The organism is Phaeobacter sp., assembly GCF_022825805.1.
In the GTDB taxonomy this organism is placed as follows: Bacteria; Pseudomonadota; Alphaproteobacteria; order Rhodobacterales; family Rhodobacteraceae; genus Phaeobacter.
On the sequence record NZ_JAJDWC010000103.1, the window covers coordinates 1 to 56,730 of the forward strand.

Annotated in this window: 56 protein-coding genes (1 of these 56 only partly in view); 27 read left to right on the forward strand and 29 right to left on the reverse strand. The window is 58.2% G+C overall.

Features of this window, described 5'->3' with window-relative positions; genetic code table 11:
- Positions 1-97 precede the first annotated feature (97 nt).
- The 6 genes from Q0C28_RS11440 to dctP form a co-directional block, all read right to left on the reverse strand.
- Positions 98-370, reverse strand: a complete 273-nt coding sequence (locus Q0C28_RS11440) for a response regulator (protein WP_293575880.1) — start codon at positions 368-370, stop codon at positions 98-100.
- A 47-nt stretch (positions 371-417) separates the two neighbouring features.
- Complete coding sequence (locus tag Q0C28_RS11445) at positions 418-786, reverse strand: glycine zipper domain-containing protein (protein ID WP_293575882.1); 369 nt, start codon at positions 784-786, stop codon at positions 418-420.
- A 133-nt stretch (positions 787-919) separates the two neighbouring features.
- Entirely contained in the window at positions 920-1,405 is a 486-nt protein-coding gene (locus Q0C28_RS11450; protein ID WP_293575884.1) for a PepSY domain-containing protein, read from the reverse strand.
- A 222-nt stretch (positions 1,406-1,627) separates the two neighbouring features.
- Positions 1,628-3,025 carry a TRAP transporter large permease gene (locus Q0C28_RS11455; protein ID WP_293575886.1) on the reverse strand — a complete coding sequence of 466 codons (1,398 nt, stop codon included), beginning with the start codon at positions 3,023-3,025 and terminating at the stop codon, positions 1,628-1,630.
- 1 nt (position 3,026) lies between these two features.
- Positions 3,027-3,656 carry a TRAP transporter small permease subunit gene (locus Q0C28_RS11460; RefSeq protein WP_293575888.1) on the reverse strand — a complete coding sequence of 210 codons (630 nt, stop codon included), beginning with the start codon at positions 3,654-3,656 and terminating at the stop codon, positions 3,027-3,029.
- Between the two features lie 103 nt (positions 3,657-3,759).
- On the reverse strand, positions 3,760-4,776 hold the full coding sequence (gene dctP / locus Q0C28_RS11465) for a TRAP transporter substrate-binding protein DctP (RefSeq protein WP_293575890.1): 1,017 nt from the start codon (positions 4,774-4,776) through the stop codon (positions 3,760-3,762).
- 617 nt (positions 4,777-5,393) lie between these two features.
- On the opposite strand from dctP, the gene acs reads away from it, so the two are divergent.
- From acs to Q0C28_RS11480, 3 genes are all read left to right on the forward strand, one after another.
- The gene (acs, locus tag Q0C28_RS11470; RefSeq protein ID WP_293575892.1) at positions 5,394-7,355 is read left to right on the forward strand and encodes an acetate--CoA ligase; all 1,962 of its coding nucleotides are present in this window, start codon (positions 5,394-5,396) and stop codon (positions 7,353-7,355) included.
- A 5-nt stretch (positions 7,356-7,360) separates the two neighbouring features.
- The gene (locus Q0C28_RS11475; RefSeq protein WP_293575894.1) at positions 7,361-8,047 is read left to right on the forward strand and encodes an adenylate kinase; all 687 of its coding nucleotides are present in this window, start codon (positions 7,361-7,363) and stop codon (positions 8,045-8,047) included.
- Between the two features lie 244 nt (positions 8,048-8,291).
- Positions 8,292-8,792, forward strand: a complete 501-nt coding sequence (locus Q0C28_RS11480) for a flavin reductase family protein (RefSeq protein ID WP_293575896.1) — start codon at positions 8,292-8,294, stop codon at positions 8,790-8,792.
- Between the two features lie 51 nt (positions 8,793-8,843).
- On the opposite strand, the gene Q0C28_RS11485 is transcribed toward Q0C28_RS11480, so the two are convergent.
- The 7 genes from Q0C28_RS11485 to Q0C28_RS11515 form a co-directional block, all read right to left on the reverse strand.
- Complete coding sequence (locus tag Q0C28_RS11485; RefSeq protein WP_293575898.1) at positions 8,844-9,743, reverse strand: 4Fe-4S binding protein; 900 nt, start codon at positions 9,741-9,743, stop codon at positions 8,844-8,846.
- A gap of 270 nt (positions 9,744-10,013) precedes the next feature.
- A complete protein-coding gene (locus Q0C28_RS11490) occupies positions 10,014-11,000 on the reverse strand; it encodes an ABC transporter substrate-binding protein (protein ID WP_293575900.1) in 987 nt (328 codons plus the stop codon).
- 195 nt (positions 11,001-11,195) lie between these two features.
- Entirely contained in the window at positions 11,196-12,044 is an 849-nt protein-coding gene (locus tag Q0C28_RS11495; protein WP_293575902.1) for an ABC transporter permease, read from the reverse strand.
- A 148-nt stretch (positions 12,045-12,192) separates the two neighbouring features.
- Entirely contained in the window at positions 12,193-13,110 is a 918-nt protein-coding gene (locus tag Q0C28_RS11500) for an ABC transporter permease (RefSeq protein WP_293575904.1), read from the reverse strand.
- 54 nt (positions 13,111-13,164) lie between these two features.
- Positions 13,165-14,004, reverse strand: coding sequence for an ABC transporter ATP-binding protein (locus Q0C28_RS11505; RefSeq protein ID WP_293575906.1), 840 nt, complete (start codon positions 14,002-14,004; stop codon positions 13,165-13,167).
- A gap of 70 nt (positions 14,005-14,074) precedes the next feature.
- The gene (gene hydA, locus Q0C28_RS11510; RefSeq protein ID WP_293575908.1) at positions 14,075-15,529 is read right to left on the reverse strand and encodes a dihydropyrimidinase; all 1,455 of its coding nucleotides are present in this window, start codon (positions 15,527-15,529) and stop codon (positions 14,075-14,077) included.
- A gap of 135 nt (positions 15,530-15,664) precedes the next feature.
- Positions 15,665-16,915: a Zn-dependent hydrolase gene (locus Q0C28_RS11515; protein ID WP_293575910.1), complete on the reverse strand. Its 1,251-nt coding sequence runs from the start codon at positions 16,913-16,915 to the stop codon at positions 15,665-15,667.
- A 242-nt stretch (positions 16,916-17,157) separates the two neighbouring features.
- Between Q0C28_RS11515 and Q0C28_RS11520 the strand changes: the two genes are divergently transcribed.
- Positions 17,158-17,781: a TetR family transcriptional regulator C-terminal domain-containing protein gene (locus Q0C28_RS11520; protein ID WP_293575912.1), complete on the forward strand. Its 624-nt coding sequence runs from the start codon at positions 17,158-17,160 to the stop codon at positions 17,779-17,781.
- Between the two features lie 165 nt (positions 17,782-17,946).
- On the opposite strand, the gene preA is transcribed toward Q0C28_RS11520, so the two are convergent.
- The 3 genes from preA to Q0C28_RS11535 all read right to left on the reverse strand — a co-directional run bounded on the left by preA (position 17,947) and on the right by Q0C28_RS11535 (position 21,285).
- Entirely contained in the window at positions 17,947-19,251 is a 1,305-nt protein-coding gene (gene preA, locus Q0C28_RS11525; RefSeq protein WP_293575914.1) for an NAD-dependent dihydropyrimidine dehydrogenase subunit PreA, read from the reverse strand.
- Positions 19,252-19,304: 53 nt separating this feature from the next.
- Positions 19,305-20,639 (reverse strand): NAD(P)-dependent oxidoreductase, encoded by a 1,335-nt coding sequence (locus Q0C28_RS11530; protein ID WP_293575916.1) that lies wholly within the window; start codon positions 20,637-20,639, stop codon positions 19,305-19,307.
- Positions 20,640-21,021: 382 nt separating this feature from the next.
- Positions 21,022-21,285 carry a DUF2312 domain-containing protein gene (locus tag Q0C28_RS11535; protein WP_293575918.1) on the reverse strand — a complete coding sequence of 88 codons (264 nt, stop codon included), beginning with the start codon at positions 21,283-21,285 and terminating at the stop codon, positions 21,022-21,024.
- Positions 21,286-21,476: 191 nt separating this feature from the next.
- Between Q0C28_RS11535 and Q0C28_RS11540 the strand changes: the two genes are divergently transcribed.
- Positions 21,477-21,695 (forward strand): hypothetical protein, encoded by a 219-nt coding sequence (locus tag Q0C28_RS11540; RefSeq protein WP_293575920.1) that lies wholly within the window; start codon positions 21,477-21,479, stop codon positions 21,693-21,695.
- Between the two features lie 106 nt (positions 21,696-21,801).
- On the opposite strand, the gene Q0C28_RS11545 is transcribed toward Q0C28_RS11540, so the two are convergent.
- Positions 21,802-22,092 carry a hypothetical protein gene (locus Q0C28_RS11545; RefSeq protein ID WP_293575922.1) on the reverse strand — a complete coding sequence of 97 codons (291 nt, stop codon included), beginning with the start codon at positions 22,090-22,092 and terminating at the stop codon, positions 21,802-21,804.
- Between the two features lie 496 nt (positions 22,093-22,588).
- Here Q0C28_RS11545 and Q0C28_RS11550 point away from each other — a divergent pair, with 496 nt between their 5' ends.
- Genes Q0C28_RS11550 through Q0C28_RS11565 form a run of 4 tightly spaced genes read left to right on the forward strand, consistent with a single transcriptional unit; the run spans position 22,589 to position 24,791 of the window.
- Positions 22,589-23,452, forward strand: coding sequence for an MBL fold metallo-hydrolase (locus Q0C28_RS11550; RefSeq protein WP_293575924.1), 864 nt, complete (start codon positions 22,589-22,591; stop codon positions 23,450-23,452).
- A 33-nt stretch (positions 23,453-23,485) separates the two neighbouring features.
- Positions 23,486-23,908 (forward strand): YeeE/YedE thiosulfate transporter family protein, encoded by a 423-nt coding sequence (locus Q0C28_RS11555; protein WP_293575926.1) that lies wholly within the window; start codon positions 23,486-23,488, stop codon positions 23,906-23,908.
- Positions 23,908-24,342, forward strand: a complete 435-nt coding sequence (locus tag Q0C28_RS11560; protein ID WP_293575928.1) for a DUF6691 family protein — start codon at positions 23,908-23,910, stop codon at positions 24,340-24,342. Before Q0C28_RS11555 ends, Q0C28_RS11560 begins: the two co-directional genes overlap by 1 nt.
- A gap of 11 nt (positions 24,343-24,353) precedes the next feature.
- Complete coding sequence (locus tag Q0C28_RS11565) at positions 24,354-24,791, forward strand: TIGR01244 family sulfur transferase (protein ID WP_293575930.1); 438 nt, start codon at positions 24,354-24,356, stop codon at positions 24,789-24,791.
- Between the two features lie 199 nt (positions 24,792-24,990).
- On the opposite strand, the gene Q0C28_RS11570 is transcribed toward Q0C28_RS11565, so the two are convergent.
- From Q0C28_RS11570 to Q0C28_RS11590, 5 genes are all read right to left on the reverse strand, one after another.
- A complete protein-coding gene (locus tag Q0C28_RS11570; RefSeq protein WP_293575932.1) occupies positions 24,991-26,328 on the reverse strand; it encodes a FliM/FliN family flagellar motor C-terminal domain-containing protein in 1,338 nt (445 codons plus the stop codon).
- Positions 26,329-26,408: 80 nt separating this feature from the next.
- Positions 26,409-29,087, reverse strand: a complete 2,679-nt coding sequence (locus Q0C28_RS11575) for an ATP-binding protein (protein WP_293575934.1) — start codon at positions 29,085-29,087, stop codon at positions 26,409-26,411.
- Positions 29,087-29,404 (reverse strand): hypothetical protein, encoded by a 318-nt coding sequence (locus tag Q0C28_RS11580; protein ID WP_293575936.1) that lies wholly within the window; start codon positions 29,402-29,404, stop codon positions 29,087-29,089. Before Q0C28_RS11580 ends, Q0C28_RS11575 begins: the two co-directional genes overlap by 1 nt.
- An 80-nt stretch (positions 29,405-29,484) precedes the next feature.
- Positions 29,485-29,955, reverse strand: coding sequence for a response regulator (locus Q0C28_RS11585; protein ID WP_293575938.1), 471 nt, complete (start codon positions 29,953-29,955; stop codon positions 29,485-29,487).
- Between the two features lie 94 nt (positions 29,956-30,049).
- The gene (locus Q0C28_RS11590; RefSeq protein ID WP_293575939.1) at positions 30,050-31,363 is read right to left on the reverse strand and encodes a helix-turn-helix domain-containing protein; all 1,314 of its coding nucleotides are present in this window, start codon (positions 31,361-31,363) and stop codon (positions 30,050-30,052) included.
- A 232-nt stretch (positions 31,364-31,595) separates the two neighbouring features.
- On the opposite strand from Q0C28_RS11590, the gene Q0C28_RS11595 reads away from it, so the two are divergent.
- The 9 genes from Q0C28_RS11595 (at position 31,596) to aat (ending at position 40,367) form a co-directional block, all read left to right on the forward strand.
- Positions 31,596-32,942 carry an ABC transporter substrate-binding protein gene (locus Q0C28_RS11595; RefSeq protein WP_293575941.1) on the forward strand — a complete coding sequence of 449 codons (1,347 nt, stop codon included), beginning with the start codon at positions 31,596-31,598 and terminating at the stop codon, positions 32,940-32,942.
- A gap of 140 nt (positions 32,943-33,082) precedes the next feature.
- Positions 33,083-34,114 carry a branched-chain amino acid ABC transporter permease gene (locus Q0C28_RS11600; protein ID WP_293575943.1) on the forward strand — a complete coding sequence of 344 codons (1,032 nt, stop codon included), beginning with the start codon at positions 33,083-33,085 and terminating at the stop codon, positions 34,112-34,114.
- 4 nt (positions 34,115-34,118) lie between these two features.
- On the forward strand, positions 34,119-35,321 hold the full coding sequence (locus tag Q0C28_RS11605) for a branched-chain amino acid ABC transporter permease (RefSeq protein WP_293575945.1): 1,203 nt from the start codon (positions 34,119-34,121) through the stop codon (positions 35,319-35,321).
- A gap of 12 nt (positions 35,322-35,333) precedes the next feature.
- Positions 35,334-36,089, forward strand: a complete 756-nt coding sequence (locus tag Q0C28_RS11610; RefSeq protein WP_293575947.1) for an ABC transporter ATP-binding protein — start codon at positions 35,334-35,336, stop codon at positions 36,087-36,089.
- An 11-nt stretch (positions 36,090-36,100) separates the two neighbouring features.
- On the forward strand, positions 36,101-36,856 hold the full coding sequence (locus Q0C28_RS11615) for an ABC transporter ATP-binding protein (RefSeq protein WP_293575949.1): 756 nt from the start codon (positions 36,101-36,103) through the stop codon (positions 36,854-36,856).
- A 209-nt stretch (positions 36,857-37,065) separates the two neighbouring features.
- Positions 37,066-37,602, forward strand: coding sequence for a PAS and helix-turn-helix domain-containing protein (locus tag Q0C28_RS11620; RefSeq protein ID WP_293575951.1), 537 nt, complete (start codon positions 37,066-37,068; stop codon positions 37,600-37,602).
- A 158-nt stretch (positions 37,603-37,760) separates the two neighbouring features.
- A complete protein-coding gene (accB, locus tag Q0C28_RS11625; RefSeq protein WP_293575953.1) occupies positions 37,761-38,261 on the forward strand; it encodes an acetyl-CoA carboxylase biotin carboxyl carrier protein in 501 nt (166 codons plus the stop codon).
- A gap of 9 nt (positions 38,262-38,270) precedes the next feature.
- Entirely contained in the window at positions 38,271-39,623 is a 1,353-nt protein-coding gene (gene accC, locus Q0C28_RS11630; RefSeq protein ID WP_293575955.1) for an acetyl-CoA carboxylase biotin carboxylase subunit, read from the forward strand.
- Between the two features lie 108 nt (positions 39,624-39,731).
- Positions 39,732-40,367, forward strand: a complete 636-nt coding sequence (gene aat / locus Q0C28_RS11635) for a leucyl/phenylalanyl-tRNA--protein transferase (protein WP_293575957.1) — start codon at positions 39,732-39,734, stop codon at positions 40,365-40,367.
- Here aat and Q0C28_RS11640 read toward each other — a convergent pair.
- The 6 genes from Q0C28_RS11640 to Q0C28_RS11665 form a co-directional block, all read right to left on the reverse strand.
- A complete protein-coding gene (locus Q0C28_RS11640) occupies positions 40,331-40,696 on the reverse strand; it encodes a DUF2155 domain-containing protein (RefSeq protein WP_293575959.1) in 366 nt (121 codons plus the stop codon). The two genes, aat and Q0C28_RS11640, sit on opposite strands and share 37 nt — an antisense overlap.
- Positions 40,696-41,148 (reverse strand): outer membrane lipid asymmetry maintenance protein MlaD, encoded by a 453-nt coding sequence (mlaD, locus tag Q0C28_RS11645; protein ID WP_293575961.1) that lies wholly within the window; start codon positions 41,146-41,148, stop codon positions 40,696-40,698. The genes Q0C28_RS11640 and mlaD overlap by 1 nt, the downstream gene beginning before the upstream one ends.
- Positions 41,149-41,227: 79 nt before the next feature.
- Positions 41,228-41,626: an NADH:ubiquinone oxidoreductase subunit NDUFA12 gene (locus tag Q0C28_RS11650; protein WP_293575963.1), complete on the reverse strand. Its 399-nt coding sequence runs from the start codon at positions 41,624-41,626 to the stop codon at positions 41,228-41,230.
- Between the two features lie 131 nt (positions 41,627-41,757).
- On the reverse strand, positions 41,758-42,123 hold the full coding sequence (locus Q0C28_RS11655) for a RidA family protein (RefSeq protein WP_293575965.1): 366 nt from the start codon (positions 42,121-42,123) through the stop codon (positions 41,758-41,760).
- 106 nt (positions 42,124-42,229) lie between these two features.
- Positions 42,230-43,498, reverse strand: coding sequence for an ATP-dependent Clp protease ATP-binding subunit ClpX (gene clpX / locus Q0C28_RS11660; RefSeq protein WP_293575967.1), 1,269 nt, complete (start codon positions 43,496-43,498; stop codon positions 42,230-42,232).
- 138 nt (positions 43,499-43,636) lie between these two features.
- Entirely contained in the window at positions 43,637-44,269 is a 633-nt protein-coding gene (locus Q0C28_RS11665; protein ID WP_293575969.1) for an ATP-dependent Clp protease proteolytic subunit, read from the reverse strand.
- 358 nt (positions 44,270-44,627) lie between these two features.
- Between Q0C28_RS11665 and Q0C28_RS11670 the strand changes: the two genes are divergently transcribed.
- Complete coding sequence (locus Q0C28_RS11670) at positions 44,628-45,635, forward strand: GlxA family transcriptional regulator (RefSeq protein ID WP_293575971.1); 1,008 nt, start codon at positions 44,628-44,630, stop codon at positions 45,633-45,635.
- A gap of 52 nt (positions 45,636-45,687) precedes the next feature.
- Here the strand turns inward: Q0C28_RS11670 and Q0C28_RS11675 are convergent, their stop codons facing one another.
- Positions 45,688-46,971 (reverse strand): Hsp70 family protein, encoded by a 1,284-nt coding sequence (locus Q0C28_RS11675; protein ID WP_293575973.1) that lies wholly within the window; start codon positions 46,969-46,971, stop codon positions 45,688-45,690.
- A 327-nt stretch (positions 46,972-47,298) separates the two neighbouring features.
- Here Q0C28_RS11675 and Q0C28_RS11680 point away from each other — a divergent pair, with 327 nt between their 5' ends.
- The 8 genes from Q0C28_RS11680 to mdoH all read left to right on the forward strand — a co-directional run.
- Entirely contained in the window at positions 47,299-47,586 is a 288-nt protein-coding gene (locus Q0C28_RS11680) for a metalloregulator ArsR/SmtB family transcription factor (protein WP_293576010.1), read from the forward strand.
- A 184-nt stretch (positions 47,587-47,770) separates the two neighbouring features.
- Positions 47,771-48,370, forward strand: a complete 600-nt coding sequence (locus tag Q0C28_RS11685; RefSeq protein WP_293575975.1) for a DUF302 domain-containing protein — start codon at positions 47,771-47,773, stop codon at positions 48,368-48,370.
- A gap of 93 nt (positions 48,371-48,463) precedes the next feature.
- Entirely contained in the window at positions 48,464-50,125 is a 1,662-nt protein-coding gene (locus Q0C28_RS11690) for a thiamine pyrophosphate-binding protein (RefSeq protein WP_293575977.1), read from the forward strand.
- Positions 50,112-51,311: a CaiB/BaiF CoA-transferase family protein gene (locus tag Q0C28_RS11695; protein WP_293576011.1), complete on the forward strand. Its 1,200-nt coding sequence runs from the start codon at positions 50,112-50,114 to the stop codon at positions 51,309-51,311. The genes Q0C28_RS11690 and Q0C28_RS11695 overlap by 14 nt, the downstream gene beginning before the upstream one ends.
- A 378-nt stretch (positions 51,312-51,689) precedes the next feature.
- Positions 51,690-53,054 carry a tetratricopeptide repeat protein gene (locus Q0C28_RS11700; protein WP_293575979.1) on the forward strand — a complete coding sequence of 455 codons (1,365 nt, stop codon included), beginning with the start codon at positions 51,690-51,692 and terminating at the stop codon, positions 53,052-53,054.
- Between the two features lie 20 nt (positions 53,055-53,074).
- On the forward strand, positions 53,075-54,346 hold the full coding sequence (locus Q0C28_RS11705) for an OpgC family protein (protein ID WP_293575981.1): 1,272 nt from the start codon (positions 53,075-53,077) through the stop codon (positions 54,344-54,346).
- On the forward strand, positions 54,343-55,881 hold the full coding sequence (locus Q0C28_RS11710) for a glucan biosynthesis protein (protein WP_293575982.1): 1,539 nt from the start codon (positions 54,343-54,345) through the stop codon (positions 55,879-55,881). Before Q0C28_RS11705 ends, Q0C28_RS11710 begins: the two co-directional genes overlap by 4 nt.
- A protein-coding gene (mdoH, locus tag Q0C28_RS11715) for a glucans biosynthesis glucosyltransferase MdoH (RefSeq protein WP_293575984.1) crosses the window boundary here: on the forward strand, positions 55,878-56,730 show its beginning. 1,046 nt of this gene lie beyond the right edge of the window; only the first 853 of its 1,899 coding nucleotides appear in the window; its start codon is at positions 55,878-55,880; its stop codon lies off the right edge, out of view. Before Q0C28_RS11710 ends, mdoH begins: the two co-directional genes overlap by 4 nt.

Below are 56,730 nucleotides of genomic sequence, written 5' to 3' on the forward strand. Positions count from 1 at the left end.
ATGACTGCGCACGCAAGCCTCAAGCTCTCGACGCTCTGAAGGGGTAAGAAAACCGGGGCGGATCATGAGCCTAACTGAACCGTTTTCACGCATGACGTCAACTCATCAAAACTCGGAAGTTCGATGACGCTAAGTATAGCAAAATCAACGGGGTATCGATCTTGGCACTGCGCAGTGTTCGCAGCGCAGACAGGCCGTCCAATTCGGGTGTCATACGATCGAACACCAGCACATCATACTCGCGGGTGGTGGCCGCGAGCAAAGCGTCGCGACCATTTTCGATCCAATCGACCACATGGCCCGCAGCGTCCAGACCTTTGGCGGTCCAGGCACCGATTTCCCGGTCATCTTCCAACAATAAGATCCGCATCGGCCCCTCTGCTTCCCATTGCGTTTTATCAAGCCTGCCCAACAGGCCTATGCAAGAACGCGGTGGCCCCGGCCCTGCATGCAGCGGATCAGGATCTCGCGGCGGGTTTCATCCGCCTCTGCAGTGCCCTCCAACGCGCCGAGCCCACCGCCAAGCACGGCACCGATCAGCGCATCATCGGCCCGGTCGCCATCCTTGCTGTCCACACCACCAATGATGCCACCGATCACAGCCCCTTGAACAGCGCCGGATTGTGCCAATTTTTCAGTGTGTTGTTCTGCCACCGCACGGCAGGCGCCCAAATCGGCCTGAAATCCGATTTGCTTGGGCCCATCTGTCAGCAAAGGTTCATCAAAACTGTTGCTGCACGCTCCAAGTGCGGCGAGCACGGCAACGCCTGCGACTATCCGTTTCATTCTCAATTCTCTCCAAATCAGTGTGTTGCCCCAACCCGTTGCGCACCAAAGGCTGCGCCCTAAGTGCAAGGACTGGGTGGGGCAAGGGTGTGCGGCCCGCCAACCAAACGGTCGGCGCCGCGTTGTCCAAATGTCAGCTGTCGTGATCGTGTTCGCAGTCGTCGCCGTCGTCATAATCATCCATCAGCGCCGCAAACTCGTCCAGATCATCCAGATCGTCATCCATCAGCTTCTGCAACAGCGCAGGCGTGTCCGCCGACTGGGTGAATGTGGACATCACCGTCCCATCGTTGGCGTCAATCATCAGCTCGCTGACGGAGGTGGCAGATCCGATCACTGCGAAATAAACTGGCGCGTCCTCGAAATCCTCCAGGCTCAGTTCAATCAACCGGCCTTCCGCTGTACCTTGGGCAATTTCGCTTGCCTGTGCAAAGCTGACAGGAACCGCCAGAAGATCGGCGAATGTCATTTCTTCCGCTACGGCTTGCGTCAGTTCACCGGTCGTGGTCGGCGTTGTTTCCTGCGCCTGAAGGCTCTGAGCAGCAAACCCACCAGCAATCAGCGCTGCGGTCAAAACAATGGTGGTTGTGGTCCGGGTGATCATTGGCATCCCTTTCATATCGATGTTGTCTGTCTTGGTTGTCTGTCTTGCGATGACACCAATATGAGAGCGCAGACTTACAGGGTCTCTGCCGCCAGATTACAAATTTGTAAGGTACAAAAAACGCTGCAGCCCTTGGTTGGCTGCAGCGTTCATGATGTCAGATCGCGGTGCGACGAGCTCTTGGCAGGGCACCTTACCGCAAAACTGCTATGCCGAATTGCGACGCATATTCCCAGCCTACGCCAGGCTTGGCAGCCACAACACAATTGATGGGAAAGCCACCAACAGCGCGATGGTCAGCCCATCTGCCACGAAAAACGGCATCACGCCCCGGAACACATCCTGTACGGTCAAATCGTCCCGCACCCCGGCCACAACAAAACAGTTGAGCCCGATTGGAGGCGTGATCAGACAGAATTCGGCCATTTTGACCACGAGGATACCGAACCAGATCGCACACATCGGCCCCGACATGCCAAAGGCACTGTCAGCGGCAGAAACAAACTCCCCCCCATTCAGCGCCATGACGGCCGGATACACCACAGGCAAGGTCAGCAGCAGCATACCGATTGCATCCATGAACATGCCCAGGACGGCATAGGCCAGCAGGATGCAGATCAGGATCAGCATCGGCGACATCTCCAGCGAGGTGATCCAGTCGGCAAAGGCTTCGGGCAGTTCCGCAAATCCCAAGAAGCGGACATAAATCAAGACACCCCAGATGATGGAGAAAATCATCACTGTCAGCTTGGCCGTGTCCAACAGCGCGTTCTTCAACTGCCCCCAGCGCATGCCGCGATACAGCGCCATCAAGAAAATAATGAACGCCCCGATGGCACCACCTTCCGTCGGTGTGCCCCAAGCATCGCCAAAGGGGTTATAGACAAAGAAGATGATGATCACGACAACCGCAAGGATCGGCAAAGCCGGTGGCAGAGATCCAAACCGCTCGCGCCAGGTGAACCCGGACACCGGCGGTCCGACATTCTTGAAGAAGACCGCAATCCCGATGATCAAACCCGCATAGACCACAGCCGAAAAGACACCGGGCAAGAAGCCTGCAAGCAGCAGTTTTCCCACGTCCTGTTCCACGATGATGGCGTAGATCACCAAGATCGCCGACGGCGGGATCAGGGACGCCAGCGTGCCGCCTGCGGCCACAACCCCTGCAGCGAATTGTTTGTTGTAGCCGATCTTCAACATTTCCGGGATGGCGATCCGCGCAAAGACCGCCGCCGTCGCAACGGATGCGCCTGAGACAGCAGCAAACCCTGCGGTGGCAAACACCGTGGACACGGCCAAACCACCCGGCACCCAGGCGATCCAGCGTTTGGCCGCCACAAACAGCGCCGTGGTCAGTTTGGCGTGATAGGCCAGATAACCGATCATGATGAAGACAGGGATCAGACTGAGCACCTGAGCGCTCACCTTGGAATGTGGGGTCAGCCCAGCAATCTTCACACTGATCTGCAGCGCCTTGCCAAAACGTTCGGGATCATAGTCAAACCCGTTCCAGCGCAGCCAGACCAGACCGATAAAGCCCGCAAGACCGGCCGCAAAGGCAACGCGCATCCCCAAAACAACAAACAACAGCAAACCAGCGCTGACCCAGAGGCCAATTTCAATGGGTTCCATGTCAGTCAGACCCCTCTAGTGCTTCGGCTTCCAGGCGGGCCTGTTCGGCGACCGACAGGGCTAGCGGCACCGCAACAGGCGCCTCCAGACCCAGAACCAAGGCGCGCCCATAACCTACCGCCTGCAAAATCAGCCGCAGAACCAGCACTGCAAACGCGATGGGCACCACCAGTTTTGAGGGCCAGATCGGGATGCCGATATCGATGGAACTGTCCCGGCTGCACAGCGGGCGGGCGCAATCGAACGACCGGCCAAAATGCTCCCAGGCGCCCCAGGTAAGGGCGCAGATCAACACCAGGATCAACAAGACTGAAATCAGCTCGAAAAACCACAACATCCGTCCCTTGAGCGCGCTGACCAGCATGTCCATCCGCACATGCGTCCCGTCCCGTTGCACATAGGAAATGCCCATGATCGCGATTACCGGCATGGCTGCTTCGATGTAGTCGACATATCCAGCCATCGGGGAGGCAAAAAACTTGCGCCCGGTGACGGAGTAAGCGGCCAGAAACATCAGTGAAAAAATTGCAAATCCGCTTAGCAGCGCACAGATGCGCTCGAGCGGAAGCAGTGCACGGTCCAGCCGACTGAGCAGGCTGGAATCCTCAAGCACAGCAGCAGATCCTGCCATGGCTCTGCTCTCCCCAGAATTTGATTGGTGCGGGCCGCCAGCCCGCGCAATCACAGTCCCTTGGGATCATGATTGCGCCGGGGCGTAGCGGCCCGAGTTGGCGTTAGCTGCCGCTTTTTGCGTCCGCCAGTGTTTTGACGACCAGATCATAAAGCTCCTGACCTGGCAGGCCCTGCGCTTCCATGTCGGCAATCCAGGCGTCCCGCGCAGGCGCTGCAGCCTTGGCGCGGAATTCATCGATCACGGCTGCGTCGATTTCGACCTTCTGCACGCCTTTTTCGGCCAGGGTCGAATCCCAACGCTCCAGCAGCTCGCCATAGTTGGCAAGATAGTGGTCCAGCGCCTCGGAGACGGAGCTGTCCAGGGCTTCGCGATGCGCATCCGACAGGGACTCATAGGCGTCAATATTCACCACAACCGGGCAGTTCACCGTGCCGGGGTTCAGGTTTGCGGTCCACCAATCGGCCTGATTGATGGTGCCAAAGCTGAGGTGGGCGTGCTGGGCAAAAGCAACCGTGTCAACCACGCCGCCTTCCATAGCTTGATAGGCTTCTGTTGCGGTCACCGAAGTTGGCACGCCACCGACGGCCTTGAACGCTTCGCCCAGACCACCTGTCGCGCGCACGCGCATGCCTTCGAATTCCGACAGCTCGTCACGCGGCTCGCCGGTTCCGACCAGGTTGTACTGCGGCATCGGAGAGGTCATGAGAAGTTTGGCATTCCACTGCGCCATTTCTTCTGCAGCGGCGGGATGGCTATAAACCGCGCTGGACACCGCGACCTCTTGCTCAAGGTTTTCAACCCCGAGGAATGGCAGTTCCAGAACGGTGATCACCCGGTTCTTGTCGCGGTGATAGCCCGCACAGAATTGCGCCATCTCAAACGCCCCGATGGAGATACCATCCAGGTTTTCGCGGTTCTTGCTGAGCCCGCCATAGCTGATGTTCAGCGTGAATTCACCGCCGGTTTTTTCTGAAACCAGTTCAGCGAGTTTTTCGACATGTTCCGTAAACGCACGGCGCTTGCCCCAAAGGGACACGTTCCATTCGGTTGCGGCAGCTTCGCCCACCAGAGACAGGCCAGCAATCGCCGCTGTTGCGACGGTAACGTAGGTCTTCATGATATCCTCCCAATTTGCGCCTTTGCCAACCGCCACAACACTGCACCTCAGGGAACAGAAGCGCCGACCAGCAGACGTCTGATCAAAAGTTAGCGCTAAGCAGCACAGCTGCCAACCCCTAGGGAAACCGCCTTTCACATCTGCCTAAATTATGGGCATGAACCTGTGGCTGGCCGCAGCTGACCTTCCAGATGGGTTTGCCCCCCAAGGTTGGTCACGCGGTGCGCAGTTTGCCGGACCGCGTTTATGCAAGCGGCACGTGCCGGACAAAGATCTTTCGCCTGATCGGTTCCCCAGATCTGTTGCGATGACGCCAGTCCGCCACTGCCCATAGCGCCACCTTTGCGCAGGGCTTGCGGTAGCCATCATTCGATGCAGCGTGCATATTTACAAACAAGCCGTTGTTTTAATACAGTTAAAAACCAAAACAACGCTCATCATTTGCTAAATAGGTCGAGCGCCGGAAATTCGTTTACAAGTAAATCCTTTGAACACGGCCACTTACTTTCTTTATTTTCAAGCATCGGTAATATTCATGCCGAGGACGGAAAAGGTTTGACAGCCGCGCGCCATCGCTGTGCTGTGCAGACCAAAGAAGACACCAGGGAGGGATCACCATGACCCAGGAGAGGGACACCGCAACCTTTGCGCCATCGGCAGACACTGTTGCAAAGGCACATATCAACGCTGCTCAATATGATGAGATGTATGCCGCCTCCATTCAGGATCCAGATGCGTTCTGGCGCCAACAGGCGGAGCGGATCGACTGGATCAAACCCTTCACGCAGGTCAAAGACGTCAGTTACGATTTGGGCAATGTGTCCATCAAATGGTACGCCGACGGCGCGCTGAACGTTGCTGCCAACTGCATCGACCGACATCTGGAGAAACGTGGCGATCAAACCGCCATCATCTGGGAGCCCGATGATCCGGAAGAGCCCGCGCAGCACATCAGTTACCGTGAGTTGCACAGCAGCGTCTGCCGCATGGCAAATGTGCTGTCCGATATGGGCATCACCAAAGGTGACCGGGTTGTCATCTACCTGCCGATGATCCCCGAGGCGGCCTTTGCGATGTTGGCCTGCGCCCGTATCGGCGCCATCCATTCCATCGTTTTTGCCGGTTTCTCACCCGACGCGCTGGCCGCCCGCATCAACGGGTGTGACGCCAAACTGATCATCACCGCGGACGAAGCCCCCCGTGGTGGCCGCAAAACACCGCTGAAATCCAACGCAGATGCCGCGCTATTGCACACCAAAGACACGGTGAAATGCCTGGTGGTGAAGCGCACGGGTGGCCAGACCACATGGATTGATGGCCGTGATCACGACTACAACGCGCTGGCATCCAGCGCATCGGATCAATTCGCGCCCGCAGAAATGAACGCTGAAGATCCGCTGTTCATCCTCTACACCTCCGGCTCCACCGGACAGCCCAAGGGCGTTGTGCACACGACCGGCGGCTACCTCACCTACGCCGCCATGACCCATGAGATCACATTTGATTACCATGATGGCGATATCTACTGGTGCACCGCTGACGTCGGTTGGGTGACCGGACACAGCTACATTGTCTATGGCCCGCTGGCCAATGGTGCCACGACATTGATGTTCGAAGGCGTGCCAACCTATCCGGATGCAGGACGGTTCTGGGCTGTATGCGCCAAACACAAGGTCAATCAATTCTATACCGCCCCGACGGCAATTCGCGCCCTGATGGGACAGGGTCCAGAGTGGGTCGAAAAACATGACCTGAGCGATCTGCGCACCCTCGGCACTGTGGGCGAGCCGATCAACCCAGAGGCCTGGACCTGGTACAATGACGTTGTTGGCAAAGGAAAATGCCCAATCGTCGACACCTGGTGGCAAACAGAAACCGGCGGTCATCTGATGACCCCCCTGCCCGGCGCCCACGCGACCAAACCCGGCGCAGCCATGAAACCTTTCTTTGGCATTGCGCCCGTCGTGCTTGACCCGCAATCGGGTGTCGAGATCGAAGGCAACGGTGTCGAGGGTGTCTTGTGCATCAAAGACAGCTGGCCCGGCCAGATGCGCACCGTCTGGGGTGATCATGAGCGTTTCGAGAAGACTTATTTCTCCGACTACAAAGGCTACTACTTCACCGGTGACGGGTGCCGCCGTGACGAGGATGGCGACTATTGGATCACCGGGCGGGTTGACGATGTGATCAACGTCTCGGGCCACCGTATGGGCACGGCAGAGGTCGAAAGCGCATTGGTTGCTCATGCCGCCGTGGCCGAGGCCGCTGTGGTGGGCTATCCGCACGAGATCAAAGGTCAGGGCATCTACTGCTATGTCACGCTGATGAATGACCGCGAGCCTTCGGATGAGCTGCTGAAAGAGCTGCGCACCTGGGTGCGCACCGAAATCGGCCCGATTGCCTCGCCCGATGTGATCCAATGGGCACCTGGCCTGCCGAAAACCCGTTCGGGTAAGATCATGCGCCGCATCCTGCGCAAGATCGCCGAGAACGATTTTGGCTCTCTGGGCGACACATCGACCCTCGCCGATCCATCGGTGGTCGAGGATCTTATTGCCAACCGCGCCAACAAAGGGTGATCGTTATGACGGATACAGATGTACTGACACGTCCCGCCGTTCTGATCCTGCTTGGCCCTCCGGGCGCCGGAAAAGGCACGCAGGCGCGCAAATTGGAAACCCACTATGGCTTTGTCCAATTGTCGACCGGGGATCTTTTGCGCGCGGCCGTGGCAGCAGGGACAGCTGCGGGCCTGGCCGCCAAAGCGGTGATGGAGGCTGGCGGGCTGGTCAGCGATGAGATCGTGATCGCCATCCTGCGCGACCGCCTGGCGGAACCCGATTGCGCGAAAGGCGTCATTCTGGACGGTTTCCCACGCACCTCGGTTCAGGCAGAAGCGCTTGACGCGTTGTTGGCGGAAACAGGCCAGCGGATCAATGCAGCGATCAGCCTAGAGGTCGATGATGCCGCCATGGTCGCGCGGGTGGCGGGCCGCTACACCTGTGCGGGCTGCGGCGAAGGCTACCACGACGATTTCAAAAAGCCCCGCGTCTCGGGCACCTGCGATGTCTGCGGCAAAAGCGAAATGTCGCGCCGCCCAGACGATACAGCTGAAACCGTTGCCAGCCGACTGGAGGCCTACCACGCCCAGACCGCCCCGTTGATTTCCTATTATGCGCAGAAGAACGTGCTCCAGCGTTTGGACGCAATGGGCGACATCAACGAGATCGGCACCGAAATGCGACGCCTTGTCGACGGCGCAACCGCCTGATCCAAGGCCACGGCGTCAGGCGAAGAACAAAACCAACTGTACCTTTTGCGTCGCGAAAGCGCAGATGCGTCCTGGAGCAATCAGAGATAATCGAAAGAGCCTGCAAAAATGCGGGCTCTTTTGTCGTTTCAGACTGGTCTTTCCAGCGGCAAACGCCATCTATGGCACTGGGCAAACGGACCAGTAGACAGACCAGATGTTTCGTGGCACCCATCGCAAACAGACCAACCGACAGGACACAAAGATGACAGACACCCGTTTCCGCCCAGGCCCGGATACAGCGCGCGACTACCGCGATGCGTTGGGCTGTTTTGGCACCGGTGTGACTGTTGTGACCACCCGCACGGACCAAGGGCCTTTGGCCTTCACCGCCAACAGCTTTACCTCGGTCTCCATCGATCCCCCGCTGTTGCTGTGGTGTCCGGCGCGCGCCTCCCAGCGACATGACCCGTTTGTGCAGGCGAAACACTTCGCCATCCATGTGATGGGCGAGGATCAGCTGGACATGGCGATCCAATTTGCCCGCAATGGGGCCGATTTTTCCGGGATCACATGTGGTGACACGGATGATGGCGTGCCAACCCTGCCCGGGGTCATCGCACGATTTGATTGCCAAGCCTACGACAACCACCTGGCTGGCGATCACACCATCGTTGTAGGCCAAGTGATGCAGGTCACCACACGCCCGGGTCCCGGTCTGATTTTCAAGCGCGGCCAATACGGCAGTTTTCTGGAACACAGCTGAAGCCCCGAAGGGTCAGCCCCCAAGCCGTAGAGCGACAGACGCAATGCAGCGTCAACCGTTCGCCTCCAATGTGACTTCAAACGTGGCGGCCGGGCCATCAGCGCCCACACGAAGCCGCGGTTGCAACCTGATCGCAGCAGGATCGCAGACCGATGCGCACAGCCCGCATTGAACGCAAGCTGTCTCGTCAAACCGAAGGCCGGCCCCATTGTCCGTGATACTCAACGCCGCTGTGGGGCAGATCCAGGCGCAGGCTTGGCAGAAACTGCATTTGTCAGGCGCGATCTCAACACCGCCATAAGGCGCCCCATGGGGGAGTGGGACCTCAGAGGTCACAGGCTCGGACAAAACAGCAGCAAGGCAGGCCACGGCCTCTCGACGGTTTGCAACGGCGTTTGGCGAAAACACCCGCTCTCGCCGCGGCACTGCAGGACCCTCCGCAAGCCCAACCACCTGCAAGGCATGCCGCAGATGCGAGTCGGAGCGATACAGGATTATCCGCTCTCCTGCGCCAAGCAGGGATGCGATCTCCGCCTCGCGCCCCTGATAGTGCCGGTCTGTCCAATTGACAGGTGCCTCCAGCAAAAGACAGTCAAACCCCTCTGCCAGGCAATACATCATATCGGCGTGGTCCAGCCCGGGCAGCCCGTTCACAGCCACAACCGCCACATCAACATCCCGGCTGGCCAGCGGCGTGTTCAGCTGTGCCAACCACCGGGGCGCAACCCGCTGATGCAAAATCAGGATCTGCAAACGGGGCGCCGCAGCCCCACGACGGCCGCGCACCCTGTCGCACAGATGCTGGAACGGCCAGTCCAGATCATCCCCCGCAAAGGTGGCTCGACGATTGAGGTTATGAATGGCCTTTTTCGCTCTGGGCGCCATCGCAGATATGCGCCGCATCACCCCACGGGTGCGAAGATCAATCGTGTCAGTGTGCCAAATTCCCATATTCAGCCCTCCCGGCAAGGGGCTCGGATCAACCGTGCTGAAGATGTATCCGCACCTCAGAGGATACGCGCAGGTCACTCAGGACCTGCCGCAAAAAAAGCGGGAAACCAGTATTTTATCGGTTCTTTATTCTGGGGATCCCGTCACCGGACGCGGGCACTGATCCCGTTTGGCGCACCACACCGCTGACCATTGGGGCCTTACAAACAAAAACGCCCCACCCCAAAGAGGGTGAGGCGTCGCCGAACTGAACCGGCTTTTATCACAAGATCACTTCAACGCAGCGTCCGTGATGATGTGCGTCCAGGCACCAACGGGCGCCTTGGTGATCACCGGGCTGGAGCCACCCTCCAACAGGGTTTTCACGGTGCGCTCATAGTCCGCTTCGCTCAGCGCGCCATTGCTGCCCGCGGTGAGTTTTGCGACCTCAGACATCATCCGCTTCTGGTGCTCTTCGGTCTGTGCGCCGGAGGCATCGTTGTCCAGAACGATCTCTGCCGCAGCATCCGGGTTCTCCTCGGCCCATTTCCAGCCTTTCATCGAAGCGCGCACAAAGCGTTCCATCTTGTTCACAAAGGCCGGATCTTCCAGGTTGCTTTCCAACACATAAAGACCGTCTTCCAGGGTCGCGACGCCCTGATCCTCATATTTGAAGGTGATCAGCTCATCCGGGTTCACCCCAGCGTCGATGACCTGCCAATATTCATTATAGGTCATGGTGGAAATACAGTCTGCCTGCCGCTGCAGCAGCGGATCCACGTTGAAGCCCTGTTTCAGAACTTCTACGCCAGTTTCGCTCTTGCCATCGACGGCGATGTCCAGCTGGCTCATCCAGCTCATGAAGGGGAATTCATTGCCAAAGAACCAGACGCCCAGGGTGCGGTTGGCCAGATCGCTTGGCGCGGCAATTCCTGTATCTTTCCAGCAGGTCAGCATCATGCCGGAGGATTTATAAGGCTGCGCGATATTGACCAGCGGCAGGCCTTTTTCGCGGGCTGCCAGTGCGGCTGGCATCCATTCGACGGTCACATCCGCGCCGCCACCGGCAATCACCTGTGTTGGGGCAATATCCGGCCCGCCCGGCAGAATGGTAACGTCCAGATCTTCGGCTTCATAAAACCCCTGATCAAGGGCCACATAGTAACCTGCAAATTGAGCCTGGGTGACCCATTTCAGTTGCAGCTTCACCTCATCAGCAGCATGTGCCGCTCCCGCAGTCGTCAGTGCCATGGCGGCGGCTGTGAGCACGTTCTTCATTGTTAGACTCCCTGTCTTTCTTGTGGTGAAATTCTGCGCCATGCCCGCCTGCAAACAAAGATCTTTTTGCCTTTTGTGCAAAACGGCCACCGCGCGTGGCAAAATTTTAAGCCTCAGATCTACGGTTGGATCACATCTGCGGCACTCTCCGTTCGAAGCGAACCCCACGCTGGCACGCGCCCCAACAGGTCACGTTCATGTCCGCCGCTGCGATGGGTGCCAAAAGGTGAGAAGCCCTTCCAACTTCGCCATGGCCCCATAAAACGCAGATCCCGCCAAAGCGGCCACGACGATTTCCGCCCAGACCATATCCAGCGCCAGTTGCCCCACGGATGTGGAGATCCGGAAGCCCATACCAACCGTCGGTGAGCCAAAAAACTCCGCAACGATGGCCCCTACCAGCGCCAATGTGGTGGAGACTTTCAAACCATTGAAAATGAACGGCAGCGCCGCGGGAAGCCGGAGTTTGAAAAAACTCTGCCAATAGCCGGCCGCATAGGTCTGCATCAAATCCCGCTGCATCTGATCGGTCTCACGCAGTCCAGCCACAGTGTTCACCAGGACTGGGAAAAACACCATCACCACAACAACTGCCGCCTTGGAGTGCCAGTCAAAGCCAAACCACATCACCAGGATCGGCGCGGTCCCGACGATCGGCAGGGCTGCCACGAAATTGCCAATCGGCAACAGCCCACGACGCAGAAAATCGCTGCGATCAACGGCCACCGCTGTCAGCAAGGCCGCAGCACAGCCCAGCACATATCCAGACAGCGCGCCTTTGACGATGGTCTGCATGAAATCCGCCCACAGGATGGGCAGGCTGGTCCCAAAACGCGCCAGAATGACCGTGGGCGCAGGCAAGATCACCAATGACACATCCAGCCCTCGGACCAACAGCTCCCACATCACGAGAAGCGTCAGACCAAAAATGCCGGGCACCGCCAATTGCACGGACCGATGATGCGCCAATGGCCCGTTCGCCAGTTGCGCATTGACCCACCAGCCAACGCCCCATGCTATCACAGCCAAGCCAACCAACATCATGACGTCTCTCCCAGCATCACTTTTGCTAGTGTCGCCTGTCCCAGTATCGTCTTTCCCAGCATCCTCTCTCGTAGTGTCATCTTTCCAAAAATACTCCGGGGGAGCCATGCTTGCATGGCGGGGGCAGCGCCCCAGACTAAAAAGGAACTCATGTTTTCACCCCCATACGGCCCAAAAGCAGCCGTTCGATCAATCCGAGCGCCGCAACCAGTGCGGCTGCAAGAATGGCGGCCGCAAACAGCGCGGACCATATCTGCACCGTCTGGCCGTAATAGCTGCCCGCCAGGAGCCGCGCGCCAAGGCCCGCAACCGCGCCGGTTGGCAATTCCCCCACGATGGCGCCAACCAAAGAGGCCGCAATGCCGATTTTCAGCGAAGCAAACAGATAGGGCAGCGACGACGGCAGGCGCAATTTCCAGAACCCTTGTGCGGTGGAAGCGCTGTAGGTCTTCAACAGATCCAATTGCATATGGTCTGGACTGCGCAGCCCTTTCACCATGCCGACAACAACTGGAAAGAAACTGAGGTAGGCCGAGATAATCGCCTTCGGCAACAGCCCCTGGACGCCAACGGAGTAGAGCACAACGATGATCATCGGAGCCAACGCAATGATCGGAATGGTCTGGCTGACTATGGCCCAGGGCATCACCGACATGTCCATCACCCGGCTATGCACGATGCCAACCGCCAGCAAGATCCCTAACCCGGTGCCGATGGCAAAGCCGAGCAAAGTCGCCGACAGGGTCACCTGACCATGATAGATCAGACTGCGTTTTGAAGTTATTTTCTTTTCTACCGTGGTTTCCCACAACTCCACCGCGACCTGATGAGGCGCGGGCAGACGTGGTCTGTCCTGGCTCCAGGTCTCATCGATGGCAAAGCGATTGCTGATCACAAGCCCGATTTCGCTCATGTCGCGCCGCTCGCGCGCGGTTTCGGGCACCACTTCGATCCCGGCCCGCTCCGCGCCGTCCAGAACACCTTTGATGTTCATGGGCACACAGGCAATGTACCAGATCGCAATAATGGCTGTGAGGACGGTAAAGACAGCGATGATGCTTTTCATTTGCCCGCCTCCAAAATCTTGTTCAAAAGCATGGGCCTGCGCCAGGAACCGTGATCAATCATGGCCATGTCCGGCTCTCAGTCCGTCGCGCACACGGTGGGCAATCTCGATAAACTCGGGACTGTCGCGAATGTCCAAAGGCCGTTCCTTCGGCAGCGTGCTGTCGATGACATCATGGATCCTCCCGGGCCGCGGCGACATGACGACGATCTTTGTCGACAGGTAGACCGCTTCTGGGATCGAGTGAGTGACAAATCCGATGGTCTTGTTGGTGCGCGCCCAAAGCTTCAGCAATTGTTCGTTGAGGTGGTCACGCACAATTTCATCCAGCGCCCCAAAAGGTTCATCCATCAACAGAATGTCCGCGTCAAACGCCAAGGCACGTGCAATCGACGCCCGCTGCTGCATGCCGCCAGACAGTTGCCAGGGAAATTTGCCCCCAAATCCCGACAGTTCGACCAGATCCAGCACCTGCTCGACCCGCTTGTCCTGCTCGGTCTTGCTGTAGCCCATGATCTCCAGCGGCAGCTTGATGTTTTTGGCAATGGTGCGCCAGGGATAGAGCCCCGCCGCCTGAAACACATAGCCGTAGGCACGCTGTCTGCGGGCTTCATCAGGGGTCATGCCATTGACGCTCAGCGTCCCACCCGTTGGCCGTTCCAAAGCCGCAATACACCGCAGAAACGTTGTTTTGCCGCATCCCGACGGGCCGATAAAGGAAACAAAATCGCCTTTGCGGATGTTCAGGCTGACATCTTTCAGCGCATGGACAGGCCCATCGTTGGTTTGAAAGGTCAGGTCCAGGTTTTTTGCTTCGATGACAGTGGCCTGTGCCGAGCTTTGGGAACCGGTGGCCTGGGGCTCAGGAGCCTGGGTGGTCGTTTCCATATTCATGTCTTTGCCTTAAATTCGAACAGAGTAGATGAAAAAAACGGGCCACCAAAACTGGCAGCCCTTTTCATCCTTACACACCTGTTGCCGGAATGCCTGTCCGTTCGACGGGCCGCGGCGCGGTGAGCTCTTTCCAGGTCGATAGTGCCTTATTGACGGTGGTATTTGGCGCACGCTCGACGAATTTGCCGTGGCCTTCTTGGGTGCGGATCTCGCCATCATGCACCGCAACATGCCCACGTGTCAGGGTGAACCTGGGCAACCCTTTAACCTCGTGACCTTCAAAGACGTTATAGTCGATCGAGGATTGCTGGCTACCTGCCGAAATCACCTTCGTTTTCTCCGGATCCCAGACCACCAGATCTGCATCCGCGCCGACCAGAACCGCTCCCTTCTTGGGGTAGCAATTCAGGATCTTGGCAATATTGGTAGAGGTAACGGCCACAAATTCATTTGGCGTCAGGCGGCCGGTGTTTACCCCATGGGTCCACAACATCGGCATACGATCTTCGAGCCCGCCCGTCCCATTTGGAATTTTGGTGAAATCACCAACGCCATAGCGTTTCTGTTCGGTGGTGAAGGCACAGTGGTCGGTTGCGACCACAGACAGGGAGCCAGATTGCAGACCATTCCACAGGGAATTCTGATGCTGTTTGTTGCGGAAGGGAGGCGACATCACCCGACGCGCTGCGTGGTCCCAATCCTTGTCGAAATATTCACTCTCATCCAGGGTCAGATGCTGGATCAGCGGCTCCCCCCAGACGCGCTTGCCCTGCATCCGCGCCCGCCGGATGGCCTCGTGGCTTTCTTCGCATGATGTGTGCACCACATAAAGCGGCACGCCCGCCATATCAGCAATCATGATGGCCCGGTTTGTCGCCTCGCCCTCCACCTGCGGTGGCCGGGAATAGGCGTGGGCTTCGGGGCCAGAATTACCTTCTGCCAGCAGTTTTGCCGACAGCTCGGCAACCACATCTCCGTTTTCAGCATGCACCATAGCGATGCCGCCCAGCTCTGCCAGACGCTGGAACGATGCATAGAGTTCGTCGTCATTCACCATCAGCGCGCCCTTGTAGGCCATGAAATGCTTGAAGGTGTTGATGCCGCGAATTTCGATGACGGTCTTGATGTCATCAAACACCTGCTCGCCCCACCAAGTCACCGCCATGTGGAAGGAATAGTCGCAGTTCGCGCGGGTCGATTTGTTGTCCCAGCGTTTCAGCGCATCCAACAGGCTTTCACCGGGGTTGGGCAATGCGAAATCAACCACCATCGTGGTGCCACCCGCCAGACCGGCGCGCGTGCCGCTTTCGAAATCATCGCTGGAATAGGTGCCCATGAACGGCATTTCCAGATGCGTATGCGGGTCGATCCCGCCGGGCATGACGTAACAGCCGGTTGCATCCAGCTCCTCATCCCCTTTCAAGCCGGGGCCGATTTGCGCAATGACACCGTTTTCGATCAAAACATCTGCCTTATAGGTCAGATCCGCGGTCACAATTGTGCCGTTTCTGATGACTGTCGTCATGAGTGTTCTCCCTGTGAGAGTGCGGACACAGCCGCATGTTTTGAAGATCCCATCGCGCGGACTTCTGTTGGCCCTATTGGCGCGGGATGTGGCAGGTGTGGCGAGGGCCGCAGCCCCTTCCCTATGACCCCTGCCCTATGCCACGATTTCGGCTGTTTCCAGAACGGCGTGCAACATCACGTCTGTGCCTGCCGCCGCCCACTCCTTGGAAATCTCTTCCGCCTCATTGTGGCTCAGACCATCGACACAGGGACACATGATCATCGCGGTCGGCGCGACATCATTGATCCAACATGCGTCATGGCCGGCACCGGACACGATATCCATATGGCTGTAGCCCAGACGCTCCGCCGCAGATCGCACGGCCGTCACACAGCCTGGATCAAACGTCACCGGATCAAAATGGCCCACCGGTTCGATCTCCAGCCCCAGACCCAGTTCATCTGCGATGACCTTGGCCTCGGCTTCATATTGCGCGCGCATGGATGTCAGCTTGTTCAGATCCGGCGAGCGGAAATCAACCGTGAACACCACCTTGCCCGGGATCACGTTGCGCGAGTTGGGGTAAACATCGCACTGGCCGACCGCCCCCACCGCATGGGGTTGATGCGCCATGGCAATCCGATGGGCGGCTTCTGTCATGCGCGCCATACCTAGACCGGCGTTCACGCGCATATTCATTGGCGTGGAGCCGGTATGCGCATCTTTTCCGGTAACGGTGCATTGCAACCACCAGAGCCCCTGCCCATGGGTGACCACACCAATTTCCTTGTTTTCCGCTTCCAGGATAGGCCCTTGTTCGATGTGCAATTCAAACATCGCATGCATTTTCCGGGCACCGACCTCTTCGTCACCCACCCAGCCGATGCGTTTCAACTCATCACCGAAGGACTTGCCCTCCGCATCCTCACGGCCATAGGCCCAGTCCTGGCTGTGCTTGCCTGCAAAGACGCCGGATGCCAACATGGCCGGCGCAAAGCGCGTGCCCTCTTCGTTGGTCCAATTGGTCACCACAATGGGATGTTTGGTCTTGATCCCCAGGTCGTTCAGCGTGCGCAGCACCTCCAGCCCGCCCAGAACACCAAGAACGCCGTCATATTTGCCACCCGTGGGCTGTGTATCGAGGTGCGAGCCCATGTAAACCGGCAGGGCATCGGGGTCGGTCCCGGCGCGCGTGGCAAACATGTTGCCCATGGTATCGAGCCCCATGGTGCAACCTGCCTCTTCGCACCAGCTCTGGAACAAGACACGGCCCGCAGCGTCATCATCTGTGAGGGTCTGCCGGTTGTTGCCGCCCGCAACACCCGGTCCAATCTGGGCCATTTCCATCAGGCTGTCCCACAGCCTGTCGCCGTTGATTTTAAGATTCTGTCCAAGCGACGTCATCTCAGCTTCCTTCCCTGTTGTCCCACTTTTGTGCGGGATCATCTCGGCTTTGCGCCGTTTCGGTGGCTTAGAAACGCTGGTCCTGATTTGACCAACTGGTCAAACTCACGCTATCAGGGTTGCCGATTCAGTCAAGAAATTGAGTCCACTATCTGCCGAAAATACCTCTAACCCTCGAATCTTTGACGAAAATTCAGGCGCAAGCCACACTCTCCGCCATCCGAGAAAGCCCAAAGAGCAAAATGCCAACTGATCGCAGCCCCACCCGGATTCAGAAAAAGAATCGCGCAACCATTCTGGAGGCCGCGCTTGAGGTCTTTTCCAACCATGGTTTTCGCGGTGCAACGGTCGATCAGATCGCCAAAGCGGCCGGGCTGAGCAAACCAAATCTGCTTTATTATTTCCCCTCGAAAGAGGCGATTTTCACCGAGCTGCTGTCCGGCCTTCTTGACACATGGCTGGATCCGCTGCGCGCCTTGGATCCGGATGGCGACCCGCTGGAAGAGATCCTGGCCTATGTTCAGCGCAAGCTGCAGATGAGCCGCGATTTTCCCCGCGAAAGCCGGTTGTTTGCCAATGAAATCGTACAAGGCGCGCCTCGGATGCTCGACAGTTTGAGCAAGGATCTAAAACCCCTGCTGGAGGAAAAATCCGCCCTGATCACGCAGTGGATGGATGCGGGCAAGCTGAACCGAACCCATTCAAAACATCTGCTTTTTTCGATCTGGTCGCTGACTCAGCACTACGCTGATTTTGATGTGCAGGTGCGCACTCTGATGGAGGACGAAGATCCGTTTGACAGCGCGCCCCAACATCTGGAGCTCATGTTCCGCCGCTTGCTCGCGCCAGATCACATCGCCGGATAGCACGCGCGCCCAAGTTTGACGGACAAAATCGGTCGGCAGATGAAACGAGCCGGTAAATCACCCGCAAATCAGATGGACCTGAAACAAAAAACGGCGCCTCCGTCGGGAGACGCCGTATTGATCTAGCTGGCGAAAGGCCTTTGGGCAAAGGGCCTTTGGCTCTTGTTATTCCGCTGCCGTGGACGCCGGGTTGTTCGGATGGGTTGTCCAATTGGCATAGTCGTCAGAGACAACTTTCCCGGTCCGCTCATCAATCTGTCCTGCAGGAACCTGTTCCATCGTGATGCAGCCTTCGACCGGGCAGACGTTGACGCAAAGATTGCAGGCCACGCATTCATCATCTTTTACCGTGAAGACACGATCGTCGCTCATGGCGATGGCCTGATGTGATGTGTCCTCGCAAGCTGCGAAGCAGCGACCACATTTGATGCAATCGTCCTGATTGATCTTGGCCTTGGCCACGTAGTTCAGATTGAGATACTGCCAGTCGGTGACGTTGGGCACAGCCTTGCCAACAAAATCGTCCAACGTGTCGTAGCCTTTGTCATCCATCCACTGGTTGAGGCCGGAAATCATTTCCTTCACGACGTTGAACCCATAGGTCATCGCTGCGGTACAGACCTGCACGTTGCCCGCGCCCATGGTCATGAATTCCGCCGCATCGCGCCAGGTGGTCACCCCTCCGATTGCCGAAATTGGCAGACCGTGGGTTTGCGGGCAACGGGCGATTTCAGCAACCATATTGAGCGCGATTGGCTTCACCGCTGGACCACAGTAACCGCCATGCGTGCCCTTGTCGCCGATGGTTGGCTCTGGCGCCATGGCATCAAGATCAACAGACACGATGGAGTTGATTGTGTTGATCAGGCTGACCGCATCCGCGCCCCCCGCTTTGGCGGCCCGTGCGGGGAAGCGGATGTCGGTGATGTTGGGGGTCAGTTTCACGATCACCGGCTTGGAGTAGTATTTCTTACACCACTCCGTAACCATCTGAATATATTCGGGAACCTGGCCAACGGCTGATCCCATGCCGCGCTCGGCCATGCCGTGTGGGCAGCCAAAGTTCAGCTCGATCCCATCCGCGCCAGTGGCCTCAACCCGTGGCAGGATGTCCTTCCAAGCCTGTTCCTCACAGGGCACCATCAGAGAGACAATGATAGCACGATCTGGATAGTCTTTTTTGACCCGGGCGATTTCTTCCAGGTTCACCTCAAGCGGGCGGTCGGTAATCAACTCAATGTTGTTCAACCCAAGAAGGCGGCGGTCCGCCCCCCAGATCGCGCCGTAACGCGGGCCATTGACGTTCACAACCGGCGGACCCTCGGAGCCGAGGGTTTTCCACACCACTCCGCCCCATCCGGCCTCAAAGGCACGGCGGACGTTATATTCCTTGTCCGTCGGAGGCGCGGAGGCCAGCCAGAACGGGTTCGGAGATTTGATCCCTAGAAAGTCTGCTGTTAAATCAGCCATTTGTCTGTTCCTTACACTGGCAACGCGAGGTCGTAGCCAACCTCGCCGCTGGCTTAGCCGATCAGGCTGGCGTGAATATCCATGGCCGCATCACGACCTTCGGCAACGGCTGTCACGGTGAGATCCTCTCCGCCGGACGCACAATCGCCCCCAGCCCAGACACCTGCGACCGAGGTGCGCCCTGCGTCATCAACTTTGATCTTACGCCCTTCCAAGGCCAACCCGTCGGGCTGGTCCTGCAGGGTCTGGCCAATCGCCTTGTAGATCTGATCCGCAGCCAGGCGCACCGTTTCGCCGGTGCCCTGCAAGGTGCCGTCAGTCGCGCTGGTGTACTCCAACTCGATCTCGACGCAGGACCCATTGCCATGGATCGCCTTGGGCTGGACGTTGAACATCAGCTTGACGCCTTTTGTTGCAGCCAAATCCTGTTCATACCGGCTGGCCCCCATCGCATCACGGCCCCGGCGATAGGCAATGGTCACGTTTTCCGCGCCCAGCAACTTGGACTGCACCGCAGCATCAACCGCGGTCATACCGCCACCGATCACAACCACGTTGCGCCCAACCGGCAGAGACGTCAGATCATCCGCCTGGCGCAGCTCCGCGATGAATTCCACCGCGTCACGCACACCGCCCTTGTCTTCGCCAGTGGCACGCAGCGCGTTGACGCCCCCCAATCCGATGGAAAGGAACACAGCGTCAAAATCAGCCTTCAGCGCATCAAGCGTCAATTCAGCGCCCAGTGATTTGCCGTATTCGACTGTGATGCCGCCGATCTGCAGCAACCAGGCCACTTCCTGAGCAGCAAAATCATTGGTCGATTTATAGGCGGCGATACCAAACTCATTCAGACCACCGGCCTTTGCCTTGCGATCATAGACCGTGACATCGTGACCCAACATCGCCAGACGATGGGCCGCCGACAACCCGGCAGGGCCTGCGCCGACAACGGCAACCGTCTTGCCCGTGGGCTCTGCACGAGAGAACGGGTGCACGCCCTTCTCCATCAACTTGTCCGTGGCGTAACGCTGCAAGCGACCAATCTCGACCGGTTTGCCTTCTGCGGCTTCGCGCACGCAAGCCTCCTCGCAGAGCGTTTCGGTGGGGCATACCCGCGCGCACATGCCGCCCAGAATGTTCTGTTCCAAAATCGTTTTGGCCGCGCTTTCGGGATGGCCTGCTTGGATTTCGCGAATGAACTGCGGGATATCGATGGCTGTCGGACAGGCCGTCATGCAGGGCGCGTCGTAACAGAAGTAACAGCGATCCGCCGCAACAGCCGCCTCGTGCGGCTCATACTGCGGATGCAGATCACCAAAGTTCTCAGCGATCTCAGCTGCGGACAAACGCCCTGCTTCGATGCTGGATGCCTGATGGCTGGTCGCCATTGGGTGTCTCCCTGATGTGTTTCTTATGGAATCACAGTGCCACAGTTTCATTTTTTATCAACTGGTAAAAAATTGAGACGTGCAAAATTACATATCGCGCAACTTTAGAAATAAGCCGTAAAACATTGTATCTTATTACTTACCCCATCCATCCACTTCGTGAAATCGCATAGAAACCCACCGCGCGGCCCCAAAATTCGCGGTGTCAACTCCGCTCAAAACGTCAGCATGACTGCCCCAAAACGCCTAGATTTTCCGCACAGGAGAGACTGACAAAAACAGGTGGAATTCGACCAACACACGCATCGATTCCGACAGCGCAGAAACAAAAAGGCCCCCGCCAATTGGCAGAGGCCTTTTGCAAAATTCAACGGTTGGCAGATCACATGCCAAGCGCTTCTTTGTACATTTCCAAAACCGCCTCTTCTTCGGCGATATCGTCTTTGTCACGCTTGCGCAGAGCGATCACCTTGCGAATGACTTTGGTGTCATAACCGCGCGCCTTCGCCTCGGCCATGATCTCTTTCTGCTGATCAGCCAGATCTTTCTTTTCAGCATCCAGCCGCTCAAATCGTTCAATGAACTGGCGCAGTTCACCAGCGGTCACACGGTAGCTGTCGCTCTTTTCGTCTTCGGTCATGTCCATGGGAGATCCATCCGCAAAATAGAGGTCAATTCACCGTCTCAAATACAAGTGCGCTGACGCCGCCGCAAGCGATGATCGCGCATTTGGCGCGGATGAGATCGGCTTGCCCCAGCGCGTGTAATCCGCTAGGCGGTTTTCTGTCTTGATCGCAGGTCAGCAGACACAATCACAGGCTGACGACGGAGAAAACGATGTTCGAAATTATGGTTTGGGGCGGTGCGGCCCTGTCGGTTGCCGGATTGGCCGGATTGATTGTGAGTGTCATTCGCGTGGCCTCTGCCAAACGGCAGAATCTCAGCGATGAAGAGCTGCGGGCCGCGATCCAAAAAGCCCTGCCGCTCAATCTCGGCGCTCTCTTTCTGTCAGTGATCGGCCTGATGCTGGTGATGTTGGGGCTGAGCCTCGGCTAGTGCCGTCACCGCTCTGGCGCTCCGCGCAGGCGGTTTTGCCCTTGTATCTGCTGTATCCGCTTTGAAGACCCAGAGGGATAGCATCAGGCAGTCTGTTTTGGTCCGTTCAAACCGGCATGTTGTCAAACATGTGGTCAGCGAATTCTTCGTGCAGCATCTGGTCCAAACGCACCATGCGCGGCGGCACACGTACGCCCGCAATGCGCAGACGCGCAAGAACATGGCTGAACTCTGCCCCCAAACGATGCCGGTCGTTGCGATGCGCGGCCAGCAGCATCTGCTCAAGTTGTTGCGCCGCAGCCATCAGCCTGCTCTGCCCTGACGACTGCACCGGTGACTGCGCCGACGACTGCTGCTCTGGTCGTGCCCCGGCATATCCAAAATTCACGCCACCCATTGTCAGTTCCTCCCTCTGCCATGCTTATCAGCCGGTGCAGGCCAACGGCACTGCACGGATTGGAAACGTCCTTGGTCTTGTTGTCTTTGGTCCTGTTGTCTTTGCTCTTGTCGTTTTTATCAGATCAATCGCTCGCCGAACTGGATCGATGGCCATTCGCCAGCCCCCGCCACGCGCCGAGTAGAGCTCTCTTTTATTTTCAAACTGGCGCATCGAGGGTCGGGATCAAGCTGAAGCGGAACTCTGTTTGACCCGCGCGGCGATCTGCCACGGTATTTGTCAGTCCCAACCTGCGCCTGGCCCACCCACGGCACGCTACCTGTGGATAAGGTAGAGGACAAATACACCTTAACAAGATCTTAATGCCGCCACAACGCGTCATCCGGGTGCATTTTACGGTGGTTTTCAGTCCACGTCTTCGCGACACTGAAGACCGGCATGTCACGCTTGAACATATTCACATTTATATATATGTAGAAAAACAGGAGGAGTTCCCATGCATCCAGCCGTTGAAGCATTCTTTGATTTGCAAACAAATACAGTTTCTTATGTGGTCAAAGAGCCAAATGGACGCTCCTGCGCAATCATCGACTCCGTCCTGGATTTTGACCATTCTTCCGGCCGCACGGGCACATCCTCGGCGGATCGCATCATTGCCTGGATCCAGGACCACAACCTGAACGTTGATTGGATCCTGGAAAGCCACGTTCACGCCGATCACCTCTCGGCAGCACCGTATCTGCAGGAGAAACTTGGCGGGAAAATTGGCATTGGCCGTCACATCACCACAGTACAAACCACCTTTGGCAAGGTCTTCAACGAAGGCACCGAATTCCAGCGCGATGGCAGCCAGTTCGACGCTTTGTTCGATGATGGCGACAGTTTGCACATCGGACAGATGCGCGCCGATGTGCTGCACACACCCGGTCACACCCCAGCCTGCCTGACCTATGTCATTGGCGATGCAGCCTTTGTCGGGGACACGCTGTTCATGCCCGATTTCGGCACCGCGCGATGTGATTTTCCGGGCGGATCTTCGCAACAGCTGTTTCAATCGATTCAGCGTATCCTCGCCCTACCCGATGAAACACGCATTTTTGTAGGCCATGATTACAAAGCCCCAGGTCGTGACGATTTTGCCTGGGAAACAACGGTGGGCGAACAAAAAGCGCTGAACATTCACGTCGCGTCCGGACGCAGCATCGAAGAGTTCGTGGCAATGCGCGACAAGCGGGATGCCTCGCTGGCGATGCCCCGGCTGATCCTGCCATCACTGCAGGTCAATATGCGCGCGGGCCACATGCCCGAGCCCGATGCCGAGGGCGACGTCTATCTGAAATTGCCCATCAACAAACTCTGACAGATCCCCCCCTCGCAAAGGAGCGCAGAACACATGGAGACCGCTTGGATCTTTGGCCTCATGGGAGGTATGCTTATCGGCGTGGCGGGCCTGATTTTGCTGCTGGGCAATGGCCGCATCATGGGCGTCAGCGGAATTTTCGGCCGTTTGATCGACGGATCAGCCCCCTCTGATTGGGCGGAACGCCTGACGTTTGTGGCAGGCTTGGCTCTGGCGCCCTTTGTGATTGCGTTGACCCTCGGTGGCGCGCCCACCCATCTGACAAGCAACACTGGCGTCATCCTCGCAGCCGGTGTGTTGGTCGGGTTTGGAACCCGGCTGGCCAATGGATGCACGTCTGGTCACGGGGTCTGCGGCATCTCGCGGCTGTCACTTCGCGGGCTCATCGCCACGCTGGTCTTTTGCGCGGCGGGGGCTGGCACAGTCGCGCTCCTGCGTCTGTTGGGAGTGTTGTGATGAAACGATTCGGCATTGCTTTTGTCTCGGGTGCCCTGTTTGGTGCGGGCCTGCTGATATCTGGCATGACAGACACGCAAAAAGTCCAAGGTTTCTTGGACATCACTGGTTCATGGGATCCCACTCTCGCATTTGTGATGGTGGGGGCGATCCTGCCGATGATGCTCGCTTGGCGCCTAACGCGGGGACGTCGGCCACTGGCAGGCGGGCAATGGCCTGCACACCCAAAATCAGCACCGGACCGCAGATTGATCGTTGGATCCACAATGTTTGGCGTTGGTTGGGGCCTTGCAGGACTGTGCCCAGGACCGGCAATTGCGAGCGTCGGATTTGGCGGTACCGAGGGGCTCCTGTTCCTGGCAGCCATGGCCATCGGTATGATCGGGTCAGGCCGCGTTCTGCAATGGCTAGACCAAGACACAGCAACCGCTTAAAAGACGGGATCATGGACCCACGCATTCTTTCCCCCCGCTACACCGTATCCCCGCAAATTTCAGTCGAAGATCTGAGCCGGATCGCTGAAGCAGGGTATCAGACCATCATCTGCAACCGGCCGGATGAAGAGGTTCCGCCCAGCCATCAGGCTGCAGCGATACAAACCGCCGCCGAAGCGCTTGGCCTGACATTCGAAGTCCTGCCGCTGACCCACCAGACGATGACGCCAGACAATGTTGCACGGCAAAAAGCGATCATTGAGGCAGCAGAAACCCCCGTCTTTGCCTATTGTGCATCCGGCACGCGCTGTTCGGTGGTTTGGGCTCTGGGTCAGGCCAGTGAACAATCTGTCGACGACATTCTACTGGCCGCCGCAAAGGCGGGATATCAGCTGGATGGATTGCGGCCCACTCTTGAGGCCTTGGCGCACAATCAGACTGCAGGCTAACATCTGCGTCCAGACAAGTGTTTGCCGCGCTCAAAGTGGGGCAAACACGCGTTTTTGTTATATCGTTGTATGATGTTGCAATGCCGGATCAACGTCTGTGACCCGGATGAAAAGTAAGCGCTAAAGCGGCAAATGTAGCGGCCAACGCGCGAGCCGCTGTATAGCAGAGCTTTGGCTGGCCCGAGATCAGGCCAAGGCCCTAGCTGTTGTTGCTCAGACCGGCCAGTTCTGCAATCTCGGCCTCTGCCGGTGTGGCACCCAGATCTGGAAGATCAGCAGGCAACCCGGTATCAAGGGTGCCACCAAAATCAGCGCCCAAATCGGCCCCGAGATCCCCACCCAAATCTCCCATCGCAGGCAGATCAGGCAGGCCATCGGCAGCTGGCAACCCGCCAAGGTCACCACCCAGTGGAGCGCCAAGGCCGCCACCGAGATCACCGCCAAGGTCGGCACCCAGATCTGCTCCAAACTCTGCATCAAAATCAGCGCCCAGAGATCCCAGGTCGCCACCCATGTCCTGCATCGGATCCTGCAGGCCCTGCGCTGCAATGGATAGGTCCATTGGGGGCGCCAAATCCATGGCAGCCGGTTCGCCGCCGCCCATCTGAGAAACAAAAGAGCCGTCATTCCCGGTTTCAGAGGCCAGGGCGTTGGGGTCTGTCAACCGCACCGCACGGGCACCGTTCATCTGGCCGAGCCGACCCTGCGCAATGGATTGACCCGTGATGGAAATCATTTCCGTCTCGTAGAGGAATGCCTGATCCAGCGGTAGGATATCGCCTTCTTTCAGGTCAGAGAACGTATTTGCAGGGACCTGCATCTTGCACAGAACAGCCCGCAGTTCAGCCCGCATGGCACCCATGTTGCTGCCAAGAGACGGACCCACCTGCCCGTTTGCACCTGAGAGATCCTTCTCCTCGGGCGCAGGTTCGGGCAGTACAAGTTTCAGCGTGCCTTGCATCGCACCGCAGGACAAATCCAGCGTCAGATCAATGACGCGATAGTCCTCGGCCTCCATCCCCAATACGAGGCTGCGCACGTTTTCGATCTGGGCACCGAAACGGTATCCTGAAAAAATCGCCTCGTCCGCCTGGCCCGCCAGCATGGACACCACTTTGGCGAACACCCGCTCCAGAAAGTCCGCAACCATAGCTGCATCGGTTGGTGTATAATTCCGCTCACTCGGTGCTTTGCCAAGGACCAGACCCATGGTCTGCTGCTGGATCAGTGCGGTGACCGCGGCTGCATCCAAGGTCGCGGCACCAATGCGTCCTTCTGGGCCATCCAGCAGGATCAACAGATCACTGTCAGAGAGATTGGCTGCCAGATCTTCGGGTACGCGGTTGGCCTGCCGGGCTGCCAAAACCGCCGCAGGAAGATCACACAGATCGGCCGCCGCACGCGCAATCGAGCGGCGCAGCGCCTTGAGGGTCAGGGAGCTGGAGAGTGCGCTTTTGCCCTCTTTGGTTGCGGCCAATTTACGGGCGACGCCACCTCTGCTGCCTGCAGCTTCTGTTTCGGTTTCTTCTTCTGCCATAGGTTGTAGACCTGCCCCTCACGCACCGGTTGCTACTGGTTTAGCCCGAGAATGGTTACCAGAGCCTTTACGCGCAGGATTTAACTTACTTTTTCCTGGTTCAATTTCAGCGACACGCGGAAAATGCCGCCAGTCTCATTTGGGAGATACGCAATGTTGCCACCAAGCCGCTGCATGATCTCCCGGCAGATCGCCAGCCCAAGACCTGCACCACCGGCCATTTCCGGACTGACACGCGAGAACTTCTCAAATACAGTGGTCCGGTGCTCAGGCGGAATGCCTGCACCGTTGTCTGCAAAATCAATGATGATCGCAGCTTCAATCTGGCGGGCCGAAATGCGCAACACAGGTTCTGCAGCAGTGCAGTATTTTTCAGCATTGGCAATCAGATTGATGAACACCTGCGAGAGCCGGTCCAAATCGCTGGACAATCGCAAATCATCGGTTGCGGCATCACGCAAAACCTGCAACCGCGTTGACCCATCCGCCAGCGCGGTCGCCACGGAATGGTCCAACACATCGCCAAGCCGCCCTGCGCTGAAATTGAGCGACACCTGCCCATTTTCCAGCACGCTGAGGTCCAGCAGATCATCGAGCAACCGGGTCAGCCGCTGTGCTTCGTCATGGATAATTCCGGCATAACGATTGTGCTCTTCTGCATCCAGCGTGCCGGTGTCGCGCAGGATTTCGGAAAACGCCCGGATCGATGTCATCGGCGTTCGCAATTCATGGCTAACCTGGCTCAGAAACGCATCTTTCTGTTGTGATATCTGGGTCAGTTTCTCATTCGTTTCTCGTAGCTTGCGGGCCGTTCTTGACAGTTCAGCAGACTGCGTCTCCAGACGGTTGGAATATTCCAAAATCTGCGCGGTTTCATCCGCAACAGCCAGCAGATCCTGCACCGATACGGAGGAGCCACCAACAATCTGACCCACCATCGCATGAGCCGCCGCGGTGCCAATCGAGGCGCTCAGCTCGCGCTCCAGTCGCTCCAGAAACGCTGGTGAGGGCTCAGGCAGCGGCCCTCTGCCCCCCTGTTTCTTCAGCTCCTGTTGAAAAAACAACTGAGCTTCCTGCGCGCCGAGAATACGCTGCGACATGATCATCAGATCTTCGGCCTGCGCCACCGATCCAACCCACCCACGTGGCCCGGTCGAATGCTCGAACACATCCACAAACTGCGCACCCTGCAGACGCTCCAACGGGCTCGGAAATGTGGCGAGCGATGCAACCAAAAAGGCCGAAGTGTTCAACACCAACGACCAGAACACCGCATGGACGGTCGGGTCCAATCCGGTGATGCCAAACAGCGCATGTGGCCGCAGCCAGGCCATGCTCCAAGGGCCCTCCGCCATGATGGAGGCTGAAAAAACGCCTCCGCCCAGCGCGGGCAACAACATCGTGTAGAGCCAAAGCACAAAACCAACGCTCAAACCGGTGAGAGCGCCCACACGGGTCGCACCCCGCCAGAACAGCCCGCCCACCAGGCTCGGCAGCAGTTGCGCCACGCCGGCAAAGGCGATCAACCCGATGGAGGCCAAAGCCGCGCCACCACCCGATACGGTGTAATACAGATACCCAAGCCCCATGATGCCCGCGATGGACAAACGGCGCGCCATCAAAACCACGTCACGCACATCGCCTGACACCGAGGCGCCGACCTCTTGCCAGCGCAGCCATATCGGCATCACGATGTGGTTTGACACCATCGTCGACAACGCCATGGCAGCCACGATGGCCATCGATGTGGCCGAGGAAAATCCTCCGATAAAGGACAACATCGCCAATCCCTGCTGCCCTTCTGCCAATGGCAAAGACAGCACAAAGAGATCGGGATTGGAGCCTTCGGGCAGCCGCTCCAACCCAATGGCGGCAATGGGGACAACAAAAATGGAGATCAGCAACAGATAGAGAGGAAAGGCCCAAGCCGCGATCCGCAGATGACGTTCATCGTCGTTCTCCACCACCATGACCTGAAACATACGCGGCAAACAGACAAATGCCGCCGCAGACAGAAAGGTGATGGTGGCCCAGCGGCTTTTGTCCACCTGCCATTGTCCGATTGCCGAGGCATCGATGCGCTCCATAGTGGCGGCAATCCCACCAGACAGCCCCCACACCACAAAAATGCCCACCGCCAGAAGCGAAATCAGCTTCACCACCGCTTCAAGAGCCACCGCCATAACCACACCGTGATGGCGTTCATTGGCGTTGAGATTGCGCGTGCCAAACAAGATTGCAAAAACAGCAAGCCCTGTGGCGACCCAGAAAACGGTTTGCGTTTCATTCACGCTGCGCAGCGGGTCCGCTTCGGCGAAAATAGAAAACGACAGGGTGATCGATTGCAGCTGCAATGAAATATAGGGGGTTGTGCCAATCACCGCGAGCAGGGTGACGCTGATCGCCAACAGATTGGACTTGCCATAGCGAGCCGACAGAAGATCTGCGATGGAGGTGACCCTTTGGCTGCGGCCAACCCGCACCAGTTTGCGCAGCCCCCACCACCAGCCAACCATCACCAGTGTCGGGCCGAGGTAGATCGTTATGTACTCCAACCCAGAGCGCGCCGCATAGCCAACTGCGCCGTAGAACGTCCAGGCGGTGCAATAGATCGAGAGCGAGAGCGTATAGATCAGCGGCGAGCCCATCCAACGGGCCTTGTTGCGTCCCCGCGCATAGCGATCCGCCGCAAAGGCCACGATAAACAGGATGGCAACATAGGTCAGGCACACAAAGGCCAGCAGATTAAGCGAAGCCATTACTGCGGCGTCTCCGATGCTGGGTCGGGCCGCTGCGTGGGCTGAAAGACGGGCTGCATTGGTCCAACCACGTCTTGGTCGTGGCCCGTTGCGTCATTCTGCAAGGCGTCGCTGGTCCAATGGTCTGCCCAGCGCCGCACAGCCAAGCCAAAGAGAAACGCCATCAGTATAAGCAGCGCCCAGATTGCCAACACATAGGTCATGGCGGAAGACAAAGGCATCGCATCTGTTTGGCCAGGTCCCTCAGCCACGGGCCAGAGCAGCGGGATCAAAAACAAAAGCGCCCCTGCCGCAGGCAACAGTCGCGCGACGTCCATCAGCCTGCGTCGTCTATATGTTTTGCGTGCAACAAAAGGCGAAGAGCGCTCTGCGGCGTCCCCGGCACCGTCTCCGCGCATCATCCCGATTTGGACCGGGGCCGCGCGTGGGTCTCATCACTTGTCGCCGCCCCCATCGATGACAGCGACACAGAACCCACCGCTGGTTGCGCCGCAAGCCTGGCTTGGGCATGCAGATCGCGCACCGCTGTCAAAACTTCGGTGTTTGAAAAGGGTTTGGTCATGAAGCGGGTTACCCCCGCCTCCTCCGCCATTGTGCGGTCTTTCAACTGGCCACGCGCCGTCAGCATCAGCACCGGCAGTCCCGGCAACTCTCCGCCCTCGCGCAGGTCACGGATGATCTCCAGACCGCTTTTGCCAGGCAGCATCAAATCCAAAATCACCAAATCCGGCTTGGCCGCACAAATGACCTCGACTGCGTCGCTCCCGTCAGAGTGGGTGTCTACATCCCATCCATCCCGAGTGAGCAGAAACCGGATCGCTTCGGTGATATTTGGTTCGTCTTCGACCAGAACAACATGTCTGCTCATGTTCGAACTATCCTCCAATGCGCAAATATCAGTGACTTAACACTGATCCTCGCGTCCTCCCTGCTGGCACCGTAACGTTTAGGGAGCCGGTCTGTCAAAACTCTTCGCGCAACAATGACGGTTCGCGCCGCGCCGCACAGCGATTGTAAGAACAGACCCGACAGCTGGCGCCAACAACCTGGGCCTGCGGGGCAACCTCTTTCGATGGTACGATCAACATGACCGCCCGATACAAAGGATCCCGATCCAAGCCGATCGCTCGGTGGGGCCAGGACACCGCAAAACACTCATACCCGTGGTCGCCCCTGCTGTGCTGAACAACCTGTCGGCGCAGCGGCTCTTGTGGGCGAGTCAGCGCTGTGAACAGCGGCCATGTCGCGCAGGAGGCGCCAAATCGTGGCAGTATGAAGCCAGGCGCGGATTTGCGAAAGAGGATCGCCCCGGACGCGTCGCACACCACAAGGCCGACGGCCTGCCCCAACATAGCCTCCGGCAACAACCCGACGCGGCGCAAAACAGTGGCCATGTCGCAGCGAAAGCGATGCGCGACATGGTCGAGATCAAACCCGCGGGCGTTCAGTATGTCTTGTAGCGGTTCAAGTGGAATGGCCCTGGCGTCGGCGCAGTACTGTTGCAGGGCTTCCCGCGCGATCAAACGCGCCGCCTCACTGAGCAGGCTGCTGGCGTCCGCGATCACCTCTGCGATGAGAGCGGGCTGCGCTTCGGGTTTGGCCTGTTCAAGCGCTGGAAAATGATACCCTGCGTCGGCAAAGAAACGGTCCACATCTTCCTGCGGCACACCCCTGCGCTCATCGCCAGTGTCACTTTCGTCCAGAAAACTGACCAGCAACCGACTGCTGTCCGCGAGACGCTGGGAGTCCTGGTTCAGGTTCTGGTGAAAGCGGTCGCGCCATTCCGGGTCCAGTTCGCCCGGTTCGGCCAGAATAGCGGCGGTTGAACGAATGGCTGCGGCCGTCGACAGAACTTCGTGCATGGAGGCGGCAAGCTGAGGATCATGGGTCAACCGGTCCGAAAGCGTTTGGACGATCCGCTCTAGCCCCGTGATGCGCTGCTGCTGTTGGGCCAGAACCTCGGCCCAACCCGGAAAGCGCCCGGCAAATTCATCCGGCTTGTCCAATTCGGCAATCGGCCGGGGCAGCCCTGCCGCGGCCTCGCGCAGCGATGCCAGCAGGGCGACCTCGGCTCCTTCGGTCAGCATGGAGGGTTCAACCGCCAGCACTCTTGCCAGGTTCAGCAGCAGTTTGCCCCCAATTTTGCGCCGATTATGTTCGATCAGATTGAGATAGGAAGCCGAGATCCCCACCTGGCGGGCCAATTCAGCCTGTCGCAGCCCAAGCATCAACCGCCGCTCCCTGATCCGGCTGCCCGTCAAAGTATCCCGTCCCATGGCCCCTACCCCCTTACAGAACCAGCCAGATCTCGGTTCATTCTGCACTGCAACATAACTTAATTTACAAAATTCACCGACTTTCTGTTCATTTGTTTACAGAATAACCCGGCGTTTCAAGGGTTTTATTGCGTGACTTTACAGCCACCTCCCATACTGCCTTTGCACGATAACGTGCTGGCGTTGGCAGAATTGAGGACCTGTCGGCATCAATCACATTAGGGAGGAATACATGTCCAAGACTGACGTAAGCCGTCGCGGCCTGCTGAAAACCGGTGCTATCGCCGGCGCAGGGGTGGCGATGCCGACCATCTTCACCGCGCAAAGCGCACACGCATTCACCAACGAACCCACCGGCGGCACCGTAACACTGGGCTTCAACGTGCCACAGACCGGTCCGTATGCGGACGAAGGCGCAGACGAACTGCGCGCCTACCAGCTGGCGGTCGAGCACCTGAACGGTGGCGGCGACGGCGGCATGATGAACACCTTCAGCTCCAAAGCGCTGCAAGGGAACGGTATTCTGGGCAAGAAGGTCGAATATGTCACCGGCGACACCCAGACAAAATCCGACGCAGCCCGCGCCTCGGCGAAATCCATGATCGAAAAAGACGGCGCCGTCATGATCACCGGTGGTTCGTCCTCCGGCGTGGCGGTTGCGGTGCAGGCGCTCTGCCAGGAAGCAGGCGTCATCTTCATGGCCGGTCTGACGCACTCAAATGACACAACCGGTAAGGACAAGCGGGCCAACGGCTTCCGCCACTTCTTCAACTCCTACATGTCAGGTGCCGCACTGGCGCCGGTTTTGGCGAATGCCTATGGCACAGATCGCAAAGCCTATCACCTGACAGCTGACTACAACTGGGGTTACACCACCGAAGAAGCGGTTCGTTCCTCGACCGAAGCCATGGGTTGGGAAACCGTCGCGGCCGTGAAAACACCGCTGACGCAGACTGACTTCTCCTCCTACATCGCACCAGTGCTGCAGTCCGGCGCAGATACGCTGGTTCTGAACCACTACGGCGGCAACATGGTGAACTCGCTGACCAACGCGGTCCAGTTCGGCCTGCGTGACAAGCTGGTCAACGGCAAAGACTTCCAGATCGTGGTTCCGCTCTACTCTCGCCTGATGGCGAAAGGTGCCGGTGCAAATGTGAAGGGCATCTTCGGGTCCACCAACTGGCACTGGTCGCTGCAGGACGAAGGCTCCAAAGCATTCGTCAAATCCTTCGGCACCAAATATGGCTTCCCACCCTCGCAGGCGGCACACACCTGCTATGTACAGACCTTGCTTTATGCGGACGCTGTTGAACGTGCGGGCTCCTTCGCGCCTTGCGCCGTGGTGGAAGCGCTGGAGGATTACGAATTCGACGGTCTGGGCAACGGCAAGACGCTGTATCGTGGCGATGACCACCAGTGCTTCAAGGACGTGCTGGTCGTGAAGGGTAAAGAAAACCCAACATCCGAATTCGACCTGCTCGAAATCGTCGAAGTCACACCAGTGGCACAGGTCACCTATGCACCGGATCACCCGCAGTTCTCGGGTGGTGCATTGGGCACCTGCAACAACGGGGCCTGATCCCGCGCGCTGAGGCGCCATAACACGTGGGTGGGGGCGCCGTCTCCTGGCCTCCCCACCCCCCTGTTGCCACTCCCCAAGATGCTGCCCGACACGGGTTTCAATCGCTTTTCGCAATCACACTCTCGAAGGGTGGGACCATGGACGCTATAATCCTCCAAATCCTGAACGGGCTCGACAAGGGCTCTGCCTATGCGCTGATCGCGCTGGGTCTAACACTCATTTTCGGCACCCTTGGCGTGGTGAATTTCGCGCACGGCGCGCTGTTCATGATCGGTGCATTCTGCGCCGTCACCCTGAGCCGGATCCTGACACTGAGCCATACGATCATCGACGAAACAAAGACCGACTTCCTCGGCAACCCGCTGAAGGTCGATGTGCCTTATGTACACGACATCTTTGGCGTCGCGGCCGGTAATGTGATCATTGATTGGGCTGTCCCGCTGGCCATTTTGTTCGCAATCCCCGTCATGATCGCCGTCGGCGTGATCATGGAGCGCGGGCTGATCAAACATTTCTACAAGCGCCCCCATGCCGACCAGATCCTGGTGACCTTCGGACTGGCGATCGTGCTGCAGGAAGTGATCAAGTACTTCTATGGCGCGAACCCAATTCCGACCCCCGCACCAGAAGCCTTCAAAGGGTCTTTTGATTTTGGTGCCGCGGTTGGATTTGATCCGAACCTGATCATCTATCCCTACTGGCGCATCATCTATTTTTTCTTTGCCACTTTGATCATCGGCGGCGTCTTTGCCTTCCTGCAATTCACCACCTTTGGGATGGTCGTGCGCGCTGGCATGGCGGATCGCGAAACAGTGGGTCTGCTGGGCATCAACATCGACAAACGCTTTACCATCATGTTTGGCATCGCCGCCGCCGTCGCGGGCCTGGCCGGTGTGATGTACACGCCGATCAATTCCCCCAATTACCATATGGGCATGGATTTCCTGGTTCTGTCCTTTGTGGTGGTGGTTGTGGGCGGCATGGGCTCACTGCCCGGTGCGGTTCTGGCGGGGTTCCTACTGGGCGTGCTGGAAAGCTTTGCCTCCATGCGGGAAGTCATCGACATCATTCCAGGCATCAACCAAATCATCATCTACCTCGTCGCGATCATCATTCTGCTGACCCGCCCACGTGGCCTGATGGGCCGCAAAGGCGTGATGGAGGACTAAGACAATGTTCAAACTTGAAAAAACAGATCAGACGCTGCTCATCGTTGTCGGCATTCTGACCCTCTTTGCCCCCTTCATCCTCAATCCGTTCCCCGAGGGCAGCGCCATGGCGCAGTTCAACGCGGGCTACCCGGACTTGATGCAGCGGTTTGTGATCTTCGGCATCTTCGCCATCGGCTTCAACATTCTGTTTGGTCTGACCGGCTATCTGTCCTTTGGTCACGCCGCCTTCCTGGGTGTCGGATCCTATGCAGCGGTCTGGATGTTCAAACTGCTGAGCATGAATGTCATCCCAGCGATCATCCTGTCTGTGGTTGTTGCTGGCCTTTTCTCTCTGCTCATCGGCTTCATCAGCCTGCGACGCTCTGGGATCTATTTCTCCATCCTGACACTGGCGTTCGCGCAGATGATGTTTGCCTTGGCCTATTCCGTGCTGACGCCGATCACCGGCGGTGAAACCGGTCTGCAGCTGGCTTTGGATGATCCCCGCATCTTCGGCGCGAGCCAGACGCCCGAGGGCAACATCCCTGTGCCTGGCCTGTTCGGGCTGGAAATGCGCGACAGCTTTGATCTGGTGATGGGCAGCTGGGTGTTTACCTTCAACATCGGCTATTACTTCTGCGCGATGGTAATGATTGCCTCTTTCTACCTGGCGATCCGCATCTTCCGCTCCCCGTTTGGTCTGATGCTGCGCGCGGTGAAATCCAACCAGCAGCGGATGAACTACACTGGCCTGAACACCCGCCCCTACACCCTGGCAGCATTCGTGATTTCTGGCATGTACGCAGGGCTCGCGGGCGGTCTGATGGCCTCCATGGACCCGCTGGCTGGCGCAGAACGGATGCAGTGGACAGCCTCTGGCGAAGTCGTTCTGATGACGATCCTGGGCGGTGCTGGAACGCTGATCGGTCCCGTGCTGGGCGCAGGCTTCATCAAGTACTTCGAGAACATCTTCTCCAAGATCAACTCCACCATCCTGCACGAGTGGTTCGCCTTCTTGCCAGATGGTCTGGAAGATTTCATCGTCGCCATTCTCTACCCGTTCATTGGCAAAGGCTGGCACCTCACCCTGGGCATCCTGTTCATGATGGTGGTGATCTTCCTGCCAGGTGGGCTTGTCGAGGGCGGTCAACGGATCCGATCCTGGCTGCAGAAGCGCAAAAGCGAAAAGAACACGCCAAACGGCTCAACCGAACCAGCGGAATGAGGAGGAGAACCAATGGGTATCCTTGAAGTCAAAAATGTCGGCAAACGGTTCGGCGGTCTGCAGGCGCTGTCCGATGTCAACCTGAGTGTACGCGAAAACAGCGTACACGCCATCATCGGCCCGAACGGGGCGGGCAAGTCCACCCTGCTGAACTGCCTTGTGGGGAAACTGATCCCGGACACAGGGTCGGTGATGTTTGATGGTCAGTCCGTTCTTGGCCGCGCGCCTTATGAGATCAACCAAATGGGCATCAGCCGCGTGTTCCAGACACCAGAGATTTTTGGTGATCTGACCGTGCTGGAAAACATGATGATCCCCTGCTTTGCCAAACGCGACGGCGCCTTCGAATTGAATGCGATCAGCGCCATCCCGGCACAGCGCGATATCATGGAACAGGCCGAACACATGCTGGAAGACATGAATATGGCCGATAAGCGCCATATGCATGCGGCAGCCATGTCCCGCGGTGACAAGCGGCGGCTGGAAATCGGCATGTGTCTCAGCCAGCAGCCGCGCCTGTTGCTGCTGGACGAGCCAACAGCCGGTATGGCGCGGGCCGACACCAACAACACCATCGACCTGCTGAAACAGATCAGCGATGAACGCGACATCACCATCGCCATCATCGAACACGACATGCACGTGGTGTTTTCACTTGCAGATCGGATCACCGTTCTGGCGCAGGGCACCCCACTGGTCGAGGACGATCCTCAGAACATCAAAGGCAACCCGAAGGTGCGCGAAGCGTATCTCGGTGAGTCGGCGTAAGGAAAGCCGCTATGAATGTGAAACCGGATTTTTCCAAACACGCCAATCACGCAACCACGGCCCCAGCCTTCCTGTCGGTGTGGGACATGCACGCCTACTACGGCGAGAGCTATATTGTGCAGGGCGTCTCCTTCAACGTTCATGAAGGCGAGATCCTGGCCCTGCTGGGACGCAACGGGGCTGGCAAAACGTCCACCCTGCGCTCGATCGCACGCACCGGATCGCCATTGGTGACCAAGGGTGAGATTTGGCTGGATCACCAGCCGCTGCACAAGATGAGCTCTCACGAGGCGGCCACGGCCGGGCTGGGCCTGGTGCCTGAAGATCGCCGCATCATTCCCGGTCTGACCGTGGAGGAAAACCTGCAGCTGGCCCAGATCGCCCCACCAATCGGCTGGTCGCTCGAACGCCTGTACGAGCTGTTCCCCCGTCTTGGTGAGCGGCGCAAACAAGAGGGCGTTACCCTCTCCGGTGGTGAACAGCAGATGCTGGCCATTGCACGGGCGCTCGCACGCGACATCAAGGTGCTGCTGCTTGACGAACCCTACGAAGGTCTGGCCCCCGTGATCGTGGATGAGATCGAAAAGACCCTCGTGCACATCAAGGAGCAGGGCATCACCACCATCATCGTGGAGCAGAACGCCGTGCGTGCCCTGGAGCTCGCGGATCGAGCCGTCATCCTCGACACCGGTGGAATTGTTTTTGATGGGTCCGCCGCCGACGTGCTGGAAAACGAAGAACTGCGCGCCGAATATCTCGCGATTTGATCGACACACTCCCCTTCTTGCCGGATTGGTCTCCGGCATAGGCTGACTCGGGCCGATGTACGCATCGGCCCGCTTTTATATTCTCCCTTAGCACGGCCTACAGACTGCCCCGCAGGACAGAGCTGCATGTGACAAACCGCGTGCGCCCTTTCGCTCCGCGGCACTCAGATTCGCTTGGCTTTGCGTCTCAACAGAGGTTATCTGCCTCCATGACCGATCTCGCATTCGATTTTGCCCCTGTTGGTATTGCCCTTCTTGACCGGCGGGTCATCCAGCGCTGCAACCGCCAGTTTGCTGACACCTTCGGCGGTGATCCGGACAGCTATGCGGGTGTACCGATCGCCGAACTTTACCCCAGCCAAGAAGATTTTCGCCGTATTGGCGACAGGCTGCAGCAGGAAGACGCAAAATCAGGGCATTACAACGATGAACGCATCATGCGCCGGCGCTGCGGAACGCTGTTCTGGTGCCGCGTCAGGGGGCGCTCTCTCACCCCAAAAGAGCCTTTTCGCACAGGCGTTTGGACCTTTGCAGATATCTCGGATGACCGGCCCGTGGTTTCGCTCACCCCGCGGGAGCGAGACGTGGCGATCCTGACCTGTCGGGGTCTGTCAGCCAAGGAAATCGGCGCAGAACTGAACCTGTCCTATCGCACAATCGAGACACATCGCGCGCATCTTCTGGAGAAATTCGGCGCCCGAAAACTGCCTGAACTGGTGGCAAAACTGACCGGCATGCCGCTCTGACACGGTCGTGTTTCGAAGAATTTGCAAAGCCCGCAACCATATCGCATGTTGTATCCAGCCTTGAGGGTGCTTTCCTTGTGGTAAAGCATCGCCTATAAGCGCCACCAAGCATATGCCCGCAGACCGGTGCGGGATTGTCGGAATCGGCTGAGGAAAAAATGACAAACAAGACCCACGAAGCAGATGTTTCTTTCATTAAGGCACTGGCAGAACTGCTGCGCGACAACGATCTGACCGAACTTCAGGTCAAGCGTGACTACGGCGAAGATGACAGCCTGAACGTCCGGGTGTCGCGTCAAATCACCGTCGCACCAGCCGCCCCCGTGCAAGCTGTTGCAGCTGCAGCGCCCGTAGCGGCCGCGCCCGTGGCGGCGGCACCTGCGGCGGCTGCAGCTCCCGCTGCGGCGGAGGACCCGGCAAGCCATCCCGGCGCAGTGACCTCACCGATGGTCGGAACTGTCTACACCCAACCAGAACCAGGTGCGGCAACCTTCATCAAGGTCGGTGACCAGGTCGCCGAAGGTGACACACTGCTGATCGTCGAAGCAATGAAGACGATGAACCAAATCCCAGCCCCCAAAGCCGGTACCGTCAAGCGGATCCTGGTCGAAGACGGTGCTGCGGTCGAATTCGGATCTCCGCTGGTCATCATCGAGTAAGGATCTGATATGTTTGATAAGATCCTGATTGCCAACCGCGGTGAAATCGCCCTGCGCGTGATCCGGGCCTGCCGTGAGATGGGAATTCAGTCCGTGGCGGTGCATTCAACCGCCGACTCCGATGCGATGCATGTGCGGATGGCCGATGAATCTGTCTGCATTGGCCCGCCCTCTGGTGCCCAGAGCTATCTGTCGATCCCGGCGATTATTTCAGCCTGCGAAATCACCGGCGCTCAGGCGATCCATCCGGGCTATGGCTTTCTGTCGGAAAATGCGAATTTTGTGCAGATTGTCGAAGATCACAGCCTGACCTTCATTGGCCCAACCGCCGAACACATCCGGGTCATGGGCGACAAAATCACCGCCAAGGACACCATGAAGGAACTGGGCGTACCCTGTGTCCCAGGTTCTGATGGTGGCGTGCCGGATCTGGCTGCTGCGAAGAAGATTGGCGCCGAAATCGGATACCCCGTCATCATCAAGGCGACCGCCGGTGGCGGTGGACGCGGGATGAAAGTCGCTCAGACCGCGGATGACATGGAACAGGCGTTCATGACCGCCCGTGCCGAAGGCAAAGCCGCCTTTGGCAACGACGAGGTCTATATCGAGAAATACCTGACCACGCCGCGCCATATCGAAATCCAGGTCTTTGGCGATGGCAAAGGCAATGCCGTGCACCTTGGCGAGCGCGATTGTTCGCTGCAACGGCGCCATCAGAAGGTGTTCGAGGAAGCCCCCGGCCCCTGTATCACCCCAGAAGAACGTGCCCGCATTGGCAAAACCTGCGCTGACGCTGTGGCCAAGATCAATTACATCGGCGCTGGCACCATCGAATTCCTCTATGAGAATGGCGAGTTCTATTTCATTGAAATGAACACCCGCCTTCAGGTGGAACACCCTGTAACCGAAGGGATCTTCGGGGTGGATCTGGTGCGCGAACAGATCCGAGTTGCCGCCGGTCTGCCAATGTCGTTCGGCCAAGACGATCTGACGATCAACGGCCATTCAATCGAAGTGCGGATCAACGCTGAAAAACTGCCGAACTTTGCGCCGTGCCCTGGGAAAATCACCCAGTATCACGCGCCCGGTGGTTTGGGCGTCCGCATGGATTCCGCGCTGTATGACGGCTATTCCATCCCTCCCTACTACGACAGCTTGATCGGGAAACTGATCGTGCACGGGCGGGATCGACCAGAAGCCCTGGCCCGTCTCAGCCGCGCCCTGGGTGAACTGATTGTTGATGGCGTGGACACCACTGTGCCTTTGTTCCATGCATTGCTGGAAGAAAAAGACATCCACACCGGTGACTATAACATTCACTGGTTGGAAAAATGGCTTGAAACCAATCTTGTCAGCGGCTGATCATTGCCATTGTACCGACCAGGGCGACCGTAACACTTCGCCCTGGCCACAGCCTCGCGGCGATTGCCCGCACCGCGCGCGCTGCGCTTTGCCTGAACGGCCCGCCTTATGACCGACCTGACAGCCGATCTTCTGTTACATGCCTATTCGATCGGCGTATTCCCGATGGCGGATCACAAGGATGATCCTGACGTCTATTGGGTCGATCCGAAAAAGCGCGGCATATTCCCCATCGGCGGCTTTCACATATCCCGCTCGCTGGCGAAAACCATTCGGCAGCAAACGTTTTCCATTGATATCAATCAAAACTTCGCTGCGGTCCTAGACGGCTGCGCGGATCGCGAAGAAACCTGGATCAACCCAGAGATCCGCGAACGCTACATCGACTTGCATCTGGCCGGGCACGCGCATTCGCTGGAAGTCTACTCTGACGGCGCTCTTAGCGGTGGCGTCTATGGCGTCTCGCTGGGGGCTGCGTTTTTTGGCGAAAGCATGTTTTCACGCAAAACCAACGCCTCCAAAGTCGCCCTCGCCTATCTGTTAGATCGGTTGCAACAGACAGGGTTTCAGCTGTGTGACACGCAGTTTTTGACGCCGCATCTTGCGTCTCTTGGTGCGATTGAAATTTCTCGGGCACGGTATCGGCAGGAATTGGCGCAGGCCATAACCCAAGAGGCTGACTTTACCGCTGCAGAGATCCCCGCGCCTCAGGCGCTGTTGCAGCGCATGACCCAAACGTCATAGCGGCTGTGGTCCAACGCGTTCAGCGCCGGGCTCGACGCGATCATCCAACCGTCAAAAAAGACCTGTCCGTTGTCGGGGCTGCGTATGGTCAGGAATGCAAATGCGTCGCCGGTCGGATTGTCCGCAGGAAAGCGGCATTCACGCAAGCCCACGATCAGACCGAACATTTCGGCACTGCTGCCCACGTCGATCTGCAGATCCTCGGTCTGGCCATTGACCTTATCCAGCGCACGCAGCACCGCGGAGGTGCCCATTTCCGCTTGTTGGGTTTGCGCTGTGGCCAACCCCGCCCAAACGCCAAAAACACCCGTAAGAACTGCGCGCAGCATCAGCTGTCGTCTCCGCTGCCAGCCACAAACTTCACCAGAAGAGAAATCAGGCTGACTGCGCCCTGGGTGTCCTCGATACTGTCGCCAGCGGCGAAGGCAAAAGGCGACCCACCTGGCATGATCTCGACGAAGTTTCCGCCCAACAGCCCCTCGGAGGAGATGACAACAGCGCTGTCATCGGGGATCTCGATCCCCTCTTCCACCGAAAATCGGGTATCGGCCCGGAAGGTCTGCGGGTTCAGATCAACCCCAGTGACGGTGCCGATTTTCACCCCGGCCAACCGCACGTCTGTCCCAACCTGCACCCCTTCGAGGGAGCGGAAGGAGGCGTTGAGCTCATAGTTGTCATCGGCGCCAGACAGGCCCGCGGCCTGACCAGCATAAAGGGCAAACCCAATGGCCGCCGCCAGCACAACGCCGCCCGCCAATACTTCGGTTGGATTATGTGCCATCGCAACACACCTTTGAATTAATAACAAACATTGCCGATCACGCAGATATCTGGCCAGCGTCAACCCGTATGCAACAGGTTTACTGCGGGGTCCACTCCGGCGACCACGCCTCGTAATCGCTGCGCTCCCGCGGGGCGCTCGCACCACGAATAGATCCAGCCGGAGCATAGGCCAGCGCGCTGCCTGTCAGGTTTTCCTGATGCGGCTTTTCCCACGTCTTGCGTGGCAAAGGGCGTTCGCTCGGCAACTCATCAAAGGTGCGGTGCAGCCAGCCATGCCAATCCGGACCGATACGAGAAGCTTCGGTTTCCCCGTTAAACATGACCCAGCGACGGCTGTCATCAGCGTTGCGGAAAAACGCGTTTCCCTGATCATCTTCGCCCACTTTGATGCCGTGACGTCGTGTGAACAGGCTGGTTCCCAAAGTGGAGCCGTTCCACCAGGTGACAGCGCGTAAAACTGTGTTCAGGATTCCCATCGGTGCCTCCAGATGTCCTTTGTGTCATATGGCGCAAATCACGCCCAAGGTCCAGTATGTTACAGCCAAATGGTTGACCGGTGGTGTTGTCTTGCCGATGCGCCGCTCCAAGAGCCGTAGACGACAGCGCTTCACGTTGCCGTTGGCGCGACAGCTGTCACCTCAATCTCAATTCTGAACTTCGGATCGATCAGATCACAGCACAGCATTGTGGCTGCCGGCGGGTTGGCGCCGAAGACATCGCGCAGAATGGGCCAACAAGGTTCAAACTCTGCCGCATCTGGCAGGTAATAGGTCACACGCACCACATCAGAAAATCCGCAGCCCGCCTGTTCAAGTGCGGCTTCGATGGTTTTCAGGGCAGATTGACACTGCGCCACAACCCCATCTCCGCTGCCCACTGTGCCAGAAACATGAACAAAGCCGCCCGCGACAACGGCCCGGCAATAACCGATCTTGTCCTCAAACTCACCACCGGAAGAAATACGTCTGATCACCGAGAGATCCCTTCAAATAAAAACGGCACGGGAGTGTCCCGCGCCGTTCGTTGAACTGTCTTATTCTGCCACAGTCTCCGCCTGCACTGAATTCACCTGCATCAGATCAACCAGCAGAGGCAGGCTCTTTCTCGGCGTCAGCGTGGATCATGAGAGGCTGCGCCTCAGAGGTGACAGCCTCTTCGTTGACCACAACTTTTTCAACGCTGTCCATACCGGGCAGATCAAACATGGTATCCAGCAGGATATCTTCGAGGATTGATCGCAGACCACGGGCACCTGTCTTACGCTCGATCGCTTTCTTGGCAATCGCGCTCAGCGCTTCGTCGGTGAAGTCCAGCTCGGTATCTTCCAGTTCGAACAGACGCTGATACTGTTTGACCAGCGCGTTTTTCGGCTTGGTCAGGATGGTGATCAGCGCGTCTTCATCCAGATCTTCCAGCGTCGCCAAAACCGGCAGACGGCCGACAAATTCCGGGATCAGACCAAATTTCAGCAGATCTTCTGGCTCCAGATCCTTGAACGTCTCACCAACACCAGCGTCGCTTTCCTCGCGCACATCAGCACCAAAGCCCATGGCAGAGCCTTTGCCACGCTGTTTGATGATCTTATCCAGACCGGCAAATGCGCCACCACAGATGAACAGGATGTTTGTGGTGTCCACCTGCAGGAATTCCTGCTGCGGATGCTTGCGCCCACCCTGTGGCGGCACGGATGCAACCGTCCCTTCCATCAGCTTCAGCAGGGCTTGCTGCACACCTTCACCGGATACGTCCCGCGTGATCGAGGGATTTTCGGATTTGCGCGTGATCTTATCGACCTCGTCGATGTAAACGATGCCGCGCTGCGCCCGCTCCACGTTGTATTCAGAGGCTTGCAACAGCTTGAGAATGATGTTTTCGACGTCTTCCCCGACATAGCCCGCTTCGGTCAATGTGGTGGCATCAGCCATCGTGAACGGTACATCAAGGATACGCGCAAGGGTCTGTGCCAGCAGGGTTTTACCGCAGCCAGTTGGACCAATCAGAAGAATGTTCGACTTCGACAGTTCGATGTCGTTTCCTGCTTTCTGGGCGTGGTTCAGTCGCTTGTAGTGGTTGTGAACCGCCACAGACAGCACCCGCTTGGCCATTGCCTGTCCGATCACGTAATCGTCCAGGACTTCGCAGATATCTTTGGGGGTTGGCACGCCATCGCTGGACTTCAGGCCAGAGGCCTTGGTCTCTTCGCGGATGATATCCATGCACAACTCGACGCATTCGTCGCAGATGAACACGGTTGGGCCCGCAATAAGCTTGCGCACCTCATGCTGGCTCTTGCCGCAGAAGCTGCAGTAAAGCGTATTCTTGCCGTCGCCGCTTGAGTTCGTCGCCATGGTCTACCTTTCCGTCCGGGGCGTGCAGGCGCGTCCTGCGCCACCCGTATATTTGACAGCTTATGCCACCGGCACAACCGCCACAATCGCAAAGTGCGCCCTATTCCGGGCGGGCGCACTCGTCATTCAGTGTTCGCGTCAGCTGTCCTCAGTGTCCAGCTTGCTGCGGTTCTCGACGATTTCGTCGATCAGGCCAAAGTCCTTCGCCTCCTCAGGAGACATGAAGTTGTCGCGCTCCAGCGCATCGACAATGGTGTCATAGTCGTTGCCGGTGTGCTTCACGTAGATTTCATTCAGCCGCTTCTTCAGCTTCAGCGTCTCTTCGGCGTGGATCATGATGTCGGTCGCCTGGCCCTGGAACCCGCCGGACGGCTGGTGGACCATCACACGCGAATTGGGCAGCGAGAACCGCATCCCGGCTTCCCCGGCTGTCAGCAGCAGTGACCCCATGGAGGCCGCCTGGCCGATCACCAGAGTGGAGACCTTTGGCTTGATGTACTGCATGGTGTCGTAGATCGACAGGCCGGATGTCACCACACCGCCGGGGCTGTTGATGTACATGGAAATTTCCTTGGACGGGTTTTCCGCCTCCAGGTGCAGCAACTGCGCCACGATCAAGGAGGACATGCCATCATGCACCGGGCCGTTCAGGAAAATGATCCGCTCCTTCAGCAGGCGCGAAAAGATGTCATAGGCCCGTTCGCCACGGCTGGTCTGTTCAACCACCATTGGCACCAGCGTGTTCATGTAAGTTTCTCTAGGATCAACCATATTGCCCTGCCTGCTTTCAAAATATGTCGGCATCATAACCGACGGAGTGTTACTTGAGTCTTAGTGCCGCCACATTTGGGCTGCAAGGGGCGCAACCCGATTTTGCGCAGTGCTGTGATGACCGCGTGATGGGTGCGGCATTCATCCAACAGTGATTGAGAAAGGGTTAACAAACGGACCGAAAGCAAATGTCGGATCACGTTTGTCATCGACCTTCAGCGCGCTATATGTAGTGGTCAGGCAAAGTTGTCGAAAAACGGCCTCCGCCGGTCGCAAAATGTTACGTCGTCTGCGCGTTTCAGGTTTAGGTAAAGCAGGTATACCAACCGTTTCGCAAGTTGCGCCAAAGGGTCCTGCCATGACCGATAATTACTTTGTGCAGAAGGGCGCATCCGCCAAACTGACCTTGCCCTTCAACGGCGAGCCGCAAGAGTTCTATTTTCTTCTGCTGCCAAAGGCGACAATGCTGCCGATCGCGGCCGCGGTCGAACCCCTGCGCATTGCAAACCAGGTGACCAACACCGAGCTTTACCGCTGGTATGTGATGACACCAGACGGCCACCCTATTCGCTGTTCGAACGGGATGACCATCACCGCTGATATGCCCATGGGGCCGCTCAACGGTGATGCGCTCGGCTTTGTCTGCGCTGGTGTGGAGCCCCAACATGCCGCGTCAGATCAGGTGTTGAACTGGCTGCGTCGGGAGCGCCGCTTTGGCCGCACCATTGGCGGGATCTGCACCGGTGCATTTGCCCTGGCCCAGGCAGGTCTGTTGGGGGATGAGCGGTTTACACTGCATTGGGAAAACCAGCCCGGATTTGTCGAACGGTTTCCCGATCTTTTGCCCTCGCCCAAGATCTTTGAGATCAGCAACAAACTGATGACCTGCGGTGGCGGCAATGCCGCGACAGACATGATGCTGACGCTGATTGAACAGCAACATGGCAAACAGCTGGCAATCATCGTCGCTGACATGTGCCTGCATGTGCGCACTGGCGGTCAGACGACACCGCAGAAATCGAACTACGCGGTGGCCATCGGCAGTCGAAACCAACGCCTTCTCAATGCTTTGCAGCTGATGCAGGAATCGATTGAGGAACCCCTGTCCATAGCGCAACTCTGCGATGAATTGGATATTTCACGGCGGCAGCTGGAGCGATTGTTCTCACGCTATCTGAACCAAAGCCCCATGCATGTCTATTTCGATATGCGGTTGAGCCACGCCTTCGCCTTGATGAACGAGACCTCCATGTCCGTGACGGAAATCGCGCTGGCCTCCGGGTTCAACTCTGCAACGCATTTCTCGCGCCAGTTCAAACGGAAATTCGGCGCCTCGCCACATTTCTTCCGCAAGGGATGGAGCTGACCAAAGCGGCATGAAAACCGCGGATCGGGTGGATCAGGCCGCCCTGTGCCCCTCAGGGATGCAGATCACCCGCAGCCAGAGCCAACCCATCCGCAACCGCTGTCATCGCGTTGTCACAGTGGAATTGCGCCCCTGGAAACATCTGCCGCAACTGATCCTGCAACGGCTGCATCAGTGCAGAGCCGCCAACCAGAACAACATGGTCAAGGTCGCCCGCCCCAACCCCGGCATCGCGGATCAAATCCTCCAGACAGGCCGTGATCTTCGCCAGATCATGGTCAAGACTGTCCGCCATCGCCGCATGCGCCAGCGCAACCGACAGCCCCGGTTCCAGCACGCGCAAGTCAATCGCGCCCTGCCCGTCCGCATCGGGCCCATCTGCAATCGCTTGATTGGTGCGGATCTTCCCGCGTTCCACTGCAAAGGCCAGATCATGACCCAGCTCATCGCTCAACACGCTGACCAGCCGCGCCAATTTCTTCGGCTCCACCGCATTGGCATAAAGATCCTGTGCCGCGCGGCGACACTCCGCAGAATAGGTGAACGGGATCATCTGCCATGTCGCCAGATCCTGAAACATCCGGTTTGGCGCGGGCAAACGGGTGTCACCAAACACGCTTTTGATATCTGTTCCCATGCCCAGGAGCGGCATGACATGCTGGATGCTCAGCTGGCGATCAAAATCCGTCCCGCCAACCCGCACCCCGGCAGAGGCCAAAATGCGCGGCGCGCGATCCTGGTATTGCGGAGCAACAGGTTGCTCAAAAACGGTAAAATCTGATGTGCCGCCACCGATATCTACTATCACGCCAAACCCCGCCGAGACCGAGGTCGCGCGCAACGCAGCCTCTGGTTCAAACATAAACTGCACGTCCTCGAAACCGGCCTGCAGATAACATTCCCGCAGATCTGTTTCGGCCTGGGCATCCCGCTGATCATCGCTGCTGTGGAAGCGAACCGGACGCCCGGACAGGGCGCGCGTGTACTCTTGTCCGGTGGCGCGCTCTGCCCGCGTTTTAAGCTCTTTCAGAAAGCGCGCGATGATCACGGTGAAATCGATCAACTCCCCGTTCAGTCGCCGTTTTTCCCTGAGCAGCGACGTGCCCAATAGGCTCTTGAGCGCCCGCATAAACCGGCCCTCATCGCCATTGATCAACGCCCGCGTTGCGGGGCGGCCGATCTTCATCCGCCGACTGTCGGCATCAAAGAAAACCGCCGTCGGCACAGTCTGTTCGGAAGGCTCCAAATCGATCAACCAGGGACGGCCATTCACGCTGACCCCTGCCGCGGAGTTGGATGTGCCAAAATCAATACCGAGCGTGGCGTGGGCAACCATGGCGAACCTCAAGAAAAAATGATGTGAACGGCGCGGATAACGCGCGGGTCCCGTCAAAACAAGCGAATTGTTGCAAAAAATGCGCCGTCTTTTGACCTAGACTTATTTTTGCTTGTATTCTTGAGTTAACAATTGGAAATCAGTGTAAACCTACAAACTTAATACAGAATTCGTCGCATGACCCGCAGTGGCCTACAGTGAATGGCAAGACAAGCGTAACGATTTTAATACCGAATAGGGAAAACGAACAAAATGGTCCAACCGACGGGGACACCCGGCAGCCCACATATCGAAGAGCCAAAGCCAGAGGACGGCGACTTCGAAGAAATGCTGGCCAATGCGCGCGAGGCAGCCGGTTTTCTCAAGGCGATCAGCCATGAAGGTCGGTTGATGATCCTGTGTCATCTGGTGTCCGGAGAAAAATCTGTCACCGAGCTCGAGGGCTTGCTGGGCGCGCGCCAAGCCGCCGTCTCGCAACAGCTGTCAAGACTGCGCCAGGATGGTTTGGTGGTGCCACGCCGCGAGGGCAAAGCGATTTACTACAGTCTTGCCGATGATCGCCCCAAGCGCATTCTGGAGGTGGTTCACGACGTATTTTGCGGGGCGTCGTCGTAGGTCTGAAATCGCCTTGATCTGACTGGCCTGATGGCAACACACACCAATGTGACCGCGCCGATTGATCGACCTGCTTTAGGTTTAGGCTCCGCCAGTCACCAGCGGACACTGTCGAAGGGCAGACTGTAAAGGCGCGCTCCACAAAGGCGCACAGTACAAAAGCGCACACTGTAAAGAGGCCGTCATGTTCAAACCGTTCCGCCCATTTTTGCAACAGATGCAAAACACTGTTCGCACCTTGGGCCGTCCGCGCGTGATGCAGCACCTCCCAGCCCGCGTAGTCGACGACGTCGTTGGACGTATACTCGGCGTCACCCTTTGCGCCAGCTTTCTTGCACCGATTGGCAGCCTGGCAACAGCGCAGGCTTTGCCGGACAGACACGGCTGGGTCAGCCATGGCACGCAAAAACCATACGCCCAGTTGGTGAGAGATGTCATTGCCGCAACCAAAGCCAACGGATTGCATGTGGTCACCCAAGCCGGACCGACCAAGGCAGCCGCAGCCAGAGGCATCACCATACCGGGCAACCGCGTCATCGGCGTGTTCAACAACGATTTCGCCGTCAGATTCCTGTCCCATTCCACACATGCGATGATCGAGGCACCGCTGCGGCTTTATGTGACGGAAACGGAAAGCGGCACTGGCACGCTGTCCTACAAAACAGCAGCACATGTGTTTGGCCCCTATGCCGACGACGGGGGTGCCGCAGTGTTGGAGATTGCGGCGGAATTGGACGCACGCCTCAAGGCGATTGCTGAAATGGCAATCTCCTCAGCGCCATAACGCTCACACCCGCGTGAGGCGTCTTGCACTTTGGCGCGGATCCGGCAAGTTGGCCTCATTCTATCAGCTCTGAACCACGATGAGGTCCTGCCAATGACATCCGAAGATCCCCTTGCGCCAGTGCCAGAAACCCTGCGCGCAGCAGATGTCTTGGCCCAGCGGCTTTATGATGCAGGCTGTCGTCACGCCTTTGGCATGCCCGGCGGTGAGGTCCTGACCCTGGTTGATGCTCTGACCAAAGCAGGCATCGCCTTTCACCTCGCCAAACACGAAAACAGCGCAGGCTTCATGGGCGAAGGCGTCCACCACAGCGATGGTGCCCCCGCAATCCTTGTTGCGACACTGGGCCCCGGAGCACTGAATGGCGTGAATGTGGTGGCCAATGCCCATCAGGACAGAGTGCCGATGCTGGTGCTGACCGGATGCGTCGATGCCGCCGAGGCCGCGAGCTACACCCATCAGGTGCTGGATCATCAGGCCGTGTTTGCCCCGATCACCAAAGCCAGTTACCGCCTCGATGCGAAGGCGGCAAGCGTGATCGCAGACAAAGCCGTTCGGGTCGCCACCGCCGAACGCAACGGGCCGGTCCATATCGATGTGCCGATTTCTGTTGCCGATGCACCGGCGGGTGCTGCCCGACCTCAGCTCGCTGCCGCGCGCGATACGCAAGCCGCTCCCCTGGATCTTGCGCAACTGCGAGGTTGGCTGACACAAGCTGAACGTCCGCTAGCGATCGTTGGTCTGGATGCGGTTGCGCAAAACGCGGGGCCTGAACTGCGCGAATTTCTGGAACGAAACAACATCCCCTTTGTGACCAGCTACAAAGCAAAGGGGATTTTGCCCGAAAATCACCCGTTGTGTCTGGGTGGTGCCGGATTGTCCCCACTCGCGGACAAGCATTTGCTGCCCTTGGTCGAAGCCTCAGATCTGATCTTGGCCCTGGGCTATGACCCCATTGAAATGCGCCCGGGCTGGCGCAACGCGTGGGATTGCAGCCGTCAGCGGGTTGTCGACATCACCGCAGAGGACAACACCCATTATATGCACGAGGCCAATCTGACGATTGTTGCAAGCCTCGCCCCCACGCTGCGGGCCCTGACCGTTGGCAGCCAGCTTGCAGATGATCCTGCAATCATCCCGACACGCTGGGCTGATGGCGAAACGGAACAGGCGCGCAAGGCGCTGGCCAGCGCGTTTTCCGGCGCGCAGGACTGGGGCCCAGCGGCCATCGTGGAGGAATGTCAGAAGACCCTGCCATCTGATACGCTGGCCACGGCAGACAGCGGCGCACATCGCATTTTGCTCTCGCAGATGTGGCAGTGCGAGGAACCTCGTGCTTTGATCCAATCCTCTGGCCTTTGCACCATGGGCTGCGCGGTTCCGATGGCGATTGGCCGCAAGCTCGCCCAGCCAGAGCGCACGGTTGTCAGCTTTTCCGGCGATGCAGGATTTCTGATGGTCGCGGGTGAACTGTCGACCGCTGCTGAACTCGGGGTTGCGCCGATTTTTGTGGTCTTCGTCGATGCCAGTCTCGCGCTCATCGATCTGAAACAACGCCAACGCAAACTGGCCAATGCTGGTGTTGATTTCGGCCAGCATGATTTTGCCGCTATGGGCGAGGCTTTTGGTGGGCATGGCGTACGGGTGCGGAACCGCGCGGAATTGCGCGCCGCCCTGACTGCTGCACAGGCTGCAGATCGTTTCACCGTGATTGCGGCAGAATTTGATCGGGAGGCGTATGATGGGCTCATCTGATCAACTGCCTCACGGTCCCCTCCATGGCATTAAGGTCCTTGATCTTTCTCGTATCCTGGCAGGCCCCACCTGCACGCAGCTGCTGGGGGATCTGGGCGCCAGTGTTTTGAAGATTGAAAATCCAAAGACCGGCGGCGACGACACCCGGCAATGGGGACCACCCTATGTGACGGATGCGCAGGGCAATCGCTCTGACCTATCGGCCTATTTCATGTCAGCAAACCGCAACAAACGCTCGGTTGAAGTCGACATCACCACAACCGCTGGCCAAGACACGATCCGGCAACTGACTGCACAGGCCGATATCCTGCTGGAGAACTTCAAACCCGGCGGATTGACCAAATACGGGCTTGATCACGAAACCCTGCGCGCCGAGTTTCCGCATCTGATCTATGGCTCGATCTCGGGCTACGGCCAGACCGGCCCCAATGCGCATAAACCTGGCTATGACCTGATGGCGCAGGGCTATGGTGGGATCATGTCGCTGACCGGCGAACCAGATGGCCGCCCTATCAAGGTCGGGGTGGGCATCGCGGATGTCATGTGCGGCATGTATGCCTGTGTCGGGTTGCTCGCGGCCTTGCGACACAAGGAACAGACCGGTGAAGGGCAACATGTTGATATCGCACTGGTTGATGCGCAGATTGCCTGGCTCATCAACGAGGGCGTCGCCACACTGAACACCGGCCAAAACCCAAAGCGTCGTGGCAATGAACACCCCAGCATCGTGCCCTATGGCTTGTATGAAACATCGGATGGTCATGTGATCCTTGCGGTTGGCAACGATGCGCAGTTTGAACGGTTCCTGTCTTTCCTGCAGCTAGATGGCCTGGCAAAGGATCCCCGATTTGCCACCAACCCTGCGCGACTGGAACATCGCGACGCGCTTGCGGATATCCTTGTTCCAGCGGTGCGCCAGCATTCCACACAGGATGTGATTGCCGCCATGGAAGCGCGCAAAGTGCCCGCAGGGCCGGTCCAGACGCTGGATCAGGTCTTTGCCAGTGATCAGGTCGCCGCGCGGGATATGACCATCGAAATGATGTCCGAGGCAGGACCCGTGCAGCTACTGGGCAATCCGTTGAAACTGTCGAGGACCCCGGTCACCTACCGGTTTGCGCCTCCGACCTGTGGCAGCAGCACAGGCGATCTGGACGGCGATGGTGACCCGTTTGATGAAAGCTGACCGCACCACCTAGGCGGTCACGCACCCCGCGATTCGATCCAAACAACAGGTGAGCTGGCCGTTGATAACGGCCAGTTTTGGACCGGGTTGTTACAGTCGGGCGCGGACTATCCCACTGAAAAGACGCAAACAACCGGTGGAAAACAGCCGAGTGTTACAGAAACAGGCGAGCATTGGCCCATCGCGTGCCACTAGGGCTTGCATGCGCGCCCAAAATGCAAGAAATCGCCTGAAATTGTCACAGTTTCCGGCTTGAAACCGCTAAATCACACACGCCACATCACCAAACCGCGAGCGGGCGTCGCGAGGCACCATTTCGTGCTTTAACCTGATGCCAAAGCACCCCTGCTTTCGTTTTTGACACGGATCGGACAAACGATGATGCAAGATATTTTTGGCCAGGACACCAGCCTGAAAACCGCGGCAGCCCTGAACGAGTGGAACGGTGTCCAAATGGCTGTATTGGCCCATTCCGCCGCCGCCCCCAAACATTTGGGCGCGTTGTTGGAAGCCGAACCGGAGTTTGCGCTGGCGCAGGCGGCCAAGGGGATGTTTGTTTTGCTGCTGGGCCGTGCCGAACTGCTGCCCACCGCGCAGGAAGCATATGCCGCAGCCAAACGCTGTGAAGAGGGTGCCCTGCCCCGCGAACGCCACTACATCGCAGCCCTGGAGGCATGGTTGAACGGACGTCCGACTGCCGCCATCGCAGAGATGGAAGCCGTGCTGGCCGCTCACCCGCAGGACTCCCTTGCGATGAAGATGAGCCACGCGATCCGCTTCATTTTGGGCGACATCACCGGCATGCGCAGCTCAATTGAAAATGTGCTGCCCAGCTACGATCCTGCTCACAAGGGACGCGGCTACCTGCTGGGCTGTCATGCCTTCGCATTGGAAGAAACCGGCGCTTACGACTTGGCCGAGGCCACCGGACGGCAAGCGCTCTGGATGGCGCCTGATGATGCCTGGGGTTTGCATGCGGTCGCCCATGTGCATGACATGACGGGCAATTCCAAAGCAGGCCTCGAATGGTTGACCGGGCGCGAGGAAGCCTGGGCGCATTGCAACAACTTCCGCTACCATGTGTGGTGGCACAAAGCGCTTATGCATCTTGATCAGGGCCAAACCGAAGAGGTGCTGGCGCTCTATGATCGCGAAATCCGCCAGGACAAAACCGACGACTACCGCGATATTTCCAATGCCACATCGCTGTTGATGCGCCTGGAGCTGGAAGGCGTCTCTATCGGTGATCGCTGGGAAGAACTCGCTGATCTCTGTGCCAATCGCACCGAAGATGGCTGCCTGATCTTTGCGGATCTGCACTATCTTCTCGCCCTGGTCGGAGACCACCGCAAAACCGACACTGGCAAGCTTGTCCAGCGTATTCATTCTGATGCACAACGCAATGCAAGCGACAGCGATGACCGCATGGCAACGCCCGGCTGCAATCTTGCGATCGGCCTCGAGGCCTTTGGCGATGGCAACTACGACAATGCGTTTTCGCATCTCTCCAAGGGACGCACCAATCTGCAGTTGGCAGGCGGCAGTCACGCCCAACGCGATGTGTTTGAACGGGTCACCATCGATGCCGGTCTGCGCGCCGGCCGTCTGGACGCGGTCGAGGGAATTTTGAACGAACGCCGCACCCAGCGTGGTGGTGCAGAAGACCGCTTTGCACTCACGCGCCGGGCCTTGATTTCCGAAGGCCGCGGCCACGCGAGTGCGCAAAGCGTTCCTGCCGAATAAAGATAAGGATTACACCAGACATGGCGACTGTCTCGCCCTTTCCTGCCAGCCAGAGCGGCGATCCTGCAGCGCCCGCCAACCGGGGTGCAGCCCCGCAGGGTGCTGCAACTGCGCGGCGCGTGCGCGATCCACGACTGGATTTCTTTCGCGGCATTGCGATGTTCATCATCCTGTGCGCGCATATTCCGGGCAACCGCTGGACCGGATGGATCCCGGCGCGTTTCGGGTTTTCCGACGCGACCGAGATTTTTGTGTTCTGCTCCGGAATGGCCTCTGCCGTCGCCTTTGGTGGGACATTTGCCAACCGTGGTTGGTGGATCGGCTCCGCCCGTGTGCTGTTTCGCTGCTGGCAGGTCTATTGGGCGCACATCGGTCTGTTTGTCTGCATTGCAACAACCATGGCCGCGCTGGATCTCTATGGCGGATTTGACAAAAGCTATATCGGCTCGCTGAACCTCAAGCCGTTCTTTGAAAACCCGGTGCCCCAATTGGTTGGTCTGATGACCCTGGGCTATGTCCCGAACTACTTTGACATCCTGCCGATGTATTTGGTGGTTCTGGGGTTGATGCCCATCATGATGGGGCTGGAACGCGTGGGTTTTTGGGCGGTGGCAACGGCCTCGGTCGGGATCTGGCTGCTGGCCAACCCCTATATGGTCGGCTTTGGGCCAGATGGGGTCGGACTGTCGGCGGAACCCTGGTCGCAGCGGGAGTGGTTCTTTAACCCCTTTGGCTGGCAATTGCTGTTCTTCACCGGTTTTGCGTTCATGCGGGGGTGGATCCCGGCTCCGCCAGTGTCGCGGGTGTTGATCGCACTGGCTGCGGCCTACTTGATCCTGCTTGCACCCTTTGGTTCCTGGAAAGTGTTTCTGTGGGTCAAAGCAGCTGCACCTGATCTGGCGGATTTCATCCGTCCAACCTGGAGCTGGACCGCACAGTGGCGCGAAAAGACAGACTTTGGCCTGCTGCGCTACGGCCATTTCCTGGCGCTCGCCTATCTGGCTTGGGTTGCTGCAGGTGATGGCGGCAAGCGGTTGATCGCCAAAGGCCACGGCTACGGCGCGACGGTCTGGGCCTGGATCTTGCGGATCATTTCCAAGGTCGGCCAGCAATCCCTTGCGGTGTTTGTCTTCTCAATGGCGCTCGCACGGCTTCTGGGCTTTGGGCTGGATCAAACCGACCGCACTGTTGCAAACACCGCATTCTTCAACCTGTTGGGCTTTGCTCTGATCATTGGCTGCGCCTACACGGCCGCCTGGTTCAAATCCCACCCATGGAAGACCAAAAAATGACCAAGCTTTCGCGACGCACATTTCTCTCGGCCGCGCTGGCGAGCACCGCACCCCTCGCCCTGGGGACTTTGACCACACCGGCTCTGACCGGCCCCGCCGGGGCAACGGGTGGCCCGGCCTTTTCGCATCAAGCCATCGTCGATGAGGCCAGAGCACTGGCGCAAAACTCATTTGTTGCGCGCGGCACTGTGCCAGAGGACTGGCGGAACCTGACCTATGATCAGTACCAAAAGCGGTGGTTCCGCAGCAAAGATGCGCTCTGGTCGAAAACACCGCGCAGCTACAATGTCGATTTCTTCCTGCCTGGGCTCTACTTCCCGCGCCCAATTGAAATCAACACCGTCGTCGATGGGCTGAGCCAGAAGGTCGCCTTCGATCTGAGCCTGTTTGACAAGACCGATATGGCACCTGATCTCAGCGTGGATGAGAGCCTGGGATACTCAGGGTTTCGGCTGCGCACGGCTCTGCGTGAGCCAGACAAAAAGCATGAGTTCTGCGTTTTCCAGGGCGCAAGCTACTTCCGCGCGATTGGTGCCATTCACAACTACGGGCTGTCAGCGCGCGGTCTCGCTGTTCGCACCGCAGACCCTGCCGGGGAAGAATTCCCTGAATTTACAAAATTCTGGCTAGAGGCCCCCGTTCCCGGCCAGAAAAACATTATTGTGCATGCCCTGATGGATTCCCCATCGGTCACTGGCGCTTATCGGTTCGACATCCATCCCGGCCAAAACACCGTGATGGATGTAGAGGCTACGCTGTTTGCACGCGAGGAATTGGACAACATCGGTCTGGGACCGCTGACCTCCATGTTCCTCTACGATCAGACCAATCGGAACCGTTTCGATGATTTCCGCCCCGCGGTTCACGACAGCGATGGTCTGTTGGTGGTCAACGGCAACGGCGAAACCCTGTGGCGGCCGCTGGCAAACCCAAAGAAGCTGCAGATTTCGTCCTTTGTGGATGACAATCCGAAGGGCTTTGGGTTGATGCAGCGCCCACGCTTGCTGTCCGACTACGAAGATTTCGAAGCCCACTACCACAAGCGCCCATCGCTTTGGGTTGAACCCAAGGGCAATTGGGGCAAGGGCTCTGTCACACTGGTGGAGATCCCGGCAGATAAGGAAATCTACGACAATATTGTCGCCTACTGGCGTCCCAAAACCGCCTATGCTGCCGGATCGGAGCTGACCTTTGCCTATCGTCTGACCTGGGGAGAGGACCCCGATCTCGGATTGCCACGGGTGACCAACTCGGCCTCCGGCGCACGGATCTTCGGTGATCCTGGCCGGATCATGACAATCGATTATGGCCCTCATCCGCTGTTTGCAGAGGGTGTTGGCGATCTGGACATTCATATCAGCTCGCCCCATGTGGCGACCTCAGAGGGTGTTTTGCAAAAAAACAGCGAGACGGGCGGCCTGCGCTTGGCCTTCTCCTTTGATCCGGCAGAGCGCGACCACGTCGAGCTGCGCGCCGAACTGCGCAAGAACGGCGAACCTGCGTCTGAAGTCTGGCTTTATCGGTGGACCAAATGAACCAGGCAGCGCGGCACATCACCTCTCTGGTTCCGCCAGAACAACCGCTGGCCATGCCCGAACAGGACTTTGGCCGACGGTTCGAAGATGATGCTGCGCCGATTGGTGCCACCAGCCAGGGCGCGCGCGCGGTCGCACTTTGGCGGATCCTGGCATTCTCCCCTGCGATGCTGGCCACTGGGCTGTTGGTTTGGGGGATGAAAGACTGGTTCGCTGCTGATGGCTTCTCGGGACTCGAAGTGATCCTGCTGGTGCTGATCGTGTTCAATTTCTTCTGGATCAGCTTTTCCGTATCCACGGTTCTACTGGGGCTTTGGGGGCTGTCCCAACGCCCGCGGGCAAGACGGCGTGGCCCACCGCGTCCGATGCGCGTTGCGCTCTTGGTGCCGGTCTACAACGAAGTGCCCTGGTATGTGCTCGGCAACGCGCAGTCGATGCTTGAAGAACTGCACGCCCGTGGCGGCGCACATGATTATGCGATGTTTATCCTGTCTGACACCCGCGACGACGATATCGCCGCGCAGGAACAGGCCAGCGTGATGGCTTTGCAGGCGATGCTGCCGCCGGGCGTTCAACTGTACTATCGCAGACGCCCGGACAATACCGGGCGCAAAGTGGGCAATATCACCGATTGGGTGCGCCGTTGGGGTGCGGGTTGGGACGCCATGTTGGTGCTGGATGCCGACAGCCTGATGACCGGGCGCGCGATTGCACATCTCGCCAACGCGCTGGCCCGCGACGAGGGTGCGGGGCTGATCCAGAGCTACCCGCAACTGATCGGCGCCCAGTCAGTTTTTGGTCGCATGCAGCAGTTCGCCAACGGCGTCTACGGTCTCGCCCTCGCAGAGG

Excerpts from the sequence above, each read along its gene's own strand:
- Q0C28_RS11500 (WP_293575904.1), bottom strand. The coding sequence starts at position 13,110 with ATGAAAAGCATCATCGCTGTCTTTACCGTCCTCACAGCCATTATTGCG.
- Q0C28_RS11475 (WP_293575894.1), top strand. The coding sequence starts at position 7,361 with ATGACGGATACAGATGTACTGACACGTCCCGCCGTTCTGATCCTGCTT.
- Q0C28_RS11455 (WP_293575886.1), bottom strand. The coding sequence starts at position 3,025 with ATGGAACCCATTGAAATTGGCCTCTGGGTCAGCGCTGGTTTGCTGTTG.
- Q0C28_RS11555 (WP_293575926.1), top strand. The coding sequence starts at position 23,486 with ATGGAGACCGCTTGGATCTTTGGCCTCATGGGAGGTATGCTTATCGGC.
- Q0C28_RS11595 (WP_293575941.1), top strand. The coding sequence starts at position 31,596 with ATGTCCAAGACTGACGTAAGCCGTCGCGGCCTGCTGAAAACCGGTGCT.
- Q0C28_RS11440 (WP_293575880.1), bottom strand. The coding sequence starts at position 370 with ATGCGGATCTTATTGTTGGAAGATGACCGGGAAATCGGTGCCTGGACC.
- Q0C28_RS11585 (WP_293575938.1), bottom strand. The coding sequence starts at position 29,955 with ATGAGCAGACATGTTGTTCTGGTCGAAGACGAACCAAATATCACCGAA.
- Q0C28_RS11590 (WP_293575939.1), bottom strand. The coding sequence starts at position 31,363 with ATGGGACGGGATACTTTGACGGGCAGCCGGATCAGGGAGCGGCGGTTG.
- dctP (WP_293575890.1), bottom strand. The coding sequence starts at position 4,776 with ATGAAGACCTACGTTACCGTCGCAACAGCGGCGATTGCTGGCCTGTCT.
- Q0C28_RS11615 (WP_293575949.1), top strand. The coding sequence starts at position 36,101 with ATGAATGTGAAACCGGATTTTTCCAAACACGCCAATCACGCAACCACG.
- Q0C28_RS11560 (WP_293575928.1), top strand. The coding sequence starts at position 23,908 with ATGAAACGATTCGGCATTGCTTTTGTCTCGGGTGCCCTGTTTGGTGCG.
- Q0C28_RS11515 (WP_293575910.1), bottom strand. The coding sequence starts at position 16,915 with ATGACGTCGCTTGGACAGAATCTTAAAATCAACGGCGACAGGCTGTGG.
- Q0C28_RS11580 (WP_293575936.1), bottom strand. The coding sequence starts at position 29,404 with ATGGACGTCGCGCGACTGTTGCCTGCGGCAGGGGCGCTTTTGTTTTTG.
- Q0C28_RS11605 (WP_293575945.1), top strand. The coding sequence starts at position 34,119 with ATGTTCAAACTTGAAAAAACAGATCAGACGCTGCTCATCGTTGTCGGC.
- Q0C28_RS11680 (WP_293576010.1), top strand. The coding sequence starts at position 47,299 with ATGCTGGCCAATGCGCGCGAGGCAGCCGGTTTTCTCAAGGCGATCAGC.
- Q0C28_RS11480 (WP_293575896.1), top strand. The coding sequence starts at position 8,292 with ATGACAGACACCCGTTTCCGCCCAGGCCCGGATACAGCGCGCGACTAC.
- accC (WP_293575955.1), top strand. The coding sequence starts at position 38,271 with ATGTTTGATAAGATCCTGATTGCCAACCGCGGTGAAATCGCCCTGCGC.
- Q0C28_RS11600 (WP_293575943.1), top strand. The coding sequence starts at position 33,083 with ATGGACGCTATAATCCTCCAAATCCTGAACGGGCTCGACAAGGGCTCT.
- hydA (WP_293575908.1), bottom strand. The coding sequence starts at position 15,529 with ATGACGACAGTCATCAGAAACGGCACAATTGTGACCGCGGATCTGACC.
- accB (WP_293575953.1), top strand. The coding sequence starts at position 37,761 with ATGACAAACAAGACCCACGAAGCAGATGTTTCTTTCATTAAGGCACTG.
- acs (WP_293575892.1), top strand. The coding sequence starts at position 5,394 with ATGACCCAGGAGAGGGACACCGCAACCTTTGCGCCATCGGCAGACACT.
- Q0C28_RS11495 (WP_293575902.1), bottom strand. The coding sequence starts at position 12,044 with ATGATGTTGGTTGGCTTGGCTGTGATAGCATGGGGCGTTGGCTGGTGG.
- Q0C28_RS11640 (WP_293575959.1), bottom strand. The coding sequence starts at position 40,696 with ATGCTGCGCGCAGTTCTTACGGGTGTTTTTGGCGTTTGGGCGGGGTTG.
- Q0C28_RS11550 (WP_293575924.1), top strand. The coding sequence starts at position 22,589 with ATGCATCCAGCCGTTGAAGCATTCTTTGATTTGCAAACAAATACAGTT.
- Q0C28_RS11650 (WP_293575963.1), bottom strand. The coding sequence starts at position 41,626 with ATGGGAATCCTGAACACAGTTTTACGCGCTGTCACCTGGTGGAACGGC.
- Q0C28_RS11665 (WP_293575969.1), bottom strand. The coding sequence starts at position 44,269 with ATGGTTGATCCTAGAGAAACTTACATGAACACGCTGGTGCCAATGGTG.
- preA (WP_293575914.1), bottom strand. The coding sequence starts at position 19,251 with ATGGCTGATTTAACAGCAGACTTTCTAGGGATCAAATCTCCGAACCCG.
- Q0C28_RS11530 (WP_293575916.1), bottom strand. The coding sequence starts at position 20,639 with ATGGCGACCAGCCATCAGGCATCCAGCATCGAAGCAGGGCGTTTGTCC.
- Q0C28_RS11610 (WP_293575947.1), top strand. The coding sequence starts at position 35,334 with ATGGGTATCCTTGAAGTCAAAAATGTCGGCAAACGGTTCGGCGGTCTG.
- Q0C28_RS11490 (WP_293575900.1), bottom strand. The coding sequence starts at position 11,000 with ATGAAGAACGTGCTCACAGCCGCCGCCATGGCACTGACGACTGCGGGA.
- clpX (WP_293575967.1), bottom strand. The coding sequence starts at position 43,498 with ATGGCGACGAACTCAAGCGGCGACGGCAAGAATACGCTTTACTGCAGC.
- Q0C28_RS11620 (WP_293575951.1), top strand. The coding sequence starts at position 37,066 with ATGACCGATCTCGCATTCGATTTTGCCCCTGTTGGTATTGCCCTTCTT.
- Q0C28_RS11710 (WP_293575982.1), top strand. The coding sequence starts at position 54,343 with ATGACCAAGCTTTCGCGACGCACATTTCTCTCGGCCGCGCTGGCGAGC.
- mlaD (WP_293575961.1), bottom strand. The coding sequence starts at position 41,148 with ATGGCACATAATCCAACCGAAGTATTGGCGGGCGGCGTTGTGCTGGCG.
- Q0C28_RS11685 (WP_293575975.1), top strand. The coding sequence starts at position 47,771 with ATGTTCAAACCGTTCCGCCCATTTTTGCAACAGATGCAAAACACTGTT.
- Q0C28_RS11450 (WP_293575884.1), bottom strand. The coding sequence starts at position 1,405 with ATGAAAGGGATGCCAATGATCACCCGGACCACAACCACCATTGTTTTG.
- Q0C28_RS11520 (WP_293575912.1), top strand. The coding sequence starts at position 17,158 with ATGCCAACTGATCGCAGCCCCACCCGGATTCAGAAAAAGAATCGCGCA.
- Q0C28_RS11540 (WP_293575920.1), top strand. The coding sequence starts at position 21,477 with ATGTTCGAAATTATGGTTTGGGGCGGTGCGGCCCTGTCGGTTGCCGGA.
- Q0C28_RS11565 (WP_293575930.1), top strand. The coding sequence starts at position 24,354 with ATGGACCCACGCATTCTTTCCCCCCGCTACACCGTATCCCCGCAAATT.
- Q0C28_RS11535 (WP_293575918.1), bottom strand. The coding sequence starts at position 21,285 with ATGGACATGACCGAAGACGAAAAGAGCGACAGCTACCGTGTGACCGCT.
- Q0C28_RS11505 (WP_293575906.1), bottom strand. The coding sequence starts at position 14,004 with ATGAATATGGAAACGACCACCCAGGCTCCTGAGCCCCAGGCCACCGGT.
- Q0C28_RS11700 (WP_293575979.1), top strand. The coding sequence starts at position 51,690 with ATGATGCAAGATATTTTTGGCCAGGACACCAGCCTGAAAACCGCGGCA.
- Q0C28_RS11460 (WP_293575888.1), bottom strand. The coding sequence starts at position 3,656 with ATGGCAGGATCTGCTGCTGTGCTTGAGGATTCCAGCCTGCTCAGTCGG.
- Q0C28_RS11695 (WP_293576011.1), top strand. The coding sequence starts at position 50,112 with ATGGGCTCATCTGATCAACTGCCTCACGGTCCCCTCCATGGCATTAAG.
- Q0C28_RS11570 (WP_293575932.1), bottom strand. The coding sequence starts at position 26,328 with ATGGCAGAAGAAGAAACCGAAACAGAAGCTGCAGGCAGCAGAGGTGGC.
- Q0C28_RS11690 (WP_293575977.1), top strand. The coding sequence starts at position 48,464 with ATGACATCCGAAGATCCCCTTGCGCCAGTGCCAGAAACCCTGCGCGCA.
- Q0C28_RS11675 (WP_293575973.1), bottom strand. The coding sequence starts at position 46,971 with ATGGTTGCCCACGCCACGCTCGGTATTGATTTTGGCACATCCAACTCC.
- Q0C28_RS11575 (WP_293575934.1), bottom strand. The coding sequence starts at position 29,087 with ATGGCTTCGCTTAATCTGCTGGCCTTTGTGTGCCTGACCTATGTTGCC.
- Q0C28_RS11545 (WP_293575922.1), bottom strand. The coding sequence starts at position 22,092 with ATGGGTGGCGTGAATTTTGGATATGCCGGGGCACGACCAGAGCAGCAG.
- aat (WP_293575957.1), top strand. The coding sequence starts at position 39,732 with ATGACCGACCTGACAGCCGATCTTCTGTTACATGCCTATTCGATCGGC.
- Q0C28_RS11670 (WP_293575971.1), top strand. The coding sequence starts at position 44,628 with ATGACCGATAATTACTTTGTGCAGAAGGGCGCATCCGCCAAACTGACC.
- Q0C28_RS11485 (WP_293575898.1), bottom strand. The coding sequence starts at position 9,743 with ATGGGAATTTGGCACACTGACACGATTGATCTTCGCACCCGTGGGGTG.
- Q0C28_RS11445 (WP_293575882.1), bottom strand. The coding sequence starts at position 786 with ATGAAACGGATAGTCGCAGGCGTTGCCGTGCTCGCCGCACTTGGAGCG.
- Q0C28_RS11705 (WP_293575981.1), top strand. The coding sequence starts at position 53,075 with ATGGCGACTGTCTCGCCCTTTCCTGCCAGCCAGAGCGGCGATCCTGCA.